We start from the raw sequence: 56755 nt of genomic DNA on the forward strand, positions 1-56755 counted from the left end.
TCGCCGGCGGCGAGCTCGGCCTCCAGCTTCTTCGCTTCGACCTTCAGGTCGATGCCCATCAGTTTCGGCGCGACGAACGGCACGAACAGCAGGGTCAGGATGTAACCGAGCACATAGGTGACGGCGTAGCCAGCCGCGATGTTGGCTTCCTGCTGCTTCAGCGCTTCCGCTGCCAGACCGAGCTGCGCCAACGCACCGGATGCGGTGCCGATGACGGAGGACTGCGTCAGGGCGCCGGCGGCGATTCCGGATGCGGTTCCCGGATCGAGCTTGAAGCTGTAGGCGAACGTCAGCACGATGAGGAGCCCGGTGCCGCCGAGCACGAGCGCCATCGCAACCTGTGCCAGTGTGCGAATGCTGAGCGACGCAAAGAATTCCGGCCCCGAGCGATAGCCGATCGTGAACACGAACAGGCTGAACAGGATGCCTCTGAGGATCGGCGGGAAGCTGAAGCCACCGAGCTGTCCGATCAGCACCGCGACGATCAGGACGCAGGCCGTGGTGCCGATCGCAAATCCGCGGATCTTGACCCGCCCCAGGACCGTGCCGACGGCGACGGCCAGCAGCAAGAAAATCTCCGGAGCCGTGGAGATGATCCACCTGAGAGTGTCCATAGTCGCTTCCCCCGACGCTTTGCCGCGATCTCAGTCCTGAAATCCGGGGATTGCTTGATCCATATCAAGCCTGTCGGTGGTAAGCCGCTGCCCATGGCAACATGCAGGAACTGCGACAGCCGATATCCCCGACATGAGTTCTCTCGACATCGCCGCCGGATCGTCGATACGCCGCGATGAAACGGTCTTGATCGTTCTCCTTCTTGCCTTCGCCGGCGGCTTTATCGACGCCTATACCTGGATCATCCACGGCGTGCTTGCCAACGCCCAGACCGCCAACCTGATCTTCCTCTGGGTTCATGCGATGGAAGGCGACTGGGTGAAGGCGCTGCACTTCGTGCCGCCGCTGCTCGCCTTTGCGGTCGGCATCGTGCTAGCGGCGTGGTTGCGCCGCGTTGCCGGCGAACGGGCGGCTGCGATCAGCACCCTGGTCGAGATCCTGCTGCTGGTCGCGATCGGTATTCTGCACAATCGGTTGCCTGATCTCGCCGGCACGCTGGGGATTTCGCTTGTTGCCGCCATGCAGGCATCCATCTTCACCAGGGTCGAAGGCGCGGTGTGCAGCACGGTGATGATCACCGGCAACATGCGCATGGCGATCGAAGCCGCCTTTGCAGCCGCGGGCGGTGGCGCGCCGGTCGGAACGCTGCGCCGAGCGGGTATCCTTGCCGCTCTCTCCGCAGTTTTCGGGTTCGGTGCCGCAGCCGGCGCGTTCGCCACCAAGATCATCCCCGATCTCGCACTTGGCATACCCGTGATCGCGCTCTTGATCGTGCTGCTGCGCTGCGAAACCGAGCGCGGCGAGGGGCGCGCATGAATGGACCGTCCGAACCCCGCACAGACTGGATGCGGTTCTTTCCGCCATCCGGCTGGCTTGCCGTCTATCGCAGCGAGTGGCTTGCCTCGGATGCGGTTGCCGGCGTCACGCTCGCCGCTTACGCGATCCCCGTCTCGCTGGCCTATGCGGCGCTGGCCGGGCTGCCGCCGCAGGTCGGCGTCTACGGCTACATGCTTGGCGGCATCGGCTACGCCTTGCTCGGATCGCCGCGGCAACTTGCGATCGGGCCGACCTCGGCGATCTCCCTGATGATCGCCGGCACCGTCGGCGCGCTCGCCGCCGGCGATGCGATGCGCTACGCGCAGATCGCGAGCCTCGCGGCCTTTGCGGTGGCCGTGCTGTGCTTCATCGCCTGGCTGTTCAAACTCAGCGTCCTCGTCCGCCTCGTCAGTGACAGCATTTTGGTCGGCTTCAAGGCCGGCGCCGGTCTCACCATCATCATGAGCCAGTTGCCCAGCCTGCTTGGCGTTTCCGGCGGTGGCCACAACTTTTTCGACCGGGCCATCAAGCTGGCCGGCCAGCTCGGCGACATCAATCTGCTCATTTTGGCGATCGGCGCGGCTGCGCTGCTGTTGCTGCTGCTCGGCGAGCGCCTGCTGCCGGGCAAGCCGGTCAGCATCACCATCGTCGCGGCATCGATCGCCGTCGCGACGCTTCTCGGGCTTCCGGCCTTAGGCGTCCCCGTCACAGGCAAAATTCCGGAGGGGTTGCCCTCATTGGCGCTGCCGACCTTTGGCCTCCTGGAGTTCGATGACCTCTTTCCGCTCGCCGCCGGTGTCGTGCTGCTGGCCTATATCGAAGGCGTCTCGGCCGCGCGCAGCTTTGCCGCCAAGCACGGCTATGCCCTAGACGTGCGGCAGGAGTTTTTGGGGCTGGGAGCCGCCAACCTCGCAGTCGCCTTCGGTCACGGCTACCCGGTCGCCGGCGGCCTGTCGCAATCGGCTGTCAATGATAGCGCCGGCGCGCGGACGCCGCTGGCACTGGTGATCTGCGCGGTGACGCTCGGGCTGTGCCTGCTGTTCTTTACGGGCCTTCTGACCAACCTGCCCAAGGCGGTGCTTGCGGCCATCGTCCTGGCGGCCGTCTACAGGCTCGTGGACCTGCGCGCGCTATTGCGGATGTGGCGGGTCAGCAAGTTCGACTTCTACGCCGCGACGATCGCGTTGGTGTCGGTGCTGCTGCTCGGCATCCTGCAGGGCGTCCTGCTCGCGTCAATCGCGTCGATTGTCCTGCTGCTCGCGCGGGCCTCGCAACCGAACATCGCCTTCCTTGGCCGGCTGCCCGGCAGCGGGCGCTATTCCGATAGCGCCAGGCACGAAGGTGTCGAGCCGCTGATCGGCGTTATGGCGTTCCGTCCAGAGGCCTCGCTCCTGTACATCAACGCCGAGACGATCCTCGAGACGGTGCTGGCGGCGCTGCGGCGATCGCCGGACATCCGGCTGGTGGCCTGCGACCTCTCGGCGTCGCCTTATATCGATCTGGCGGGCGCACGGATGTTGCACGATCTCTATGATGAGCTCGCCACCCGCCGGGTCGCATTCTGCATCGTGGGCGCGCACGCCCAATTGCGCGACCTCCTGCGGGCCGAGGGATTGGCCGAGAAGACCGACAGCGGCCAATGGCTGCGATCGCTCGACAGCGTGCTCGGTGACAGCCCCATGCGATAAGCCGGCGATAGGCCTGCCAAGCGGTCTCTGACATCCGTGTTGCAGCGCGAAGAATGCCGCTTTGAAGTTTTCCAGATCGCGCGCGTCCGTTGACTTGGATCAATGGAGCCATTGGTCCCTTACCCACGATCTCTCATCACCTTTGCTCCAAACGACCGGCAAGGATCGGGAGAGAAACATGTCCAAGGACGCCAAGCCCTCACACAAGCGCATTGATCAGTTCTTCTCCGGACCCGGGGGGCGCGCGGACGACTGGCGCGATCTCGTGGAATCCGCAAAAGTTTGGGCGAGGGGCGGGGATCGCGCGAAATACGATGCCGCGCTGGCCGATCTCTCCGTGACCGAAGAGTTTCACGGCTATCCCGGGCTGCAACTGATGGGCGCGCTGCGGGAAGCGGCTGCGACCGGCGATGCGGCAACCTCACTGGCCCTGGCAACGCGGTTGACGCAGGCGCTGACGACGCGGTCGTTCCGCCAGCATGCCGGCGATTGGAGCGCGAAGGATGACGGCAATGGCGAGGCCCCCGATCTGGTGCCGCAGGTGTTCGGGACGCACGCCGCGCGCCGCCCCTATTTCGAAACGTTGATCGTCACCGGCGTTCCGGCCGGCAGTTGGAATGCACTCGCCAATGAATGGCGCAAGCTGCGGCGTCCGGTCGACGCGTTCGTGTATGAGCCCGTCATCGTCGGCAGTCTCGAAGACGCCTTCTGCGCCACGCTGCTCAATCCGAACCTCGCCGCCGTCGTCATCAACGAAGGCTTTGGCCTGCGTTCGCGCCACGACGCGCCGGTGCTCCGCTCCATGACCGCCACCGCAGGCCTCAATGACGAGGCCGATGCCTCGGCGCTCCGGCTCGCCCATATCATCAAGAAGGTCCGTCCCGAGCTCGACATCTATCTGATGTCGAATCGCGACGTGGAGGCGATGGCCGGAAATCCGGAGGCCAATGTCGCGCGCCGCATCTTCTATTCGATCGAAGACCTCCTCGAACTTCATCTGTCGATCCTCGAAGGCGTGCAGGATCGCTACGACACGCCGTTCTTCGACAATCTCAAGAAATATGCACAGCGCCCGATCGGTACGTTCCACGCGCTGCCGATCGCGCGCGGCAAATCCGTGTTCAAGTCGGATTGGATCCGGGACATGGGCGAATTCTACGGCCTGAACCTGTTCCTGGCCGAGAGCAGCGCGACCACCGGCGGCCTGGACAGCCTCCTGGAGCCGACCGGCAACATCAAGAAGGCGCAGGACAAGGCAGCCCGCGCGCTCGGCGCCGATCGCGTATTCTTCGTGACCAATGGCACCTCGACATCGAACAAGATGGCTGTGCAGGCGCTGCTTGCGCCCGGCGACATCGCGATCGTCGACCGCAACTGCCACAAATCGCATCACTACGGCATGGTGCTCTCGGGCGCGCAGCCGCTCTATGTCGAGGCGTTCCCGATGACGGAATATTCGATGTACGGCGCGGTGCCGCTGAAGACGATCAAGCAGGCGCTGCTGAACGCCAAGGCCGACGGCCGGCTCGACCGCATCAAGCTGCTCGACCTCACCAATTGCACGTTCGACGGCCACATCTACAACACCCGCCGCGTGATGGAGGAATGCCTCGCCATCAAGCCGGACCTGATCTTCCTGTGGGACGAAGCCTGGTTCGGCTTCGCGCGCTTCTCGCCGTTCCTGCGGCGGCGCACGGGCATGGGTGCGGCCAACGAGATCGAAGCCTGGATGCACGATCCCCGGTCGGTCGCGGCCTACGAGAAGCAGCAGGCCGAGCTCGGCAAGAACCCGACCGACGAAGTCCTGCTCAAGACCCGGCTGATCCCCGATCCGCGCCAGATCCGCCTCCGGGTCTATCAGACTAATTCGACCCACAAGTCGATGTCGGCGATCCGGCAGGGATCGATGCTCGCAGTCAAGGACGTCGAATTCCATACGGTTGAGCAGCAGTTCAAGGAAGCCGTTTTCACGCACGCCTCGACCAGCCCGAACCAGCAGCTCATCGCAAGCCTCGACGTGTCGCGGCGGCAGATGGAGCTGGAGGGCTACGGTCTCGTCGCCAACGCCATGGAGATCGCGCTCGCCATCCGCCAGGCGGTCAACAACAATCCGCTGATCTCGAAATACTTCCGCGTGCTCGGTGCGGACGCCATGGTGCCCGCGGCCTATCGCCAGAGCGGCTTCACGGACTATCTGTCGCCCGGCGTGAACTGGGCCAATACACTCAAGAGCCTCGATGACGACGAGTTCTGCCTCGATCCGACCCGCATGACGCTGGTGTGCGGCACCGCCGGTTTCGACGGCACCCAGTTCAAGGGCATTTTGGCGAACGAGTACAATATCCAGGTCAACAAGACCTCGCGGAACTCGGTTCTGGTCCAGTCCAACATCAACAACACCCGCAGCGACGTCGCGCACCTTATCAGGGTGCTCGCGGAGATCGCGGGTGAGGTCGATCGCGGGCTCACGCAGGGCGGAGCCAATGCGAAGAAGACGTTCGAGGCCCGGGTCAATAGCCTGATGAAGGACGTACCCGACCTGCCGAACTTCTCGCATTTCCACCCGAGCTTCCGCGGCGACGCTGGCACCAAGACCAACGAAGGCGACATCCGCAGCGGCTTCTTCGCGGCGTATGACGCCGCCGGGTGTGAACACATCCGCCTCAACGATCCCGAGATCGACCGCCGTCTGAAGGCCGGTCCCGAGCTCGTCTCGGCGAACTTCGTGATCCCGTATCCGCCGGGCTTTCCGATCATGGTGCCGGGTCAGGTCATCACCCAGGAAACCATCGACTTCATGCGCAAGCTCGATGTGAAGGAGATCCATGGCTACGACGCCAAGGAAGGCCTGAAGCTCGTGCGCACGGAAGCCTTGGCGAAGATCGGCCGGCCCAAACCGGGTGCGGCGACCAAGCTCAAGGCTGCGTCATAAGAGGGGACGACAATGCAGGGGTTTTTCACATTCTTGCAGCAGAATCCGTATCTGCTGCTGTTCTTCGTCGTCGGGCTCGCCGTCTATATCGGGCGGGCCAGCATCAAGGGTTATGGCCTCGGCATGGTCGCCGGCGCCATCGTGGTCGGCGCGGGCCTGTCGGTGTGGGCATCGACCTACGGCGTCAAGCTCGAGCTGAACAATTTTGCCAAGAGCCTGTTCTACTACCTCTTCATGTACGGCGTCGGCCTGCGCGTCGGACCGTCCTTCATCAACAGCCTCGGCGGCGACGGTCTCAAATTCACGATACTCGCCGTGGTGTCGAGTGTGATCGGCCTTGCCCTCGTTGTGATCGGTGCAAAGCTCTTCGAGCTTCCGGTCGGAGCTGCCGGCGGGATGCTGGCGGGCTCGCAGACCATGTCGGCGGCTATCGGCTCCGCCGAGCAGGCCATCACCTCGGGCGTCGTCAAATTACCTGACGGCATGAAGCCTGAGCAAGCATCGGGCATGATCGCGCTGTCCTACGGCATCACCTATATCTGGGGCACCGTCGGCATCATCCTGATCTGCAAATATTTGCCGCGCTGGTGGGGTGTCGACGCCAAGGCGGCGGCCAAGAAGTATGAGCAGGAATTCGGCGTCAAGGATCTGGAAGGCGGCGGTCTCACCGGCTACCGCCAGTTCGGCCTGCGCGCCTACCGGCTGGAGAACCCCGCCCAGGTCGGGATGAGCATTGCGGGCTTCCGCAAGAGCAATCCCGAATACCGCATCGTCAACGTGCAGCGTGGCGGAGAGGCGCTGGGCGCCGATCCCGATCTCGTTCTACAGAAGGGCGACGTCATTGCGCTCGGCGGCTCGACCGAACATCTCACCGACAAGATTGGGCTGATCGGTCCTGAGGTCGCCGACGCCAAGGCGCTCGGTATTCCCATGGACCAGGCCGACATCCTCGTCACCAACAAGGACATGGTCGGGCGGACCTTCGAGTCGTTCCGCGAGACGGCGCTGGCCGGCCAGCTCCAGGTCACCAAGGTCGAGCGCGGCGGCGTTCAGATCCCGGCGGGCCTCAAGACCGAACTGCAGCGGATGGACATCGTGTCGGTGGTTGGCCTCAAGTCGGCCGTCAACGAGCTCGGCGAGATGTGGGGCCGCATCGCGCGGACCAACACCTCGACCGATCTCTTGACGCTCGCCGTCGGCATGATCATCGGCTTCCTGATCGGCATGATCGAGTTCCCGGCCTTCGGTGCCAAGATTGGTCTCGGCAACGCCGGCGGCCTGCTGCTGTCGGGCGTGCTCGTGTCGTCGCTGGTCTCCCGGCTGCGCTTCTTCGGCAATACGCCGAACGCCGCGCGCAACGTGCTGGAGGATCTCGGTCTCGTCGTCTTCGTGGCCATCGTCGGCATCAATGCCGGTGCGGGACTGCTCTCGCAGCTCACCGGTGCGGTTGCCCTGAAGATCTTCATCGTCGGCTTCATCGCTTGCACGATCCCGCCGTTCATCGTCTGGGCGATCGGATTCCATGTTTTCAAGATCAACCCGGCGGTGCTGATGGGCGGCGTTGCCGGTGCACGCTCGCATTCCGGCCCGTGCCGCGAGGCCGCAGTCGAGATCCAGAGCTCGGTGCCCTGGATCGGCTTCCCGGTCGGCTACGCCGTCTCGGGCATCCTGCTCACCGTGTTCGGCTACTTTGCAATGATCCTGGCCCAGTAGCGCGGCGCCATATCAAGGGGAAATGAGTAACATGAGAAAGATTGCTATCTACGCCGCCCTTGCCGCCACGCTTGCGGGTATCGCCGGTTTCTCGACGCCGTCGCGCGCCGAGACCGGCGAGGTCGCGGTCGTCTTCACCAAGGGCGGCTTCATCGTCGGCATCGGCGGCGGCGAGGGGGTCTTGCTGTTCCGAGGCAAGAAATACCCGTTCACCGTCTCCGGCATGAGCGTCGGCTTCACGGTCGGCGCGTCGACCACAAAACTGGTCGGACGCGCGCTCAACCTGAAGGGGCCGGCCTCGATCGAGGGATCTTATGCAGCCGGCGGGGCCGGCGGTGCGGTGGCCGCAGGCGCCGGCGCCGTGCAATTGCAGAACGCCAACGGCGTGATCCTGCAGCTCTCCGGTCCGAAGGTCGGCGCGGAAGTGTCGGCTGCAGTCGGCGGCGTCACGATCCGACTGAAATGAGGGCGAAGCAGGCACACACAAAAACGGGCCGCGTTCAGCGCGGCTCGTTCTTTTGGGGTCGCGCTAGTATCGCTCGGTGACGAAATTCATGCCCTTCAGGGTCGCCTGGTCGTCATAACGTCCCTTATTCGAGCGTTTTGGCAGCTTGACCTTGTCCTTTTTGATCCGCTTGTACGGGATCGCGCTCAGCAGATGCGCGATACAGTTCAGCCGCGCCCGCCGCTTGTCATCGGAGCGGATGATGTACCACGGCGCATGCTTGGTGTTGGTGGCCTTCAGCATCATGTCGCGCGCCCGCGAATAGTCGTACCAGCGGCCGTAGGATTCCAGATCCATCGGGCTTAGCTTCCATTGTCGAAGCGGATCCTCAATTCGCGCCTCGAAGCGGCGATCCTGTTCCTCCATCCCGACCTCGAGCCAGATTTTGATGAGGATGATGCCGCCGTCGACGAGATATTTTTCCATCTGCGGACAGAGTGCCAGGAAACGTTCATGTTCTGCCGGCGTGCAGAAGCCCATGACATATTCAACGCCGGCGCGGTTGTACCAGCTCCGGTCGAAAATCACGATCTCGCCGCCTGCCGGAAACTTCTCCATGTAACGCTGGAAGAAGAGTTGCGTCTTTTCCCGGTCCGACGGCGCCGGCAATGCCACCACACGGAACACGCGTGGGCTCACCTTTTCGCTGATGGCCTTGATCGTACCGCCCTTGCCGGCGGCGTCGCGGCCTTCGAAGATGACGATGACGCGGAGCTTGTTCGCCCTGACATAATCCTGGAGATGGCAAAGCTCGATCTGGAGCTTCTCCAGCGCCTTCTCGTAGTCCTTGCGCTTCATGCGCTCCGCAGCGTCTTCTTTGGCTTTAGCCATGCTCAATCGCCCCAAGAAATCGTGACACCGATGTCGCCGGGAACGCCGCCCGGGAAATCGATGATCTGATAGGCAATGCGATAGCCGCGCGGTTTCAGATGATCGGTCCAGAGCTGAAAGATCTCCTTTGGGATGCCGGTCAATGTGTTCTCCCAGCCCTTTTCCATCTGGTTGATGGCGCGGCCCTTGTCCGTGCACAACGTGTTGGGAAAGCGGTAGACCTGGACCTCGGTCAGGCCGTTTCGCACGGCACGGCCGATGATCGTGGAGGCGAGCTTGACCTTCTCCTCCTCGGTCTTGCCCGAGGGCTTACTGAGCCGCTCGATCAGGGCGAGCTTCTCCGCCTCGGCCGCGGCGGCGACCTTGGCGTATTCCGCGGCCTTCTCGGCCTCCTTGAGGGCGGCTTCCTTGCGGATCTGCGCGGCGCTGGGAATGAGATCGTCGAGGCCGGCCATGGCTGCTGCTCCTGAAATAGTGTTGGCAGTTCGGCGTTCGCGGAAACGCTATGTCCGGCAAAGGGCAATCCCTTGATTCAAATCAAGCAAACGCGCACCCTACATGGGCACCGTGCCGCAAGAGCGTCGTGCGCGACGGGCTTTGCCCAGGAGACACCATTGAGCGAGCAGCTTCATCCGATGGCCCCGCACCATCTGCCGTTCTTTCTCGCGCCTGGTAGCGGGACGGATACGCTGATGGTGGTGATGGGCCTCTTCCTCATTGGCTCCATATTGTGGCTTGGCACGCTGTATTGGAAACTGCACAGCCTTCCCGAACGGATGGCGCACAAGTCCCAGAAGCTGCAATTCGAGATCGTCGCCGTGCTCGGCCTGATCTCGCTCTTCACCCACATGCACATCTTTTGGGTGGCGGGGCTGTTGCTTGCGATGATTGACATACCGGATTTTGGAACTCCGATGCGCAGCATCGCCGACTCCGTCGAGAGGATCGCCGACGCTACGCCGGGGCAGGAGGGTGCGGCGCCGCCGCCAGCCTCACCGCCAGCGGAGAAGCCAGACGCCGCCAAGGAGAAGGAGCACAGCCATGCTTGAGCTGATCCTGTGCTCTCTTTTCACGCTCCTGCCTGACTATCTGTATCGCCGTTACGTTCAGGGCAAGCGCTTCGGCAAGGAGATCACGTTCTTCTCGGTCTGGTACGAGCTGCGCTGGGGCATCACCGGCTGCCTGATGCTCACCGTCGCCCTGATCACGATGATCTTCTATTACCATCCAGCGACGAACGCAGCGACGCTCTATTTCCGCACCGTGCCGATCATGCCCGTCGGCGTCGCCGGTCGGGTGGCCGAAGTGAATGTCGGTTATAGCCAAGACGTAAAGAAGGGTGACGTTCTGTTCAAACTCGACAGTGCGAAGCAGGAAGCCGCCGTCGAGACCGCCAAGCGGAAAGTTGCCGAGATCGATGCGTCGATGGCGTCGGCGCAAGCCGACGTGGTCAAGGCTGAGGCACAGATCGGCGAAGCCAAGGCGAACCTGCAACAGGCGAAGGACGAGCTCGACGTCAAGTCCGAGCTGCAGCGCCGCAATCCCGGTATCGTCCCGCAACGTGATATCGAGAAGCTGCAAGTGCTTGTCGATCAGCGGCAGTCCGGCGTAGACGCTGCCAACGCGGTCAAGCAATCGGCGACACTGCGAGTCTCGACACTCCTGCCGGCGGAGAAGGCAAGCGCCGAAGCAGCACTGGCCGAAGCGCAGGTGCTTCTTGACCAAACGGTCGTTCGCGCAGGCGTCGACGGCCGCGTCGAACAATTCCTTCTTCGCGTCGGTGACGTCGTCAATCAATTGTTGCGGCCGGCAGGCGTTCTCATTCCCGCGGGCGCCGGCAAGGGAGGGCTTCAAGCCGGGTTCGGCCAGATCGAGGCGAATGTGATGAAGGAAGGCATGGTGGCGGAAGCGACCTGCATGTCGCGCCCCTGGGTCATCATTCCGATGGTGGTCACGAATGTGCAGGACTACATCGCCGCTGGACAGTTCCAGGGTGGACAGCAACTGCTCGAAGCGCAGAACGCCGTAAAGCCCGGCACCGTCCTCGCTTTCTTGGAGCCGCTCTACAAGGACGGGCTCCGGGGTGTGACGCCCGGCAGTACCTGCATCGTCAACGCTTACACCAGCAACCACGAGGAAATTGCCGACCCCAAGACCGGCGCGTTCCGCGGCTTTGCGCTGCACGTGGTGGATGCGACCGGGCTGGTGCATGCGTTGCTGCTGCGTATCCAGGCGCTGCTGTTGCCGATCAAGACGCTAGTGCTGAGCGGCCACTGATCCTAACGACCGTAGTCGCTGCCGAACGAACAACGGCGGCCACGAACCGACTGGCACCGGCGGCTATTCCGACGTCGACCTCGTGTTTGACGGCAAGATGATCTCGCTCTACGGCAACGACGCCAAGGCCTATGTGCAGGCCGATGCGCCGGGCACGGTCGACCAGATGATCGCAGCGATGCAGGCGCGCTCGGGCCTCGGGATGCCCGGCACCGATCTCATTCTCTCGACCGCCTGTGACGAGCTGACGGCCTCGACGACGGAAGGCAAGCATATCGGACAGGGCGTCATCGACGGCGTCGAATGCGAACATCTCGCATTCCGTACGCCGGAGACCGATTGGCAGATCTGGATCGAGCCGGGTGCAAAGCCGGTGCCGCGCAAATACGTCATCACCAGCAAGACACTGACCGGCGCGCCGCAATACACGCTGCGGATCCGCGACTGGAAGACCGACGCCTTCACCGATGCGGACACCTTTGTGTTCAAGCCGCCGGCCGGTGCCAACAAGGTTGACCTCCAGTCCGTCGCCATGGCGGATTTCGACGAACTTCCCCCTGGAACGCCGCAAGGAGCCAAGAAATGATCACGTCGCGAAATCTTTTCATCTCCGCCGCGGCAGTCGTCGCCTTTGCCGCCGGCCTGTCCTGGAGTGAAACGAGCCGCATTGCCGATGGCACAATCTTCCCGGAAGCGCAGGCGCGAGTCGGCCGTCCCCTGACGCCCATGAGGTATGCGGGCGTCGCACGGCGGACGACGCGACGGGCGGTGGCGGTCGGCGCCGCAGCGGGCGCGGCCGGCGCATACTATGCACCGGGCTGCGTGCAGGTCGTGGATGCCTACGGCCAGGTCGTGACGCGCTGTTGAGGCGTGAGCGGTGCGAGACGCTTGGAGATCGCGCGATTGCCGCTAAAGTTGTGCCGAGGAGCAGCCGATCGAAGCTGCCGGGGTAGAGAATGAGCGGGCGCATCGTTCGTCTGGTTTACGAATGCTTCCGTTGCCGAGATATTGACGCGGGCCGCAAGCCTGCCGCCTCACACCTCATTGTTCTGGCAGTTGATGTCGGTCGACGCTGCGGGCGTCGCCCATGAGGGCGATTTTGCCGCGCGCCAGCTTCGCGCGATCGCCAACGCTCCGATCTTTTCCATCCATCGCGCACGAGCTGAACCAGCCGCTCGGCTCCATCCTCACCAATGCCGAGACGGCTGAGATCATGTTGAAGAGCGGTTCGCCTGATCTGGACGAGATCAGGGAGATCCTCGCCGATATCAGGCGCGACGACCACCGGGCCAGTGAGGTGATCCGCAGGTTGCGCAGCATCTTGAGAAAGACGCAGTTCGAAGCCGCCGAGATCGACCTGACGAGACCGTCGGCGCAGCGATCGGCTTCCTGGCCGCGGTGGCCAATGGACGACGGATCGCCCTTAGATTCGCACCCGCCGCCGAGGCCTTGCACGTCACAGGCGATCCCGTTCAGCTTCAGCAGGTCATCCTCAACCTGATCATCAACGCCATCGATGCGCTTGCAGAAACGGAAGCGAGAACGCGCGAGGTCAGCGTGACCACCGTACGCTCCGGCGCTTTTGCGGAGATCCGGATCGAGGACAGCGGCCCCGGCATTGCGAGCAGCGATCTCAAGAACGTGTTCAATCCGTTCTACACCACCAAGCCGCAAGGCATGGGCATGGGCCTGATTATCGCGCGGACCATCGTCGAGGCGCATCGTGGCCAGATCATTGCGGAGAACAAGCCGGCCGGCGGAGCGCGGTTCACGATCCGGCTGCCGATCGCGCGGTAGTTGTCTTGCGTCGCAGCAGGATCGCGCGCCGGCGACGTGGGCTGGTCCGGTTCCTTTGATCTTTGTCAAAGAACGCGACGCCCCGGGCCCGATGCTTCCAGCCGAAATGCCAATGGAGGGTGTGATGTTTGGCTGCGGCAAGACCCTGATCGCGCTTGCGCTGGTGGTGGCGATACCCGTCGCCGCTTCAGCACAGACCCCGGCTGCGCCAGCGACGCCGGCGCCGGCTGCAACTGCCGCGCCGCCCGCAGCGCCGCCGGCGGCCGAATTGCTCAAGCCCGAGCAGCTCGAGGCGCTGGTGGCGCCGATCGCACTCTATCCCGACGAGCTTCTCGCCAACGTGCTGGCGGCGTCGACCTATCCGCTGGAGGTCGTGCAGGCCGACCGCTGGCTGAAGGAGCGCAAGAGCCTCAAGGGCGACGCCCTGAAGACCGAGGTCGACAAGCAGGCCTGGGACGACAGCGTCAAGGCGCTCACCAGCACCGCCGAGGTCTTGACCATGATGAGCGACAAGCTCGACTGGACCCAGAAGCTCGGCGACGCATTTCTCGCGCAGCAGCCCGACGTGATGGACGCGATCCAGCGCCTGCGCACCAAGGCCTATGACAACAAGAAGCTCGCCACCACCAAGCAGCAGAAGGTCAGCGTTCAAAGTCAGGAAGGCAAGCAGGTCGTCGTGATCCAGCAGGCGAATCCGGCGGAGATGTATGTGCCCTATTACGATCCGGCGACGGTCTACGGCACGTGGCCCTACGCTGAATATCCGCCATATTATTGGGGCTATCCGTCCTATATCGGCGCGGGCGTGGTTGCCGCGGGCCTCGCGTTCGGCACCGCCTGGGCCATCGGCCGCTGGGGCAATTACTGGGGCGGCGGCTGCAACTGGGGCAACCGCAACGTCTACGTCAATCACCGCACCACTAACATCGGAAACGGCTGGCAGCACAATCCCGCGCATCGCGGCGGCGTGCGCTACAACAACGCCAATGTTGCGAACCGTTTTGGGAACACGAACATCAAGGCGGGTGCCGCCGACCGCATGGATTTCCGCGGCCGCGACGGAAACCAGGTGCTGCGTCCCGATCAGGGCAACCGCGCAGGTGACCGGGCTGGAGACCGCGCAGGCGATCGTGCTGGTGACCGGGCAGGAGATCGAGCCGGCGATCGCGCAGGAGACCGTGGCGGTGATCGCGCCGGCGACCGTGGCGGAGACCGCGCTGGTGCAGGTGATCGCTCCAAAGGCGGCGGCGATCGAGCCAAGGGCGGTGGCGATCGTGCAGGAGCCAAGGCCGGTGGCGCGAAGGCGGCGAACCGCGCAGCGCCAGGCGGCGGCAATCGTGCAGCGGCAGGCGGCGGCAATCGCGGTGGCGCCATGAACGTCTCATCGGGCCGGGCGGCAGCGGCAGCATCGGCACGCGGAGGCGCCAGCATGGCGAGCATGCGCGGTGGCGGCGGTGCTGCCATGGCCGGTCGTGGAGGCGGAGGCGGTGCGTCCATGGGCGGCGGCGGCCGTGGTGGCGGTGGCTTTGGTGGCGGAGGCGGTCGCGGTGGCGGCGGCGGTGGCCGGCGTTCGGACATCGCGCTGAAGCACGACATCACGCTGCTCGGCCATCTCGCCAACGGCCTCGGCTACTACCGCTTCAGCTACATCGGCAGCGACAAGGCCTATGTCGGCGTGATGGCGCAGGAGGTCGAGGCCCTGAAGCCGGAGGCGGTGAGCCGCGACAGCGACGGCTATCTGCGCGTCCACTATGAGAAGCTCGGGCTGAAATTCCGCACATATGGCGATTGGGTCGCAAGCGGTGCACGGATTCCCGCGGAGGTGACGCCATGATCGCCCTCAGGTCGCTTCAACGTGCCGCGCTGCCGGGACTGGTCGCGCTGGCGCTGCTGTCCTCGCCATCGCTGGCACAGCAGTCCTATAAATCGCCCGAAGACGCGGCGGCCGCGCTCGCCGCAGCCGTGAAGAGCGGCCCTGGCGATATATTGAAGGTGCTCGGCAGAGCCGCCGACGACATCGTCTCGTCCGGCGACGAAGTTGCTGATGCCGACATCCGTCAACGCTTCACCGCTATGTATGACCAAAAACATTCGATCAAGACAGAAGGCAACAAGAAGGCCACACTCCTGCTTGGGCCGGACGATTTCCCGTTCCCGATTCCGTTGGAGAACACCAAGGCCGGTTGGGAGTTCGACACCGCTGAAGGCCGTATCGAGGTGCTTCGCCGCCGCATCGGCCGCAACGAGCTCGATGCCATCCAGACCGCACTGGCTTATGTCGATGCCCAGAACGAATATGCCGACAAGGATCGCGGCGAGGGCGTCGGCGTCTATGCGCAGCGTTTCGTCTCAACGCCCGGCAAGAAGGACGGCCTGTTCTGGCGTGACGATTCCGATCCGAGCCCGCTCGGGGCATTGGCGGCCGAAGCGTCGCGCGAAGGCTACAGGGCCGGCGACATCGAGCCCGCGCCCTATCACGGCTACTACTTCCGCATCCTGAAGGGGCAGGGGCCGGACGCCCCCGGCGGCGCGCTCAACTATGTCGTCAAGGGCAAGATGATCGGCGGCTTTGCTCTGATCGCCTGGCCCGCAGAATACGGCAATTCCGGCGTGATGACCTTCCTGGTCAACCACAACGGCGTCGTCTACCAAAAGGATCTAGGCGCAAAGACCGACTTCGTCGCCAAGCGCCTCACGCTGTTCGATCCCGACCAGACCTGGAAGAAAGTCGATGCGGCCAAACCGTGAAGCGCGACGCGCCGTGTCGCGCGCGCTCGCGATTGTCCTGACGGCGGTCGCGCTGCTCGCTTTCACCGCGCCGATGACGCCCGGTCACACGCAGGCCGCCGGTCACGTCCGGGTCAAGATCCTCAAGGCCGGCCTCCTGGTGGGCGGCGGCGCCGGCAGCGGCGTCCTCACCTGGCGCGGCCGCAACTATCCGTTCCGCGTGTCCGGCGTGAGCTTTGGCATCACGGCCGGTGCAACTATCGGCCGCCTCGACGGCTGGGCCTCCGGCATCCGCGAAATCGGTGACTTCGCTGGCGCCTACAGCTCTGTCGGCGGCGGATTTGCACTCGTGGGCGGCGTCAACGGCGTTCACCTGCGCAACGAGAAGGGCGTGACCATCGTATTGCAGGGCCCCAAGGCCGGCATGGAAGTCGCCGCCAATCTGAGCTCCATCACAATCGCCCTGAAGTGAGGTTGCACGTTCCGCGCGATGTCGCATCGGAGCGGGTTGACCTGTCGAGAGACGACCTATATGGCGATGGCACGCCAACGGACCGCCTCCGAAGGTGTGGGATCTGCCTGTTCGTTCGTGGATGAAAAGGTCTCGCCAACTACCTGATATTTAAGCTACTTTCTAATGGGGCCACGTGGCGGAGTGGTTACGCAACGGTCTGCAAAACCGTGTACACCAGTTCAATTCTGGTCGTGGCCTCCATCACCCCTGACTTTCCAGTCCGATTTTGTCTTGACGCGGCTCCGTTGGGTCGGCTCGACCAACGTCGCTATGCGCGCACCCGTGAACGCCCGGATATCCGGCATCACGAGGTCTTAACGGTTTCAGCCTGACGATTTGCCTGAATGCACCGGGTTCGTCCGGGCTTGCTGGACCCGCGGGAGTCAGGTGCCTTTGGCATTGAGTTCCTTGGCATGGCGTTCGCATCCGTCTGGATGCAATTCCGTTTCAACAGCACGCTGGAGAGCACGTGGGCGACATCGTCCGATTCGTTTCGAAATCCGAGCTGGAGCGGGCGCGCCTCATTCGCGAGGCACGCGCGATTTACGACAGCATTTTCCCGCCCGCGGACCCGGTGAGGGAGCCGCAGGAGCGGGACGAATCGCAGGGCGTCGAAGCTTGATGTCGGTTACCGACGCCTGATCAGACCGGCCGCGGTATCGTTGGGTGGGAGAGCGGTCTGCTCAGCAGACGGCGTACCAGCCCTCGGGGAACGGCAGGAGCGGCCAGGCGCCGTCATTGTCGTTGGCGGCCTTGAGCGTCGCGTTGAACTTCCACGAGCGGGGCACGAATTCCTCCTCCGGCACGGGCTCAACGGCGGCCCGCACGGCGTCCAGCAGCAGATTGAACTCGGCTTCGCTCATCACATCCTCCCCACTTGGGACGACGCAACTTCGCAATACCGGCTTTGAGTCCAGTTGAGCGAATCGCTCGAATTTTACGCATTCGGCGATCGGGACCCGACTGGTTAGCGATTTCATAAAAATCCCCGGGCGGCAGGGTAGGCGGCCCCGCACCGCGTCCCGTGTGAAGGAGATCACATTCTTCGCGATTTATTTCTCGCAAGGTCTCCCGCGACACCGGCCCATCCGGGTACGGCGCAACACACGGGAGACGGTCATGAAGGCGCGGTTCCTACGGTTTGCAGGCGTCAAAAGCCGGGCCCGTCGGGCCTCGACGGTCGGTCTCTTCCTGACACTGTTCGCCTCGGCCTCCGCCAATGCGCAGGGAACTGCGGAACAGCGCCGGGCCTGCAGCCCCGACGTCTATCGCCTCTGTGCCGGGGAAATCCCCAACGTCCGCGCCATCACGGCCTGCCTCAGGCGCAACCGGTCGAGCCTCAGCGAGGCCTGCCGCGCCGTGTTCGACCAGGCCGGCGGCTGAGCCGGGCAGCCTGTGGGCTTGTGCGCAGCAAGCATTGTGCATTTGCTCGGGAATCCGCTCCGACCGGGCTGTGGATATGCTGCGGATAAGTTGTTGAGGACCGGTGAGCTGCGCCGGCGGGTAATCCCCGAAAACGGTGAATTCGGCTTCGATCCGTGCCTGCCAACCAATTCGGGTGGCGAATAGATTCTGGGCAGGCACCTGCCCAAAACGCGGGCCCGCTTCATCCAATTTTTTGTACGCTGGCGGACAAGCTTTTCCGGCAACCCTCCCTCAGGCTCCGGCTCGATCATTGGAACATGGCAGTCGCCATGACAATTCGAAGGAGCTGGACATGGAGAGACGGGACTTGCCCGAGGCGCGGCGGGGGTTTTCGCGCGCATCGTTCCCCGGACGTAGAGCAGCGCTTGGTGCGGCACTGGCCGTCGGAGTTCTTGCGCCGCTGAGCGCGCAGGCTGCCGCCCCTGCAGCGTGCACGGCGCTTCAGGAGAAATATCCGGACTGGAAGGGCAAGACGCTCGTCAACGCCATCAACCCGCACACGCCGGGCTACGAGACGATCGATCCCAAGGATCCCAGCAAATATATCGGCTTCGATATCGACCTCGGCGAGGCCATCGGCGAATGCCTCGGCTTCAAGCTGACTTACAAGCCGGTGACGTTCGCCGCACTCCTGACCACGCTGGCCGCGGGACAAGCCGACATCGTCATCTCCGACATCTACGCCACCAAGGAGCGCGCCAAGGCCGCCGACTTCATCACCTATTCCAAGGTGTACGACGGCGTGCTGGTGGCGAAGGGCAATCCCAAAGGCATCAACGGCATCAATATCTCGATGTGCGGCGCGGCCGCGGCCGAGAACACCGGCTACGTCGAAGTGCCGCTGATCCAGGCGCTCGCCGCCGAATGCAAGAAGGCCGGCAAGCCCGAGCCGACCATCCAGCTCTACGACAACAACGCCAACTGCATTCAGGCGATCCTCGCGGGTCGCGCCGACACCTATGTCAACGACGTCAACACGGTCGACAGCGCGGTAAAGGCCTATCCGGACAAGCTGGAGAAGGCGATCGCCGTGACGATCCCGTACTCGGTCGGCATCGCCGTGCCGAAGGACAAGCCGAAATTCCGTGACGCCGTGCTCGCTGCCCTGATCGAGGTGCAGAAGGCGGGCACACACATGGAGCTCCTGAAGAAGCACGGGCTCGATGTGAACAACTTCAAGGAGCCGGATATCCTTACGGCCGACTGATGTCCCTGTTCCTGCACTATCTCAGTCTGCCGTATCTGCTCGAGGGCATCGAACTCACCTTGGAGGTGACGGCCCTCGGGCTAGGCGGCGGATTGATCCTCGGACTGATCCTCGCCGGCATGCAGCTCAGCCGCTTTTGGGTGCTGGCCGCAATCGCGCGAGCCTACACCGTGATCTTTCGCGGTACGCCGCTGATCCTGCAAATGGTGTTCGCCTACGACGCGCTGCCGCATATCGGCATCAAGCTGCCGGCGGTGCTCGCCGCAGGTCTGGCGCTCGCCTGCAACGAGGCGCCGTTCATCGCCGAGACGCTGCGCGCCGGCGTGTTCGGCGTCGATCGCGGCCAGGTCTCGGCCGGGCAGGCGCTCGGCATGACGCCACGGGTTTTGATGTGGCGGGTGATCGCGCCGCAAGCGATCCGCACCATGATCCCGGCCTTCGGCAACGAGGCGGTCAGCGCGCTGAAGAACTCTTCGCTGGCGTCGGTGATCGCCGTTCAGGAATTGACGCTGCGCTCGACCCAGCTTGCGTCGTCGACCTTCGACTTCTTCTCGATCTTCTTTGCCTCTGGGCTGCTCTACCTCGTCCTGACGACCGCGATCAGCGGCATCCAACTCTTCATCGAATGGCTGCTCGATCTCGACCGCGCCAAGGGCCGCAAGCGCAGCTTTGCCGACTATCTGCCGTGGCGCCGGGTCGAGCTCGCGACGAGCATCGCTGACGCACCGGCCTGCCAGGCCGAGCCTGCGCAGGCGCTGGCCGCGGAGCCACTGCGCACATTAAGCCGCGAGGCGCGCGCCAAACGCGCGGCAACGATTGCGCGCAACAATGTCGCGGTGGAGGTCACCGATCTCGCCAAGAGCTACAATGGACAAAAGGTGCTCGACGGCCTCAATCTGACGGTCCGTGTCGGCGAGGTGATCGCACTGCTCGGTCCCAGCGGCTCCGGCAAGAGCACGCTGCTCCGCTGCATCAACCATCTGGAGAACTGGGAGGCCGGCGCGGTCCGCGTCGGTGGCCGAAGGCTCGGCCTGAACGAGGACGGCAAGGTGCTGTCGCCGCGCGCGATCGCCAATGAGCGTGCGACCGTCGGCGTCGGCATGGTGTTCCAGCAGTTCAACCTGTTCGCTCATCTCACGGCCAAGGAAAACGTCGCCGGACCGCTGCGCTGGGTACACGGCATGACCCGGATCGATGCCGACCGCCGCGCAAACGAGCTACTCGATCGTGTCGGCCTGTCGCATCGCGCCGATGCGCTGCCACGGCATCTCTCCGGCGGCCAGCAGCAACGCGTCGCGATCGCGCGGGCGCTCGCGCCCAACCCGAGCGTGCTGCTGCTGGACGAGCCGACCTCGGCGCTCGATCCCGAGCTCGTCAACGAGGTGCTCGAGGTGATCCGCCGCCTCGCCATCGATGACGGGCTCACCATGATCATCTCGACCCATCAGGTCCGTTTTGCCGACGAGGTCGCCGATCGCGTCGCGTTTCTGAGTGGCGGCGCCATCCTGGAAGAGGGGCCCGCGCATGAGGTTCTCACCAATCCGCGCCATCCGCTGACGGCCCGTTTCCTCAGCGTCATGGAAACCGACAAGGTCCCGGAGGCTGTCCGATGAATCCTGGGTGTGCTTCCGCAGACATTTCGACCCTGTTTTCCGAAGAGGCCAAGTGATGAGGCACCACACGCTCCAGGTTTCACCAAAAACCGTCCATTGGGGATATTTCTCGAAGAAGGTCGCGCCGGCGCTGACCCTGCGGTCGGGCGATCGCGCCACCATCGAGACGCTGACGCATCACGCCAACGACGATTACGAGCGGATGATCGCAGGCGATCCCGGCGCCGAGAGCGTGTTTCACTGGACCCGCGAAAACAAGGCGGTGGCGCGGCGCGGCTCGGGCCCGATCGAAGGTCCCTTCATCCGCGGCGCGGGGGAGGGGGTTGGCGTGCATCTTCTCACCGGACCGGTCGCCATCGAAGGCGCCGAGCCCGGTGACATCCTCGAGGTCCGCATTCTCGACGTGCGGCCGCGGCCGAGCTGTAGCGCCTGCCATGCCGGCCGATGCTTTGGTTCCAATGTCGCGGCGAACTGGGGGTTTCACTATCACGACCTGATCGAGGAACCGAAGCCGCGCGAGGTCGTCACCATTTTCGAGCTCGACACCTCGGGCGATCCTTTTGCCAAGGCTGTCTACAACTATGTCTGGACGCCGCAGACCGATCCCGACGGTATCGTTCATTCCAGCATCGACTATCCCGGCGTACGCGTCGACCACGCCACCATCAAGAAGCGCGAGAACATCCTCACCAGCGTGAAGGTCCCGGCGCGCCTGCATTTCGGCACCATGGGGCTGGCGCCATCGGAAGCCGACTTCGTCAGCTCGATCCCGCCGAGCTACACCGGCGGCAATATCGACGACTGGCGTATCGGCAAGGGCGCGCGGATGTACTACCCCGTCGCAGTGCCCGGCGCCTATTTCTCCGTCGGCGATCCCCATGCCGCACAGGGCGACAGCGAGCTCGGCGGCACCGCGATCGAGACCTCGCTGACCGGCGACTTCGAATTCATCCTGCACAAGAAGGCCGATCTCGCCGGTACCAGCCTAGAAGGTCTGTCACATCCGATGCTGGAGACGGATCAGGCCTGGTCGGTCTATGGCTTCACCTATCCGAATTATCTCGCCGAGCTCGGCGCTGACGCCCAGACCGAGATCGCCAACCATTCAAGCCTCGACCGCGCCATGCGCGACGCCTTCCGCAAGCTGCGGCGGTTCTTGATGACCGTGCACCGGCTGAGCGAAGACGAGGCGATCTCGCTGATGTCGGTTGGCGCCGATTTCGGCGTCACGCAGGTCGTCGACGCCAATTGGGGTGTCCATGGCACGATCCGCAAGAACATCTTCAGGTGCGACTAATGCGTTGATGCACATCCGGATTTGGACGTAACCGCGAGGAACGGAATGGAGCTGCGACCCGTCGCCGCCGCGAAGGGCGAGGGTGCTTGTATGGCACAGAGGTTGCTTCGATCGAGCTCAACCTGGGTCGATGCGATGAGCTTCCGTCCGTTCACAAGTGAATCCTACGCCCAAGGCGACCGGCCCGAGGCCTGGCGAGATGTGCTCGCTGCGGTCGGACTGCAACCGGCAACCAGCAATCCCTTCTACGACGGTCACGCCACCGCCTCGCATCGCCAGGCGCCGGGCGTTGCGCTGACGCGGATTGCCGCGGGTGCGCAAGGTATCGGTCCGGCATCGCAAGCGAACGGCGACCTGCCCATCGCGCTGATGCCGATCGAGGATGGTGTGGTGCTGCGTAGCGGCGCTGGCCATCGCATCGTTCCGGTCGGCCATCTCGTGCTGCTGCCGCGCGGCGGCGACTGGAACATCGTGTTTCAGCGCGACATGCGGGCGATCGTGCTGTCGGTGACGTCAGAAGCGTTGCATGGGCGCTTCAGCGGCAAGCCGAGATTCAGCGAACCGCGCGTCGTCGCATCCGGCGGACTTGCCGACGTGTTTGCACGGTTGCTCGACGCCACCGCCCGCACGCTCGATACGCTGGGTGACGGCGAATGGACTGCTGTCGCGCAAAGCCTCAGCGATCTCCTGTTGACGCTCGTCCATCAATTGGCGACCTCGTCACCCGATGCCGGCTCAAGTGCCACGCAGGCTGCGCTGCTGCACCGGATCTGCCAGACCATCGAGCGTCGGCTCGACGATCCCGCCCTCGTCCCGGCGCGTGTCGCGCAGGCCGAGGGTATTTCGGAACGCTATCTGCAAAAGCTGTTCGAGGCTGTCGGGGACAATTTCACCCATTACATTCGCGAGCGCCGGCTGCAGCGTGCATGGGCCGATCTGTCCAGTCCGGCGGAGGCGCATCGCTCCATCTCGGATATCGCTTACGCCTACGGTTTTGGCGATTCCGCGCATTTCAGCCGCGCATTCCGTCACCGCTTCGGCCTGTCGCCACGCGAATTCCGCCAGCAAGAGGCGGAGCGTTCGACCGCACAGCACGGTGTCGCCGGCCAGCGCGGCTGGCCGCAGGAGGCGCTGGCACAGTTGCGCGTGCATCATGGCCTCGGCGATATCAGGACCGGCGCTGCGCGGTTGGATGGCGAGACCAACCTGCCGGACATGGCAGCGGGGCGAAAGCATCATCATTTGCCGGTCGAAGCCGCGCGGGTGCATTGGGGCTATTTCAGCCGCTCACTGCCGCCCCAGATCGAGATCGCCTCTGGCGATACCATCACCATCGAGACGCTGACGCAGCACGCCTCCGACGATCCCGAATTGATGATCGACGGCGATGCAGGTGCAGAGAGCGTGTTCGGCTGGACGCGCGAGCAGAAAAATGTCGACCGGCGTGGTGCGGGTCCGATGGACGCCAGCGTGTACGGACGTGGCGCCGGCGAGGGCTTTGGCGTGCATATCTGCACCGGCCCCGTCGCCGTGAAGGACGCTCAGCCGGGCGACGTGCTGGAGGTGCGGATCCTCGACATCGTGCCACGGCCGAGCCGCAATGCGCGCGTTGCAGGCCGCGTGTTCGGCTCCTCGGTCGCGGCCTGGTGGGGCTATCACTATGACGAATTCCTCGCCGGGCCCAAGCCGCGCGAAGCCGTGACGATCTATGAGATCTTTGACGACGTCGCGACGCCACATGCGCGTGCCGTCTATTCCTATCGCTGGGAGCCGCAGACCGATCCATCCGGTGTGGTCCACACGACCTACGATTATCCCGGCGTGCCGGTGCGGCCGGACAGCGTGAAGCGCCGCCATGCCGTGCTCGACGGCATCCGCATCCCGCTGCGGCCGCATTTCGGCGTGATCGCGGTCGCGCCGCGCGAGGTGGACTTCGTCGACTCCGTGCCGCCATCCTATTTCGGCGGCAATCTCGACAATTGGCGGCTCGGAAAAGGGGCGGCGGTCTATCTCCCGGTGTCGGTGCCGGGCGCACTCTTGTCGGTCGGCGATCCCCACGCCGCGCAAGGCGACGGTGAGCTGAGCGGCACCGCGATCGAGTGCTCGATGACCGGCACCTTTGAAGTGATCCTGCACAAGAAGGCTGATCTTCCGGGCCAGCCCTTCGCCGATCTCAGCTACCCCCTGATCGAGACCGAGACCGATTGGGTGCTGACCGGCTTCAGCCATCCCAACTACCTCGCCGAGTTCGGCGCGCAAGGGCAGAGCGAGGTCTACGCAAAATCCTCGCTCGATCTCGCGATGAAGGACGCGTTCAGGAAGATGCGTCGCTTCCTGATGAACGTGAAGGGCCTCAGCGAGGACGAAGCGATCGCGCTGATGTCAGCGGCCGTCGATTTCGGCGTCACGCAAGTGGTCGATGGCAATTGGGGCGTGCACGCGATCATCAGCAAGCGCCTGTTTCAGGATGCGCCTTAACGGAGAGCAACCCGAGTGAAATTCCACATGATCAGCGGCGGACCAAAACCGGTCGCGCCCTTCAGCCACGCCGTCGAGACCGACGGCTTCGTCTTCGTCACCGGCCAAATGCCGGATACGCCGCACGCGCCGGGCGTGCTGCCCTCGGGCATCGTCGCGCAGACCCGCGCCGTGATGGAGAACCTGAAGGTGGTGCTTGCCGGACTCGCCCTTGGCCTCGAAGACGTGGTGATGGCGCGCGTTTACCTCACGCGCTTCAAGGAGGACTACGCGCTGATGAACGAGACCTACCGCGCGTTCTTCGCTGCAGACCGGCTTCCGGCGCGCACCTGCATCGGCGTCACCGGCCTCGCTTACGGCGCGCTGATCGAGATCGACCTGGTGTGCCGACGCCCCTGAGCAGGCGGAAAGGCCGAGCAGCCCCGCGATTTGACGAAAATTGCAACCCCGACGCGCAAGAAGTCTTGAAGATCGGTGATCTAGAGGTGACCAGTCGGGCTTGAACGCAGCCAGCGGCGGCGGCGACCAATCAACAGCGTGCACAGGGATCAGCGGAACGTGATTGAGCTCCTCTTTCCTAAAGCACCAAAATGGTGCTTTAGTGCTTTCTATGAGCTCGTCGCCCCGAAACGCTCCGTCAGCGCTCCGCTACAGGCTCGCCCCTGACCCGGCCGTGTCGGCCGCGATCGAGGCGACCTTCAGGGCCTATGACCGCATGATGGAGATCCTCGATGAGGTCGCCCGCACCCACAATGTCGGCTCCAACGTGGTGCTGCTTCACGCCCATGCCTATGACGCGATCCGGAAGGAGACCGCGCTGCCGTCACGTCTGGTGACGCTGGGCTTGCGCGACCGTACCGACTACCGCGCCGCCGGCGGCAAGCGCCTGCCGCTCGACGACAAGCTCGCCAAGATCAAAGGCCCTGCCACGATATCGATTGCGACGGTGCAGGGGCGCTTCAGCGTGCCCTTCGACTACGCCGGTTATGCCGAAGGCTGGGGGCAAAGCGTGCCCGCGCACCTGATCCGCACCGACGACGGTTTTGAGATTCACTACGGCGTCACGCCGAACAGTCTGCCAGAGGAGGAAAACGCCATGGATACCATCGCTGCCGCCCCCGAGAACTTCCTGTCCCGGGTCGGGCGCCTGATCGCCGGCATCGCCTACGATGCGATCGAGCAGGCGGAAGGCAAGAACAAGCTCAAGGTCGTCAGCCAGGCCATTCGCGAGATCGAGCGCGCAGAGAACGAGGCGCGCGAAGCGCTGGGGTCAGCGCGCGCCGAGGAATATCGCCTCAACGCGCGGCGCAGCGAGATCGAGGGCGCGATGACCGATCTGGCGGCAAAAATCCAGGGCGCGGTCGACGACAGCCGTGACGATCTCGCCCGTGCCGGCATTGCGCGGCAGATGGACCTCGAGGCCCAGTTCGAGGTGCTCTCGCGTGCGATCGACGAGAACAATGAGAAGATCGAGCAATGTGTGACGTCGCTGCGCGCGGTGATGTCGGCACTGCAGGACGCCGAGCAGCGCCGCGCCGATCTGGAACGCAGTGAGGCGGAAGCCAACGTCCGGTCCACGGGCGCTCCTCGCAAGCCGGGCGGCAGCCCAGCGGCTGCGAAAGCCTTGCGGGCGGGGCGGGCGGTGGCGAGGGCGACCGGCGTGCCTCCCGGCATTCCGTTCTCCAGCGATATCGATGAGTTGAGCGCGTTGCATCGCGACAAGGAGATTGCGGCGAGGCTCGCGCGGTTGAAGTCGCGCTCCTGAGTAACGTGTCATGAGCGCTCTGCTCGAACATGTGATGTCGCCGGAGGTCAGGCCGTTCGCGATTGCGGCGGCCATGATCGTCATCGTTGGCTCCATCGAGGTGGTCTCGATGCTCGTCGGGGCCTCGCTGAGCGAGATGCTCGGCACCAACATCGATTTCGGTCACCCCAGCGACAACGGGGTGATCAACGCCATTTCCTGGGTCAATGTCGGCGGGGTGCCGCTGCTTATCTTCATCTTGCTGCTGCTCGGCGCCTTCTCGATCACCGGCTTCCTGATCCAGGACATTGCGCGCATGGTGGCCGGTCCCTTGCCGGCGACGCTCGCCTCGGTCGGGGCGGTAGCCGTCTCGATCCCGTTGGTCCGCGCCACCAGCCGCGCCATCGCGCGGGTGATCCCCAAGGATGAAAGCTACGCCGTCGGTCTTGGCGATCTTGTCGGCCGCGTCGGCGAGGTTGTCATCGGCCCGCTGGACCAGGGGCCGCCCGGCCGCGTCAGCGTCGCCGATATCCACGGCAACCGCCATTTCGTCTGGGCGGTGGCTGCGCCGTCATCATCGCCCCTGGCGCAAGGAACCATGGTCTTGCTGGTCGATCGCGACGGGACCCGCTTCGTCGCGGTCAAGGCCGACGATGAACTCAAGCCGATCAAACCTACTCTAAGCAACAGCTAAGTCATTATCGGAGATCGTCATGTTTGACATCGCAGTCCCGGCCATGATCGGCGTCGCGCTGATCGTCGTCCTCGGCATCGTCTTCACCATCCTCTACAAGCGCGCGACCCGCGACGAAGCCTTTGTCCGCACCGGCCTCGGCGGCAAGAAGGTCGTGCTCGACGGCGGCGCCATGATCCTGCCGATCTTCCACTCTTATGCCAGCGTCAATCTGAAGACGCTGCGGCTCACGGTCGAGCGCAAGGAGCGGGAATCGCTCATCACAAAGGACAGGCTGCGCGTCGATATCGTCGCCGAGTTCTACGTCCGCGTGCGCCCCGACGATGAGAGCATTGCGCTTGCGAGCCAGACGCTGGGCGCGCTGACCAATGACGCCGAAGCCCTGCGCAACCAGGTTGAAGCAAAGTTCGTCGACGGTCTGCGTTCGGTGGCAGCAACCATGAGCATCCTGGAGCTGCAGGAGAAGCGCTCGGACTTCGTCAAGCACGTGCAGGCGACCGTTGAGTCCGACGTCAAGTCGAACGGTCTCGAACTCGAATCCGTTTCGCTGACAAAGCTCGACCAGACCGACGTCAAATTCTTCAATCCCGAGAATTTCTTCGACGCGGAAGGTCTGACCCAGTTGAAGACCGTCACCGAGACCCGCCGGCGCGACCGCAACTCCATCGTTCGCGACAATGAAGTCGCGATCGCGCAAAAGGACCTTGAAGCGCGGCAGCAGACGTTGACGATCGAACGCACCAAGAAGGAGGCCGAGCTCTCGCAGGAGCGCGACATCGCCAACAAGACCGCGAGCACGCGCGCGGAGGTCGCGACCGCCACCCAGACGGCGCGCCTGACCGAGGAGAACGCCCGCATCGATACCGATCGTGCCGTGGCCGAGAAGGAGGCCGGTGCCAAGCAGATCAAGGAAACCGCAGTCATCGAGTCCGATCTTGCCATCAACAAGCGCAAGACCGACGCGAGCCGCGAGATCCAGATCGCGACGCAGGAGAACGAGATCCAGATCGCCTCCAAGAGCAAGCAGACCTCGGAAGCCGTCGCCGAAGCCAAGACGGCCGAAGCGCTCGCCGTGTCGGCCGAGGAAAAGGTCGTCACCGCGCGTGCCGTGGAGGTCGCCGACCGCGCCCGTCTCACCCAGGTGCTGGCGGCCCGCACGGAGGCCGAACGCAAATCGACCGAGCTGATCGTCGCGGCCGAAGCCGAGAAGAAGGCGTCGCTCGACCGCGCCGAGGCCGTCAAGACGCTGGCCACAGCGGAAGCCGAGTCCAACAAGATCAAGGCGGTCGGCGTCAGGAATATCGGTGAGGCCGAGGCCGCCGTCATTACGCTCAAGAACGAGGCGCAGAACAAGCTCGGCAGCAACGTCATCGATTTCGAGATCGCCAAGAAGCGGATCGAGATGACGCCGTCGGCGCTCGCCGAGATGGTCAAGCCGATCGCGAACCTCAAGGACGTGCGCATCCTCCACACCGGCGGCGCCTTCGGCGGCAACGGCGCGGGCGGCGGCAATGTCGGCTTTGGCGAAGGCCTTGCCGGCGAACTGCTGAAGGTGCACGCGCTGCGCCCGATGATCGACGAGATCCTGCGTCAGAGCGGGTTTGCGCCGGGTGAAGATCCCGTGAAGGCGCTGGTCAGCTCAGTCACCGGAAAGCCGAATGGTGCGGCGGTTGCGGCAAATTCACCAACGCCTGCAAAAACAGACGCTGCGGAGTAGGCGTGTGAATGCCCGTTCATTGCGAGAGCGATTGAGGACTCGATAAGACGAACAGTGCGCCGCGCAAGCGGCGTCCATGTTCGGAAACAAAGGCGATTTTGCTGAACCTTTCGATCGCCGTCCGGACGAATCCTCAAGGCACCGCTATCGAATGCGCGGCAGCTCCGCGCACTCATGGTGATCTTGGTGCCGGATATTCATTTTTGAATGGGGCTCCCTCATGAAATATCTCTTCTCTGCCGTGGTCGCAGTCGGACTTGCAATGTTTGCAGCGCCGTCGATTGCCGCCGATGCCCGCAACGTGACTGTCGTCAACGAGACCGGCTACGCCATCAAGTTCCTCGGCTTTAACGCGCCGGACGACGGCCTGGACGAATGGGACAACGAACTCGAGAAGGTGTTGGCGAACCAGGCGTCGACCTATGTCGAGTTCGACGACGACGATGACGGCTGCGTCTGGAACATCCGCGTCGACTGGCAGGACTACAAGGAGTCCGTGCTCTGGAAGAACGTCAACCTCTGCAAATTCACCGCGCTCCGGCTGCGCTACGACCACGGCACCAAGACCACCTCGTTCGTCGCGGAATAATCCTCCGCGCCTTTGCGCACAGCCGGGGAGGAGGGTCTTGGCCCGTCCTCCCGGCAAGCCGGTGAAGATGACGAATTCGTCCTTTGCAAGCGCAAGAGGCTTTGTTATACGCAGCCGCGCGCGAACGAATGGTTCGCCCTTTTCCTCGGTAGCTCAGCGGTAGAGCATCCGACTGTTAATCGGATGGTCGCTGGTTCGAATCCAGCCCGGGGAGCCAGTTTTCTCAATTCTATCAATGAATTGCAGTCGACTCCTGAGTCGACGGAAGAGCTGCTTCACGTAGACGTGTTGCGGCTCCGCGTGAGGCGCCCGCAGCAGACGCGAAATCAACTCAATTCAAATCGAGCCTCAGCACGCCGGGTTCCTGCGGAGCTGATTCTGATGCTTGACGTCCCCGCCCATCGCACGAAGCGCGCCCCCTCGATCCAGCCTGCCGACATTCCTGATCTCACCGACGACGAATGCCTCGCGCGGCTGGCCCGCGCCGTGGAGAGGCACGATTCGGCCCACCTCGATGAAGTGGCGGCGCTGATCGGACGGCTGGCCGTCGCGATCGAGTAGGCGATTACCGGACCCTGCTGCGATCCCGCCAATCGCAATGTTGCGTTTTGGCGGGCCATGTCCCAAAGATGCCGCAACATCTTCCCGCGGCATCGTCCGCATTCCAGGGTCCATAAATGTCCGGTTTTACGACCGCGCGCCAGAAAATGGTCGATGGCCAGGTGCGCACCGCCGACGTCACCGATCGCAGAATTCTCGACGCGATGCTCGCCGTGCCGCGCGAGGCCTTTGTGCCCGCTAGCCGGCAGGCGCTGGCCTATCTCGATCTCGACCTCGATGTCGCCGAAACCGGCGCCGCCAAGCGATACCTGATCAAGCCGGTCGTGACCGCAAAGCTGTTGCAGGCGGCCGAGATCGGCGAGGGCGACCGTGTCCTGGTGGTCGGTTGCGCAACCGGCTATGTGGCGGCGCTCGCAGCCAAGCTCGCCGCACAGGTCATCGCGACCGAGAGCGATTCGGCGCTTGCCGCGAAAGCGACTCAGGCACTTGCCGCGCTCGGTCTCGCGAATGCGACCTGCAAGGCTGTGGCGTGCTCCGAAGGCGACGCGGCCGGGGCCCCCTATGATGCGATCGTCCTCAACGGTGCGACCGAGGTCACCCCGGAGACGCTGTTCGGCCAGCTCGCCGAAGGCGGGCGCCTGGTCGGCATCAGCGCCGAATCCCGTCCACAACGGGCCATGATCGTGACCAAGACCCACGGTGAAATCGGCCACCGGGCGCTGTTCGATGCGGCAGCTCCTGTCCTGCCCGGTCTGGCACGGGCGGCCGAATTCGTCTTCTGACGGCCGCCGAGCGTTAAAATCCCGTTCTGAATCAGAAGTGTGGCAGGGATGCTGCACGTGAAGAGTTTCCGCCGCCAACCATCGGCGGGTAGTTCCGTCGCGCTTGACGGCGGCCTATGTTGGGGCGGGGCACCGACTCCAGTCGAATATGGTACCCGGCTCGCGGGCACGAGCTGGCATAAGAATGAACGGAAATAACGGGATGCATGGGGTGAAGCTCTTCACCGGAGCTGCGGTTTCGGTCCTGCTCATGACGCTGGCGGGGCCGACGCCGGCGCTGGCGGACACCATCGAGGCCGCGCTGGTACGTGCCTATCAAAACAATCCACAGCTCAACGCGCAGCGCGCGCAGGTGCGCTCGACCGACGAAAACGTGCCACAGGCCTTGTCAGGCTACCGCCCCAAGGTCAGCGTGAGCGCTAGCGTCGGCTATCAATACACCGACACCAATTCGACCGCCGGCGGTTCGGCGTCGACGATCGTGAGAACCGAAACCCACGGCGCGAATGCGCCGCGCAGCGCCGGCATGACGATCAACCAGACCCTTTTCAACGGCAACCAGACCGCCAACAGGACGCGCGCCGCCGAGAGCCAGGTCTCCGGTGCGCGCGAGGCGTTGCGCGTGCTTGACCAGAGCGTGCTGCTGCAAGCCGCGACGACCTACATGGACTATCTGCGCGATTCGGCGACGCTCGAAGTGCAGAAGAGCAACGTGCGTGTGCTCGAACAGACGCTGAAGCAGACGCGCGATCGCTTCAACGTGGGCGAAGTGACGCGCACCGACGTTGCGCAATCGGAAGCGCAGTTGGCGGCCGGCAAGACGCAGGCGCTGACGGCCGAATCGAATCTCACCACGACACGGGCGAACTTCCGCCGCATCATCGGCAACGACCCGGTCAATCTCGCGCCGGGCTCGCCGGTCGATCGCTTCCTGCCGCCGTCGCTTCCCGCCGCGGTCGAACTCGCGCTCGTCGAAAACCCGAACGTCACCGCCGGCATGTACGGCATCGACGTCAACTATCTCCAGGTCAAGATCAACGAAGGCGCGCTGCTGCCGACGATCTCGCTGCAGGCGGCCGTCACCCAGTCCTACGAACAGTCGATGATCGCGTTCCGCTCGTTCGGCGCGTCAGCGGTGGCGCAGGCCTCGATGCCGCTCTATCAGGGCGGTGCCGAGTACGCGCTGATCCGGCAGTCGAAGGAAAACCTGGCGCAGCAGCGCCTCAACCTCGAGACGACGCGCGATCAGGCCCGTGCCACCGTCGTGCAGGCGTGGGGGCAGTTGCAGGCCGGCAAGGCGCAGGTGCAATCGGCGCAGGCGCAGGTCACGGCGTCCGAGATCGCGCTGAACGGCGTGCGCGAAGAGGCCAAGGCCGGCCAGCGCACCACGCTCGACGTGCTCAACGCGCAGCAGGCGCTGGTCAATGCCCGCGTTGCGCTGGTGACGGCGCAGCACGATCGCGTCGTGGCGTCCTACTCCGTCCTCAGCGCGGTTGGCCGCCTGTCGGTGCAGGTGCTCGGTCTGCCGACCATCACCTACGACCCGAGCGTGCACTACCAGCAGGTCCGCGACAGCTGGGCCGGCGTGCGCACGCCCGACGGGCGCTGATCCCCAAAGTCAACGCGTCAATGCCACAGCCGACTTCGCCAAATGCGCGAAGCCGGCTGTTTGCTTGCATTCGTCAAAGGCCCTGACATAGCCTTTCCAGGAGGCAACGGGGCGATTCGCGCTGCACGAGATGTTGTTTGCGTAGAACTGCGGGGCCGCGGGCAGGGGCGCGCGGCACGTGATGAGTCGCAAATGCCTCGGCCGGGTCAGGAGCGGGCTCGGACTTGGTTCGGACTTGGGGACAAGTCAGGCTGTTGCGATGAAAATGCCGGGCTGCCGGTCCGGAACCGGCCATTCCTGTCGTGCTTGGTGTAAAACAGCGCGTGCGAGGGCGTTGATGATGTGGAGTCGGAGATGACGCAGCCTGCAAAGGTCACAGAACCCTCCATGGAGGAGATTCTGGCCTCGATCCGGCGCATCATTGCCGACGACGAGGCCAAGCCGCCGGTTGAGGGTGCCAAGCCGGAAAAGCCCGCTGCCACCGCGGCTCCGGCACCGAAGCCTGCGCCGCCGATGAATGACATCCCGCCGTCGAAGATCGCACCCAAACCCGCTGCCGAAAAACCCGCGCCACCGCCGGCTGCAAAACCTGCGCCTGCACCCGCCCCGGAGCCCGCCGCCAGCAACAACCAGGACGACATTGACGCGCTGCTCGCGGGGCTCGACGAGGCGACCGCGGCGCCGGAGGTGCGTGCGCCCGAACCGGAGCCTGAACCCGAGCCGGAGCCAGATGTCCTCGAGCTGACCGACGAGATGGCGGTCGAGACACCGGCTCCGCCGCCGCCGAGCTTCCGCAAGGTCGAGCCGAAGGACGACCTCGAATTCGCCGAAGCGGCTGCGGCGCCGCCGTCGCGGCCCGCGCCGCCGCCGCCTTCCTACTCGCAGGTCGATTGGGACGCGCCGCCGTTGCCGCCGCAGCAACCGATCCTGGCGCAAACGACGGTTTCAGCGGTCGAATCCGCCTTCAACACACTCGCCCACACCGTCCTCAGCAATAATGCGCGGACGCTGGAGGATCTCGTCAAGGAGATGCTGCGGCCGATGCTCAAATCCTGGCTGGACGACAATCTGCCGGGCCTGGTCGAGCGCATCGTCAAGGCGGAAATCGAGCGGGTCTCGCGCGGCGGCCGCTGATCCTGCCCGCCCGCCGGCCCCGATAAGGCCGTGCTTTCGCGTCCAATTCACCGGATCTGCCACCGCAGATCCCGTTTCGCCCATTGAGGTTTTGGCCGCCGCCCCGGGGGACCTGGCAACTTGGCCTGTGGCCGGTTGACTTGGACCCCGTGCAAGGCTTTTTAGCGCCCCATGATCGAGAAAAACTACCAGCCCGCCGATATCGAATCCCGCATGTCCGTCGTCTGGGAGGACAGCCTTGCGTTCAAGGCCGGCCGCCCCGACCGGCGCGACGCCAGCCCCTTTACCATCGTGATTCCGCCGCCCAACGTGACGGGCTCGCTGCACATGGGCCACGCGCTCAACAACACGCTGCAGGACATCCTGTGCCGGTTCGAGCGGATGCGCGGCCGCGACGTGCTGTGGCAGCCGGGGACCGATCACGCCGGCATCGCCACCCAGATGGTGGTCGAGCGCCAGTTGATGGAACGCCAGCAGCCCGGCCGCCGCGAGATGGGCCGCGAGAAGTTCCTGGAGCGGGTCTGGGAGTGGAAGGCCGAGAGCGGCGACACCATCATCAACCAGCTCAAGCGGCTCGGCGCCTCCTGCGACTGGTCGCGCGAGCGCTTCACCATGGACGAGGGCCTGTCGAAGGCCGTCATCAAGGTGTTCGTCGAACTGCATCGGGACGGGCTGATCTACAAGGACAAGCGGCTGGTGAACTGGGACACCAAGCTGCTCACCGCGATCTCCGATCTCGAGGTGCAGCAGATCGAGGTCAAGGGCAGCCTCTGGTATCTGCGCTATCCGATCGAGGGCAGGAATTTCAACCCGGACGATCCCTCGACCTTCATCGTCGTCGCCACCACGCGTCCCGAGACCATGCTCGGCGATACCGGCGTTGCCGTGCATCCCGACGACGAGCGCTATCACAAGCTGGTCGGCAAGCACGTCATCCTGCCGCTGGTCGGCCGCAAGATCAAAATCGTTGCCGACGAATATTCCGACCCCGAGAAGGGGTCTGGTGCGGTGAAGGTGACGCCGGCGCACGACTTCAACGACTTCGAGGTCGGCAAGCGCCACGGCCTGCGTCAGATCAGCGTGCTGAACAAGGAAGGCTGTCTCGACCTCGCCGACAACGAGGACTATCTGCGCGACTTGCCGGAGGGAGCTGCGCAATTCGCCGAGGAATTCCACAGCGTCGATCGCTTCGGTGCGCGAAAACGCATCGTCGAGCGCCTCGAAAGCTTTGGCTTCATCGAGCGGATCGAGCCGCACACCCACATGGTGCCGCATGGCGATCGCTCGAACAGCGTGATCGAGCCGTATCTGACCGACCAGTGGTATGTCGATGCCAAGACGCTGGCAAAGCCTGCGATCGCGGCGGTGCGCTCGGGCGAGACCGTCTTCGTGCCGAAGAACTGGGAAAAAACCTATTACGAGTGGATGGAGAACATCCAGCCCTGGTGCATCTCGCGCCAGCTCTGGTGGGGCCACCAGATCCCGGCCTGGTACGGCCCCGATGGCAAGGTGTTCGTCGCCGAGACCGAGGAGGAGGCCGTCAGCCACGCCCTCGGCTATTACGTCGAGCAGGAGGTCATCACGCCCGAGCAGGGGCGCGAGATGGCGCTCGACCGCAACAAGCGCGAGGGCTTCATCACGCGTGACGAGGACGTGCTCGACACCTGGTTCTCGTCTGCGCTGTGGCCGTTCTCGACGCTGGGCTGGCCGGACGATACGCCTGAGGTGAAGCGCTATTATCCGACCAACGCGCTGGTCACCGGCTTCGACATCATCTTCTTCTGGGTCGCCCGGATGATGATGATGGGCCTGCATTTCATGAAGGAGATCCCGTTCTCGACCATCTACATCCACGCCCTCGTCCGCGACGAGAAGGGCGCCAAGATGTCGAAGTCGAAGGGCAACGTCATCGATCCCCTGCATCTGATCGACGAGTTCGGCGCGGACGCGTTGCGCTTCACTCTGGCCGCGATGGCGGCACAAGGGCGTGACATCAAGCTCGCCACCAGCCGTGTCGAGGGCTATCGCAATTTTGCGACCAAACTCTGGAACGCCAGCCGTTTCGCGGAGATGAACAATTGCGCCGTGCCCGAAGGGTTCGAGCCGGCAAAGGCAAAACAGACGCTGAACCGCTGGATCGCACACGAAACCGCGCACACCTCGCGCGAGGTCACCGAGGCGATCGAGGCCTACCGCTTCAACGATGCGGCCGGCGCGATGTACCGTTTCGTCTGGAACGTCTATTGCGACTGGTATGTCGAACTCGCAAAACCCGTGCTGCTCGGCGAGGACGGCCCGGCCAAGGCCGAGACCCGAGCCATGGTCGCCTGGGCGCGCGATGAGATCCTGAAGCTGCTGCACCCCTTCATGCCCTTCATCACCGAGGAGCTGTGGGAGGTGACGGCGAAGCGCGAAGGCCTGTTGGCGTTGGCGCCATGGCCGCTCAAGCCGGAACTTTCCGCCGAGCAGCTCGCGGTCCTGGCCGCGTCAATGCCAGCCGATACATTCATGACGCCGGTGATCCTGCCGGTATTCAACCATGCCGACTTCACGGACCCTGCGGCCGAAGCCGAGATCGGCTGGGTGATCGACCTCGTCACCGCGATCCGCTCGGTGCGCGCCGAGATGAACATCCCGCCGGCGACGCTGACGGCGCTGGTGCTGGCCGGTGCCTCCGCCGAGACCAAGGAGCGCGCGCCGCGCTGGATCGACGTGATCAAGCGCATGTCGCGGCTGTCGGACATCTCGTTTGCCGACCGCGCGCCCGACGGCGCCGTGCAGCTCCTGGTGCGCGGCGAGGTAGCTGCCCTGCCGCTGAAGGGCGTGATCGATCTTGCCGCCGAGCGGACCCGTCTCGACAAGGAGATCGCCAAGGCCGACGGCGATATCAAGCGCGCGGAGTCGAAGCTCGCGAACGAGAAGTTCGTCGCCAATGCGGCGGAAGAGGTCGTCGAGGAAGAGCGTGAGAAGCGCGAGGCTGCGCTGGCGCGGAAGGCCAAGTTGCTGGAAGCAGTCGAGCGGCTGAAGCAGGTGTCTTGATGTCATTGTCATTCCGGGGCGGCTCGAAGAGCCGAACCCGGAATCTCGAGATTCCAGGTCTGGTCCTTCGGACCATCCCGGAATGACGGCTACTTCGGGAACGGCTTGCTCAAGAACTTCGAGCCCTTCACGCCGTAACGCCAGGGCAGTTTGACCGCCTTGGTGATCCCGATGCGGATGCCTGCCACGACCTCGACGTCGGCGGTACGCGCATGCAACGCGATCGGGGAACGGTCGAGCGGCAGCGCGTTATGCGCGATGGTGATCCCCAAAGCCTCGGTCAGCTTGCCGGGACCGGAACACAGCGCGTGCACATCGTCGAGGTGTCGGCGCCGGCGCATCGCCGCGATCCCATGCGTCGGCTCCAGCGCGCGGATCAGCACCGCGCTCGCCGAGCCCGCTTCCTCGCAAACGAAATTCACGCACCAGTGGATGCCGTAGGAGCGGTAGACATAGGCAAAGCCGGGTGGGCCGAACATCACCTGGTTCCGCGGCGTCGGGCCGTTGTAGGAGTGCGCCGCAGGCTCGGTATGATGATAGGCCTCGACCTCGACGATGATGCCGCCGACGCCGTCCACCAGCATGGTCACGCCGATCAGGTCGGGCGCCACCTCATGGACGCTGCGGGCGAAGAAGCCGCGCTTCAGGGGCTTGCCCAGGCGGGGTGTGGGCGGGTTCGCTTTTGGAGCCATTCGAGGTGAGAATCGCCAAAGAACAGAGCAGGATATTCCCCATATCTGCCATGTTCCCTGAACCGGGGCGAGCCGGGTTGCGGCAGCCTGCGATACCGATTAGGTAGGACCTGAACAGACCGGACACCTCATGGTCGTTATCGTCGATACCATTTCAAACCCGCCGCGCCCGCGTCACCCGGAAAAGGTGAACCGGCCCGATTCTGTGTCGCCCGCGAAGCCGGACTGGATCCGCGTGCGCGCGCCGAACACCCGCGGCTATGCCGACACCCGCAACATCGTGCGTGCCAACGGCCTGCACACGGTGTGCGAGGAGGCGGGCTGCCCGAATATCGGCGAGTGCTGGGACAAGAAGCACGCGACCTTCATGATCATGGGTGACACCTGCACCCGGGCCTGTGCTTTTTGCAACGTCAAGACCGGCATGCCCAGCGCGCTGGATGCGGCCGAGCCGCAAAATGTCGCCGAGGCGGTCGCCAAGCTTGGGCTGGCGCATGTCGTGATCACCTCAGTCGACCGCGACGATCTCGCCGACGGCGGCGCCGAGCATTTTGCCGAGACCATTCGTGCGATCCGCAGCGCCTGCCCCTCGACCACGATCGAGATCCTGACGCCCGACTTCCTGCGCAAGGACGGGGCGCTCGAGGTCGTCGCACGGGCCAAGCCTGATGTCTTCAACCACAATCTGGAAACCGTGCCGGGGCGCTACCTGACGGTTCGTCCCGGCGCGCGCTACTTCCATTCGATCCGGCTGCTGCAGCGGGTGAAGGAGATCGACCCCACGATCTTCACCAAGTCGGGCATCATGGTCGGCCTCGGCGAAGAGCGCCACGAGGTGCTCCAGGTGATGGACGATCTGCGCTCGGCGGACGTCGACTTCCTGACCATCGGCCAGTATCTGCAGCCGACCCGCAAACATCATGCGGTGATGCGCTACGTGCCGCCGGATGAGTTCGCCTCCTACGAGAAGGTCGCCTACACGAAGGGCTTTCTGATGGTGTCGGCAAGCCCGCTGACTCGTTCGTCGCACCACGCCGGCGAGGATTTCGCGCGATTGAAGGCTGCGCGGGCAGCGACAGCCCGCTGAACCAAGATGCCCCGTTTTTCGAGCAAGCGCCGTGTCAGTCACAGCGCGTCCGAGATGTTCGATCTGGTCGCCGACGTCGAGCGCTATCCTGAATTCGTGCCGCTGTGCAGCGCCCTGAAGGTGCGTCAGCGCACGGCCAAGCCCGATGGCACCGAAGTACTGGTCGCCGACATGACGGTGTCGTTCAAGCTGGTCAAGGAATCCTTCACCAGCCGCGTCACCCTCGACCGCACGAATTTGAAGATCCTCGTCGAATATCTGCAGGGACCCTTCAGCAATCTGGAGAACCGCTGGACGTTCGAGTCCAAAGGCGATGCCGCCTGCGATGTCGGCTTCTTCCTCTCCTACGAATTCAAGAGCCGTATGCTGGCAATGCTGATGGGCTCGATGTTTGACGCCGCCTTCGCACGCTTCTCGGCCGCGTTCGAGAAACGAGCCGATGCGATCTACGGCCGGCCGAAGCTGGCGTAGAACCGCGCTTTTACCTTGCAATGGTGGTCTGGCGACAGCCGGTCCGTTCAGCGGCTCGGCTCAGCAAGGAGCACTTGCCAGGAGAGGATTGACGTAGTCGATTAGCTCGACGCGAGCGAGGACCGCGCTCCGCCAATGAACGACTTTGTGAAGCAGATCCTGAGCACGGTCGAGCCGATTGAAGACCCAACCTTTGGACCAAGGTTTCGTTGTTCGTTGACCCTTAAGGACGGCACCTTCCTGCCTTGCGCCGTTATCCAGTCCAAGGCTCGTCTCATCGAACTGGCGAAGAGGCGAATAAGAGAAGAAATGACAGGTAGAGGAATCATCGGCGGAGCCGATCCATTCGGGCAAATCATTGCAAGCTTTGTCGCAAGCAAAAATCAAGTCGCCGACTACAGCGTGGCAGCAGCTACCGAATCGAAATATGCAATCCCCCAGTCTCTCCTGTCGCAAATTCACGGCGAGACCACGATGGGCTGGACCGGACGGGTGTTCAAGATGAAAGATGAACGCCTGTTTTCCTATGGATCACCGTTCAATACAGTTCTTCGAACTTCCAGATGGTTATGGGTTTGCAGACGTTGTCGAAGTGATCAATCACAGTTTTCTTGGCTCGAAGGGTGCGCTCGCGCCGCTTCGGCGCGGCGCTCTGCTGCCTGCGGAGTATCGCCCGGATTCTATTTTACGCGAGCGCGTGTTCTTCACTTGTGCTGTTGAGGGAATCTAACTGCTGGCTGGCCCGCAGAGGTCAGATCAGCGAACGGCCGACCTGGTACTTAGTTTACCCCCGTGGCGGCGGACGCCGCCGTTTTACCACGTGACGCCGCGGCGAACGGGTGGCGCGGGGGCGTAGGCGGCTGGCGGCTTCGCGGCGCGGCTTGGTCGCGGCCTGCGGTCCGCGGGCGAGATCCATCAGCATGCGCAGCGCCTCGACGACGGAGCGGGCACGGACGGCACTGCGGCCGATCGCGCCAAAACGATGTTCACGATGCACGATGCGACCGTCGCGTGCGGCAACGGCAAAGTGCACGAGCCCGACCGGCTTGCCCGGCGTGGCGCCGCCCGGACCCGCAATGCCCGTGATGGCGACGGCGAGGTCGACGCCGGCCCGTTCCAGCGCGCCGACCGCCATCGCGGTTGCGGTTTCCTTGCTGACCGCGCCGAAGGTCGCGAGCGTGCCCGCCTCGACTCCGAGCATCGCGCGCTTGGCGTCATTGGAATAGGTGACGAAGCCGCGGTCGATCACGTCGGACGAGCCGGGGATGTCGGTCAGCGCGCCTGCGACCAGACCGCCAGTGCAGGATTCCGCCGTCGCAATCGTCAGCTTGCGCATCCGGCACAGGTCGAGCAGCGAGCGGGAGAGGGCGCGTGCGTCGCTGCCGCCCATGGCCTAGACGCTCCAATTCTTTTCAGTAAATGGGAGACGAATGGTGGCGCTCGCGGTTGCCGCGATGCCTTCCTCGCGGCCGGTGAAGCCGAGCCGCTCGCTGGTCGTGGCCTTAACCGCCACGCGCGAGATATCGACGCCGGAAATCTCCGCGATGCGCGCGCGCATGGTGTCGCGCAGCGGCCCGATCTTCGGACGCTCGCAGATCATCGTCACTTCGAGATTGGCGACGCGGCCGCCGCGTTGCGTGACGCGCTCGATGGCGTATTTCAAAAACTGGTCGGAGGAGGCGCCCTTCCACTTCGCATCGCTCGGCGGGAAGTGCGAACCGATGTCGCCGTCGGCCAGCGCGCCGAGGATGGCATCGACCAGTGCATGCAGGCCGACGTCGCCGTCCGAATGCGCCAAAAAGCCCTTGGTGTGTGCCACGCGCACGCCGCAGAGCATGACGTGGTCGCCATCTCCGAAGGCGTGCACGTCGTAGCCGGTGCCGGTCCTGATGTCGCCGAGCTCTGCGGCAAGGCGCGCTTCCTCGCGCACAAAGTCTTCGGGGGTGGTGAGCTTCATGTTCGCAACATCGCCTTCAAAGGTCGCCACCGTCAATCCCGCCCATTCGGCGATCGCAGCATCATCCGTGAAATCGCAACGTCCTTCCTTGGCCGCGCGACGATGCGCCTCGAGGATGACGTCATAACGAAACGATTGCGGTGTCTGCGCGATTCGCAACCGCGCGCGGTCCGGTGTTCCCTCGACGTTTCCGCCGTCGCCGGTCAGCTTGATTGTGTCGGTCACCGGAACGGCGGGGATCGCGGCACCCGTGCGGCTGGCAGCCTCGATTGCGCGCGAGATCAGGGGCCGCGAGACGAAGGGGCGCGCTGCGTCGTGAATCAGCACGATGTCCGGCTTGTGCTTTGCGAGCGCTTCGAGGCCGGCGAGCACAGAAGCCTGTCGGGTTGCGCCGCCGCTGGTCGGCGGCTCATGACGCAGGCCGGAAACAGCCGCGGTGAACATCGCGCTGTCATCCGGATTGACCACGGGCTGCACCGCAAACACGTCAGCGTGGCGGCTGAACGATTCCATGGCGCGATAGATCACGGGCACGCCACCGATCATGCGGTATTGCTTCGGACCGCCGGCGCCGGCGCGCAAGCCACGCCCGGCTGCGACGAGGACCGCTGCGGTCCGCTCTGTTTTCGCCATTACGAACTCAATTGATGGTGATCATCTGGGACAGGAATGATTTGTGCATGCCTCTAGCACGGCAGGGATGCAAGACCAGAGGGTTTCCCCGGATTGCGCGTTAACGCATTTTGTTGCACTGCACTTGCAAGATTCACAGAACTGTCTAAACTGTAGGCATGACGCTTGACTGCACAAGAATTGTGCGCAAGATAAGTCATGGCAGGCGCGATGAGGCGCCGCCTTTGAACGGAACGTTCGTGACCGGTTCGGTAACATCAGGCGCTAAGCCGTTGAAGATAGGCGATATTGACGTCGCCAATCCGGTTTTCCTGGCGCCAATGTCGGGTGTGACCGACTCGCCCTTCCGGCGTCTGGCCGCAGAACTCGGGGCCGGGCTGGTCGTGTCCGAAATGACCGCCAGCGATGAGCTCGCCAACGGCCACTGGATGTCGCGTTTGCGCTGCGAGGCGACCGGATTGGGCCCGCATGTTGTGCAATTGGCCGGCTGCGAGGCGCGCTGGATGGCCGAAGGCGCCCGGATCGCCGAAGCCGACGGCGCCGACATCATCGATATCAACATGGGCTGCCCGGCCCGCCACGTCACCGGCGGCCAGTCCGGTTCCGCGCTGATGCGCGACCTCGATCACGCCGTCAGCCTAATCGAGGCGACCATTGCCGCAGTGCAAGTGCCCGTCACCCTGAAGATGCGGCTCGGCTGGGACGACCAGACCCGCAACGCGCCCGAGCTCGCACGGCGGGCGCAGGCCGCGGGCGTGCAGCTCGTGACCGTGCATGGCCGCACCCGCTGCCAGTTCTACAAGGGCGATGCCGACTGGGACGCCATCCGTGCCGTGCGCGAGGCGACCACGCTGCCGCTCGTCGTCAATGGCGACATCACGTCTTACGACAAGGCCGTGGCGGCGCTCGAGGCCTCCGGCGCCGATGCCGTGATGATCGGACGAGGCGCTTACGGCCAGCCCTGGCTGCCCGGCCAGATCGGTCGGCGCCTGCAGGGCGGGGCGGTCGAGGCAACCCCAACGCTCGGCGAGCAGCTTCACTATGTCCGCACGCTCTACGAGGGCGTCTGCGATCTCTACGGTCTTCGCATTGGACTCCGGCACGCGCGAAAACATCTCGGCTGGGCGCTCGACGCCGCCGCAGATTTCAGCCGCGCGCCGACCGAGAAGCTGAAGGCCTGGCGCCAGAAGATCCTCACCTCGGAGGATCCGCGCGCCGTGCATACTTCACTCCAAGATGCCTTCGACGACTTCGCATGGAGCGCTGCTGCATGAGCTCAGCCGCTGAACATCGTCGGCCGGTTCCGTCCGACAGCGAGGCGATCCTCGATGCCTTGCCCAATCCCGTTCTCATGATCGGGCCTGACGGAAAGATCGTCGGCGCCAACATGGCGACCGAGGCCTTTTTCGAGATCTCGACGCAATTCCTGAAGCGGCAGTCGCTGAAGGAACTGGTGCCGTTCGGAAGCCCGTTGCTGGCGCTGATCGACCAGGTGCGTTCGTCGAACTCGCCGGTCAACGAATACAAGGTCGATCTCGGCACGCCGCGCATGGGCGGTGATCGTCAGGTCGATCTGCACGTCGCCCCGATGACCGACCGTCCCGGGCACATCGTGGTGATGCTGCAGGAGCGGTCCATCGCCGACAAGATGGACCGGCAGCTTACCCATCGCAGTGCCGCGCGCTCGGTGATCGCGCTTGCCGCCATGCTCGCGCACGAGATCAAGAACCCGCTCTCCGGCATCCGCGGCGCCGCCCAGCTCCTCGAGCAGCAGGCCTCCTCCGAGGACCGCATGCTGACGCGGTTGATCTGCGATGAGGCCGACCGCATCGTCACGCTGGTCGACCGCATGGAAGTGTTCGGCGACGACCGCCCGGTGGCGCGCGGGCCCGTCAACATCCATTCCGTGCTCGACCATGTGAAGCGGCTGGCGCAGTCCGGCTTTGCCCGCAACATCCGCTTCGTCGAGGACTACGATCCCTCGCTGCCGCCGGTGCTGGCGAACCAGGACCAGCTCATCCAGGTGTTCCTCAATCTTGTGAAGAACGCGGCCGAGGCCGTGGTCGATCTCGGCACCGATGCCGAGATCCAGCTTACGACAGCTTTCCGCCCCGGTGTGCGCCTGTCGGTCCCCGGTCAAAAATCCCGGGTATCCCTGCCGCTCGAGTTCTGCGTCAAGGACAATGGACCGGGCGTGCCGGAAGATCTTTTGCCAAACCTGTTCGATCCCTTCGTGACCACCAAGCAGACCGGTTCGGGTCTCGGCCTGGCGCTGGTCGCAAAAATCGTCGGCGATCACGGGGGCATCATCGAATGCGAGTCTCAGCCGCGAAAGACCACCTTCCGCGTGCTGATGCCGATGTACTCGACGTCAATCAAACACGCCGATCGCAGCCGTGACGATTCTGCCGGGAAGTCGTCGCCTGCTCCACAGGGGGCAAAATGAGGAATAACGATGCCCGCAGGTAGCATTCTAGTCGCGGATGACGATACCGCCATTCGCACGGTTCTCAATCAGGCGCTGTCCCGGGCCGGATATGAGGTGAGGTTGACCGGCAACGCCGCCACGCTGTGGCGATGGGTCAGTCAGGGGGAGGGCGATCTCGTCATCACCGACGTGGTGATGCCGGATGAAAACGCCTTCGACCTGTTGCCGCGCATCAAGAAGATGCGGCCCAACCTGCCCGTCATCGTCATGAGCGCGCAAAACACCTTCATGACCGCGATCCGCGCCTCCGAGCGCGGCGCCTACGAATATCTGCCAAAGCCCTTCGACCTGAAAGAGCTGATCGCCATCGTCGGCCGTGCGCTGGCCGAGCCGAAGGAGCGGACCTCGTCGCCCGACGAGGAAGCCGAGATGGAAGCGATTCCGCTGGTCGGCCGCTCGCCGGCGATGCAGGAAATCTACCGCGTGCTCGCGCGCCTGATGCAAACCGATCTCACCGTGATGATTACGGGTGAATCAGGCACCGGCAAGGAGCTGGTGGCGCGCGCACTGCACGACTACGGCAAGCGCCGCAACGGCCCGTTCGTCGCGGTCAACATGGCGGCGATCCCGCGCGACCTGATCGAGTCGGAACTGTTCGGCCACGAGCGCGGCGCGTTCACCGGCGCCAACACGCGTGCGTCGGGCCGCTTCGAGCAGGCGGAAGGCGGCACGCTGTTCCTGGATGAAATCGGCGACATGCCGATGGAGGCGCAGACGCGCCTGCTGCGCGTGCTGCAGCAGGGCGAATACACCACCGTCGGCGGCCGCACCCCGATCAAGACCGACGTGCGGATCGTGGCGGCCTCGAACAAGGACCTGCGCGTCCTGATCCAGCAGGGCCTTTTCCGCGAAGACCTGTTCTTCCGCCTCAATGTGGTGCCGCTGCGCCTGCCGCCCTTGCGCGAGCGCATCGAGGATTTGCCGGATCTGATCCGGCACTTCTTCGCGCTCGCCGAAAAGGATGGATTGCCGCCGAAAAAACTCGATGCGTTGGCGCTGGAACGTCTGAAGCAGCACCGCTGGCCCGGTAACGTGCGTGAACTGGAAAACCTCGCGCGGCGCCTGGCAGCGCTCTATCCGCAGGACGTCATCACGTCGTCCGTCATCGACGGCGAGCTCGCGCCACCCTCGGTGAGCCCCGGCGCGGCCGTGCAAGCCGGCGTCGACAATCTCGGCGGCGCGGTGGAGGCCTATCTCTCCACGCACTTCCAGGGCTTTCCGAACGGCATGCCGCCGCCCGGCCTCTATCACCGCATCCTCAAGGAGATCGAGATTCCCTTGCTCACGGCCGCGCTCGCCGCGACCCGCGGCAACCAGATCCGCGCCGCCGATCTGCTCGGTCTCAACCGCAACACGCTGCGGAAAAAGATCCGGGACCTCGATATCCAGGTCTATCGCAGCGGGGGCTAGTTCCGACCCCGGCGTGGCTCAGCTTCCCTGAAAAGGCCGCGCTGAGCCCGTCGGCGCGAGAGGTTACGGGACGAACCGTCCGGGCGCCGGCACGACCTTGCCGACGTCCGCTTGCGGCTCGAAAACGCCGACCCCGTTGACCAGCAGGTCCGCCGCCACGATGAGCAGCAACAGGGCCGAGATCATCATCGCGAGAAACAGCCTGTCCATCGGGGGCAAGCCGCGACGCCGCGAATCCGTTCCGCAAATCCCAGCGTTAAAGGCGAAGCCGAGCGCGGGGGCTTCGTCGTCGGCGAGACCGCACCACAAGACTGCGACATAGCTCTGCGCGATGACGCCGAAGGCAATCGTGCCCTGAAACACGCTCCAGCCGATCAGGGGCCAGGAGAAGAGCGGCGCATCGGTGCCGGGGCAGATGAGGCATTCATCGCAGTGGGCCTGGGAGCTTCATTGTCTTGAATGGGGGCAGATGTGGGGGATCGCTAGTCGATGGTGCCGAATTCGGTCACCGGCACGATCCAGTAGACGAGCCTCGTTCCCGCCAAAGAAACCTTGATACGGTCGAGCAAACGCGTCGCATCGAGTTGCGGCAAGACGATCCGTACGACAACCTGATCGGCATGTCCCCGGACGCGCTCGGCTTGTGTCTGCAGTCGGACGTCGTGGCCATGACCGGCTGCATCGGTCGCCGTGAATCCGCTGACGATGTCGGCTTGCTCGCCGAGATAGTCGAACAGCTCGTCGCGAAGCTCACGGGATGCGATCAAGGTGAGGCAGACGGGAGCGGTACTCATTTGATCTCCTTGGCGGTCCCGCCATAGCGCCGATAAAGGATGGGCAACAGGATCAGCGTCAGCAGGGTCGACGACAAGAGACCTCCGATCACCACGATGGCGAGCGGGCGCTGGACTTCCGATCCGGGGCCAGTGGCGAACAGCAGCGGGATCAATCCTAGGGCGGTGATACTGGCGGTCATCAGCACCGGGCGAAGCCTGCGCCTGGCGCCCTCGACCACGATACGCGCTTCGGCGAGGCCATGGGCACGCAATTGGTTGAAGTACGAGACCAGGACGACGCCGTTGAGCACGGCGATGCCGAGCAGGGCGATGAAGCCGACGGATGCCGGAACCGACAGATATTCGCCGCTTAGGACCAGCGCGAACACACCACCGATCACGGCGAAGGGGATGTTGACGAGCACCAGCAAGGCCTGACGAATCGAACCGAATGTGGTGAAGAGCAGGACGAAAATCAGACCGATTGCGACCGGCACGACCACCGACAACCGCGCCGCTGCGCGCTGCTGGTTTTCGAACTGCCCACCCCAGGTCAGGCGATAGCCCTTGGGCAGCGGCAATTCGACCGAGACTTTCTGCTGCGCGGCCTGCACGAATCCGACCATGTCGCGGCCGCGAACATTGGCGCGAACCACGCTCATGCGGCTGCCGTCTTCGCGGTCGATCTTCACGGGGCCGTCGACGCGCTGAATGCGGGCGACCTGCGAAAGCGCGACGTGCTGCCCGGAGGCGAGCGTGAGCGGCAGATTCGACAGCAGGGTCGGCGCCTCCCGGGTCGTTTCGCTACCGCGGACCAGAATGGGCGTGCGGCGGCCTTCCTCCAGCGCCGTGCCGATGATGCGACCCTCGATTTGTGTGCGCAGCGAGTTGGCAACGGCATCGACGGTCAGGCCGAGGCGACCCGCCTCCATCCGGTTGACGGCGACGGTGTAGTATTGCGCGCCTTCGTTGAGCGTCGTGTAGACGTCTTCAGCGCCGTCGATACCCGACATGATGGCCGAAAGCTTCGCCGCGATTGCGTTGAGCTGGACGATATCGGGTCCAAAGATCTTGACGGCGACGTCGCCGCGCACGCCGCTGATCATTTCCTGCACGCGCATTTCGATGGGCTGGGTGAAGCTCAGCGAGATGCCGGGAAAGTCGGCGAGCACCACACGCAGCTTCTCGAGCAGGGCATCCCTGTCCGGCGTCATCCGCTGCTCCGCCGGCTTGAGGACGAGGAACGTATCGGTCTGGTTCGGGCCCATCGGATCGAGTCCGAGTTCGTCCGAACCGGTCCGCGCGACGATGCCGGCGATGTCAGGTACCGTCAGCAACGCCTCCTGGAGCCGGGCATTGATCGCCAGGGATTCGTCGAGATTGACCGATGGCAGCGTCTCCACGCTGACGATGACGTCGCCCTCGTCCATGGTCGGCATGAAGGTCTTGCCAAGCTGAAGATAGGCATAACCTGCGGTCATCAAGCCGACCAGGGCGGCCGCGATCACCTTCCGCTCGTTCTTCAGTGCCCAGTCCAGCGCGGGCGCATAGACACGCTGCGCGGCGCGGATCAGCACGGGATCGCCATGTGGCGCTGCGTGCAGGACGAACGAGGTCGCGACAGGGATGACGGTGAGCGCGAGCAGCAGGGAAGCGGCAAGCGCAAAGATGATGGCGAGTGCGACGGGAATGAACAGTTTCCCCTCAAGCCCCTGCAGCGTCAGCAAGGGCACGAACACGATGATGATGATCAGGACGCCCGACGCCACGGGCTGCAAGACCTCGCACACCGAGCGAAATATGATGTGGATCACCGGCGTGTGTCCGGCCTCGTCGTGCTTGCCGAGGTTGCCGACGACGTTCTCGACCACGACCACAAGCGCGTCGATGAGCATGCCGATGGCGATCGCAAGCCCGCCGAGACTCATCAGATTGGCCGACATGCCCACGGCACGCATGGCGATCAGAGCGATCACGATGGCGAGCGGCAGGCTGAGCGCGATCACCAGGGCCGCGCGCCAATTGCCGAGGAACAGGAGTAGCAGCACGACGACCAGCACGGTGGCCTCGCCGAGCGCACGGATCACGGTGCCGACGGCGCGATTGACCAGGCGGCTCCGGTCGTAGAAGACGTTGATGGAGACGCTCTTGGGCAGCGACGGCTGCAATTCGTCGAGCCGCGTTCGGACATCGCGGACGAGCTGACCGGCATTGGCGCCGCGCAGGCCGAGCACGAGTCCCTCGACCGTCTCGCCGCGACCGTCCGCCGTCACGGCGCCGTAGCGGGTCAGCGTGCCAATCTTGACGCGGGCGACATCGCTGACCCGGATCGGAATGCCGTCACGCGTGTCGACCACGATGGCCCGGATGTCCTCGATGCCGCGGATGCTGCCTTCGATGCGGACCAGCGCGCTGTCCTCACCCTGGTTGACCCGTCCTGCGCCGTCATTGCGGCTGTTGGCTTCGATTGCGCGGCGAAAGAGGTCGTAAGAGATGCCGCGGGCGGCGAGGGCGTCATTGATCGGCACGATCTCGAAGGCACGGACATAGCCGCCGAGCGCATTCACGTCGGCAACGCCCGGAACGGTTCGTAATGCCGGGCGGATGACCCAATCGAGCAAGGTTCTGCGTTCGGCGAGCGACAGTTCGGGACTGTCGATCGTGAACATGAACATCTCGCCCAGTGGACTGGTAATCGGCGCGAGGCCGCCGCTGACGCCGTCCGGAAAATCGCGTGCGATGTTGGACAGTCGCTCCGAGACCTGGTTGCGTGCCCAGTAGATGTCGGTGCCATCCTCGAAATCGACGGTCACGTCGGCAAGCGCGTATTTTGTGGTTGAGCGCAGGATCTTCTTGTTGGGGAGCCCCAACAGTTCGAGCTCGATGGGCACCGTGATCCGTTGCTCGACCTCCTCCGGAGTGAGCCCAGGAGCCTTCATGATGATCTTCACCTGCACCGGCGACACGTCTGGAAACGCGTCGATCGGCAGGGTCGGCAAGACGACCGCGGCTGCGCCGACCAACAACAGCACGCTGAGAACGACGAACAGCCGTTGCGACAGCGCGAATGCGACGAGACGCTGGAGCATTATTGACCGGCTCCGGGGCGCGAGAGGATGCCCCGAAGCGCCGAAATGCCGCCGATTGCAACCTCGTCTTTGTCCGTGATGGGACCCGATACCACGATGTGGTCCTGGTCTTCGGCCAGCAGCGTGACTGCAACGAGCCGAAAGCCGCCGCCCGGAATCGCGACGAACACGGAGGTCTGCTCGCCGCGGCGGACCAGCCCGCTATAGGGAATTTCCCAAGCGCTTTCGCCGGCAGACAGGAAGCTGATCCGGACAGTAGTGGTCTGGCCCGGATGCAGTTCACCGGTGTTGGGGATTTCCGCGCGCACCAGGATGGTCTGGGTCGCGGCATCGGTCGTCTCCGAAACCAGAACGACCCGGCCGGGGGTGGCGTATCCCTCGATCTCGACCTGTGCGCCGGGCCGGATCGCCCGGATGTTGGCTGCAGGTATCGCGATCTCGGCCCACAGCGGCGAAAGTCGCGCGAGCTTCACGAGCGGCGCCGACTGCTCCAGCCGTTGGCCAGGAGATACGGCAACCTCAATCACCGATGCCGCCTGGGGCGCGTTGACGGTCAATGTCGCGCTGATCAGGGCCTCGTTCGTCAGCCGGGAAATCGCCTCGTCGGACAGCCCGCTCAGGTGAAGCATTTGCCGACGCTCGGCGACCGCAATGCTGGCCTGCCGTGCTTCGGTCTGGCTGGTTTCGAGCACGCGTTGCGGAACGGCCTTGCCCTCGAACAGGTCGGCATTCCGCTTGAGCTGCTGGTTGGCAAGAACCTCTTGGGCGAGCGCGTGCAGGTAGTCCCGTTGCAGCGATACGAAGCTCGGGCTCTCCAGGGTGACGAGCGGTTGACCGGGGTGTATCCGGTCGCCGCGCGCGACCGCCAGATTGGTGACCATCCCGGCGGCGGGCGCACTGACCACCCACAATTGCGGCGTCGGAATCACGATCTGGGCCGGATAGGGCAACGTCTGGTCGGTACGGCTGGACACCGGATGCGCCACCCGCACCCCAAGCCTCTCGACCTGTGCCGGAGTCAGCTTGATCACCTCCTGCGCCGCTGCTGCCTGTGGCTCGGTCACTTCTGCCAGTAGCAGCCCGAGAATCGGCAATGCCCGGCCCCAACTCCGGAGTGCGCGAGCCATCGGACCGAGGAAGAGCATGGGCACGGACTTCTAAGAGGGCTGGATACTCTCTCCTATGGCTTGTCCCCGAGACCGCGTTGACCTGGGTCAACCGGGGCCGATCACTGTGGATGCGTGCGCGCATCGCAGAGGACGCCGCGGAATTGTCGCAATTCGGCAACAATGTGATATGAATGCATCAGTGTCCGCCAGCGGCGGGCCTCGTTTTTCAGCATCATCATTGCCGGTATGACCAGCGCAGAGACAACGGCCGCATCTTTCGATACGTCCCCAGCCGACGACCCGAAGCGCGGCGGGTTGCGCCGCTGGCTGGCGCCGTTCGCGGTCGGGCTGGCGCTGCTGTCGGCCTTTCTGACCTTCGTCGTGCTGACCGGCCTGACCCGGATCGAGCCGACCCGGGAGGTCGTCTCTTCGTTCCTCCTGATCAACGCCGGCACCATCCTGCTGTTGGTCGGCATCATCGTCCGCGAGGTCTGGCAGATGATCCAGGCCCGCCGGCGGGGCCGGGCGGCGGCGCGCCTGCATGTGCAGGTCGTCGGCCTGTTTTCGATCATCGCAGTGCTGCCGGCGGTGCTGGTGGCCGTGGTCGCCAACGTCACCATCGAGCGCGGTCTCGACCGGCTGTTTTCCGGGCCGACCAAGGAGGTCATCCAAAACTCCCTGATCATTGCGCGCGCCTACATGCAGGACCACGCCCAACTCATCAACGGCGACATCCTGGCGATGGCCAATGAGTTGACCTATGCGCGGCCGCTCTACGATCAGGATCGGTTGTCGTTCATGAAGGTCCTGACGGCGAGTGCCGCCGCGCACAACCTGCCCATCGCGGTGCTGATGGACAAGGACGGCACCGTCATCGCCACCGCCGACACCGGCGTTCGCCTGAACTACGAACCGCCGCCGCCCGCGCTGCTCGCCGACGTCAACGACACCGAGCCGAAAATCTCGGTCTTCCCCGAGAGCTATGTCGCCTCCGTGGTCCGCCTGCGGGCCTTCAGCGACACCTTCCTCTACGTCGCGCGGCTGCTCGACCCCCGGGTCGTGGCCCAGCTCAAGCAGACCGAGCTGAGTGTCGCCGAATATGCCCAGATCGAATCCCGCCGCCTCGGCATCCAGGTCGCCTTCGCGCTGATGTTCGCGGTGATCGCGCTCACCATCCTGATGGCGTCAGTGCTGATCGGGCTGAACTTTGCCAACCGCCTGGTGGCGCCGATCCGGCGGCTGATGAATGCGGCCCACACCGTTTCGACCGGCGACCTCCATGTGAAGGTGCCGGTGCACAAGTCCGAAGGCGACCTCGCCCAGCTCGGTGAGACCTTCAACAACATGACGCAGGAATTGCGCAGCCAGCGCGACGAGCTCGTCAATGCCTCTGAGCTGATCGACAGCCGGCGCCGCTTCATCGAGGCGGTGCTGTCCTCGGCCTCCGCCGGCATCATCGGCGTCGACGCCTCCGGCAGCGTCGGCATCCTCAACCGCTCCGCCGAAAAGCTGATCGGGCACGCGGAGTCGGAGACGCTCGGCCATCCCTTGTCGGATGTGCTGCCTGAGCTCGAGGACATGATGAAGACGGCGCGGGAAGGCACCCAGCGCCTGGTGCAGGGCGAGATCACGATCACGCGCGACGGCGAGGAACGCAATCTGTCGGTTCGCGTCAGCGCGGAAAAGACCAGCCAGCCGCGCGACAACTACATCATCACGCTGGACGACATCACCCAGCTCGTCTCGGCGCAGCGTACCTCGGCCTGGGGCGACGTGGCGCGCCGCATTGCACACGAGATCAAGAATCCGTTGACGCCGATCCAGCTCTCGGCCGAGCGCATCCGCCGCAGATTCGGCAAGAGCATCACCGAGGAAAAGGACAAGTCGATCTTCGACCAGTGCACCGACACGATCGTGCGCCAGGTCGACGATATCAGACGGATGGTCGACGAGTTCGCGCGCTTTGCGCGGATGCCGAAGCCGGTGATGGAGGGTGAGGACGTCACCGACACGGTGCGCCAGGCGGTGTTCCTGATGAAGGTCGCCCATCCCGAGCTCGATATCGAGACCGAGTTCAGGGAGGATCCGCTGCGGGCGCAGTTCGACCGCCGGCTGATCTCCCAGGCGGTCACCAACATCGTCAAGAACGCCACCGAAGCGATCGAGCAGGTCCCGCCGGAAGAGCTCGGTAAAGGACGCATCGACGTCGTGGTTTCGCGCGAGGGCGAGGATGTCCTGATCGACGTCATCGACAACGGCATCGGCCTGCCCAAGACGGCACGCTCGCGGCTGCTGGAGCCCTATGTCACGACGCGCGCCAAGGGCACCGGCCTCGGGCTTGCGATCGTCGGGCGCGTGCTCGAGGACCATGGCGGGCGGATCGAACTGAAGGACGCCTCCGATTTCCGGGAGGGCCAACGCGGCGCCTGGATGCGGATGCGGTTCGCGATCTCCGGCCATGCTTCGAAGGTCGAGGTCAAGGACCAGAATTCCGACACCAGGGAACGGGAAACAAAGCCGCCGGCAGCCGAAACCAAAGAGCCGGCAGAAAAGACTAATGATGCGACAGAAATCGAAGCCTCAACAGGCAGCTGACAAGGCGGGCGTGACCCATGGCAAATGAAATTCTGATTGTCGATGATGAGGCCGATATTCGGGATCTCGTTGCGGGCATTCTCGAAGACGAGGGATTCGTCACCAGGACCGCGCGTGACAGCGATACGGCGCTTGCCGAGATCGCCAACCGCCGGCCGCATCTGGTGTTCCTCGATATCTGGCTCCAGGGTTCGAAGCTCGACGGCCTGCAACTGCTCGAGCAGGTGAAGAAGGACAATGCCGACCTCCCGGTCGTCATGATCTCCGGCCACGGCAACATCGAGACCGCGGTCGCCGCGATCAAGCGCGGCGCCTACGACTTCATCGAGAAACCGTTCAAGGCCGACCGCCTCATCCTGGTGGCGACGCGGGCGCTGGAGAACTCGCGCCTCAAGCGCGAGGTCAAGGAGCTGAAGCAGCTCGCGCCGACCGCGAGCAATCTAACGGGCCGTTCGCCCAGCATGAACCAGCTCCGCCAGACCATCGAGCGCGCCGCCAAGGCCAACAGCCGCATCCTGATCGTCGGCCCGGCCGGCGCCGGCAAGGAGCTGACCGCGCGCACGCTGCATGCGGCCTCGGGACGTGCCGACGGACCGTTCGTAGTGATCAACGCCGCCGCGATCACGCCGGAACGGATGGAGCACGAGCTGTTCGGCATCGAGCAGTCCAATGGCGAGCAGGCGCGCAAGCCCGGCGCGCTCGAAGAGGCGCATGGCGGCACGCTGTTCATCGACGAGATCGCCGACATGCCGCGCGAGACCCAGAACAAGATTCTGCGCGTGCTGGTCGAGCAGTCGTTCCAGCGCGTCGGCGGCACCGCAAAAGTGCAGGTCGACGTCCGCATCATCTCGTCGACCGCCCGCAACCTCGAGGAGGAGATCGCCGCCGGCCATTTCCGCGAGGACCTCTACCACCGCCTGTCGGTGGTGCCCATCCGCGTGCCCGCGCTGTCGGAGCGTCGCGAGGACATCCCGGAGCTAATCGACTATTTCATGGAGCAGATTTCGGCGGCGACGGGCCTTCCCAAGCGCCAGATCGGCCAGGACGCGATGGCGGTGCTGCAATCGCATGTCTGGCCCGGCAATGTGCGCCAGCTCCGCAACAACGTCGAGCGGGTGATGATTCTCGCGGCCGGCGGCCCTGAGGTGATCATCACGGCCGACATGCTGCCGCAGGATGTCGGCTCGATGGTGCCAGCGATGCCGACCAGCAACAATGGCGAGCATATCATGGGCCTGCCTCTGCGCGAGGCGCGGGAAGTGTTCGAGCGCGACTATTTAATTGCCCAGATCAGCCGTTTTTCAGGAAATATTTCTCGCACGGCAGAGTTTGTTGGCATGGAGCGTTCGGCACTACACCGGAAGTTGAAAGCACTGGGCGTGGGCTAGGGCGCGGCAGCGCGGCCACACGTTCACACTATCGGAGGAAAATCGTCCAATTCCGTAGTTTTTCGGAGGATGACGGGATGGGCTGGCGCGCGAAGCGGCTTGCCTAATATCTCCTCCTGTCCTCTAATCGTGCTGCCGACCCTCCGGAGGGGGATCTCAAGAGGGAAGGCAACCGGGAAAGGGTCCACACAAGAGGGGCACAACCGGTCCAGTACGTTCAAAGATAAAAAGAAACTCAAAGCGAGATAACAACAATGGCGGCAGACCGCGCACAAAACCTACAAGACACCTTCCTAAATCACGTTCGCAAAACCAAAACGCCACTGACGATCTTTCTGGTCAACGGAGTGAAGCTGCAGGGAATTGTGACCTGGTTCGACAATTTCTGTTTGCTGCTTCGGCGCGACGGTCATTCGCAGCTTGTCTACAAGCATGCGATCTCGACCATCATGCCCGGCGCTCCGATCCAGCTATTCGAAGGCGGCGAGGACCAGCCGGCTTGAGAGTGACCTGATTGGAACCCCGGAACTTTGACGGGGATGCCGACCGTTCGCGGTCGGCAGGGGCGGGGCAGACGGGGCGGGTGATCGTCATCGGCCCCTATTTGCGCGTGCGCGCCGGTACAGCCGACGCGCAATCGGAGTCCCATGTCGTTCGCAACTCCGAGGCGCGGCTGGAAGAGGCCGCGGGCCTTGCGCTCGCCATCGATCTCGTGGTCGCCGACAGCCTGATCGCGCCGATCAGCCAGATCAGGCCTGCGACCTATCTCGGCAAGGGCAAGGTCGAGGAGATCGCCACCCTCATCAAGACCCTCGACGTCGGGCTCGTCGTGATGGATTGCGCGCTGTCGCCGATCCAGCAGCGCAACCTCGAGAAGGAGTGGCATGCCAAGGTGCTCGATCGCACCGGGCTGATCCTCGAAATTTTTGGCCGCCGCGCCAAGACCAAGGAAGGTTCGCTCCAGGTCGAGCTTGCCCATCTCAACTATCAGCGCTCGCGCCTGGTGCGGTCCTGGACCCACCTCGAACGTCAGCGCGGCGGTTTTGGCTTCATGGGCGGTCCGGGCGAAACCCAGATCGAGGCCGACCGGCGCCTGATCCAGGAGCGCATCACAAAGCTCGAAAGCGAGCTGAAGAAGGTGCAGGCGACGCGCCGGTTGCATCGCGCCGGCCGCCAGCGCGTGCCGTATCGCGTGGTCGCGCTGGTCGGCTACACCAACGCCGGCAAGTCGACCCTGTTCAACCGCCTGACCCGCGCCGACGTTCAGGCTGCCGACATGCTGTTTGCGACTCTCGACCCGACGCTGCGCGCGCTCAACCTGCCGCATGGCGGCAAGGCGATGCTGTCTGATACGGTCGGCTTCATCTCCAATTTGCCGACGCAGCTCGTCGCCGCCTTCCGCGCCACGCTGGAAGAGGTGCTCGAGGCCGACGTCATCCTGCATGTCCGCGACATCGCGCATGAGGACGCCGAGGCGCAGCAAAGCGACGTCGACGCGGTCCTGCGCCAACTCGGCATCAACCCCGACGATTCCGGCCGCATCATCGAGGTCTGGAACAAGATCGACCGCTTTGACGCCGAGCAGCGCGACGAGTTGCAGAACATCGCCGCGCGCAGGCCCGCCGATCACCCGGCGATGTTGGTCTCCGCCGTGTCGGGCGAGGGCATCGACGCACTGCTCGCCGCGATCGAGGAACGCCTCGCCGCAAAACGCACCACGCTCGACCTATCGATCGACGCCGCCGACGGCGCCGGCATCTCCTGGCTGCACCGCAATGCCGAGGTGCTGGCAAAAGAGCTGCACGACGGTCGCTTCGACATGACCGTGCGGGTGGACGAGACCAAGCGGGATATCGTGGTGAAGCGGTTCGAAGCGGTGCCGCGCGTGGCGTAATCTTTAGCGGCGGACGCGAACGTCCGACGCCGGCTTCTCCTCCGCCTTCGCCGCATTCCACAACCCGTCCATCTCTTCCAGCGATGCCTGCTCCAGCGCGCGGCCCTGCGCCTCTAGCACACGTTCGATATAGGCAAAGCGGCGCTCAAACTTCGCATTGGTCGCGCGCAAGGCGGCCTCCGGGTCGGCGTCGACGTGGCGGGCGAGGTTGACCAGTGCGAACAGGAGGTCACCTGTTTCTTCCGCCACCTCCTGTTTGTCGTTGCGATCGAGCGCGGCCTCGATCTCGTCGGCTTCCTCGCGGATCTTTTTCAGCACCGCACGCGGGTCGTTCCAGTCGAAGCCGACGGTGGATGCCTTGCGCTGCAACTCCATCGCGCGGGTGAGAGCCGGAAGGCCGGCCTTCACACTCGCCAGAAGCGATTTGTGGTTCACCTCGCCGGGCGGGCGCCGCGCGGCGCGCTCGGCCTTCTCCTCGGCCTTGATCCGCTCCCACGCGCTCTTCACGCCGGCGGGTTTGATGTTGCCGTCCTTGTCGGCAAAGACATGCGGATGGCGGCGGATCATCTTCTTTGTGATCGCTTCGACCACGTCGCCGAAGGCAAAGGCCTTCTGCTCCTCGGCCATCTGAGCGTGATAGACGACCTGGAGCAGGAGGTCGCCGAGTTCCTCGCGAAGGTCATCGAAGTCGCCGCGCGTGATCGCATCCGCGACTTCATACGCTTCCTCGATCGTGTAGGGCGCGATCGTCGCAAAATTCTGCTCGAGGTCCCAGGGGCAGCCGGTCACTGGCGTGCGCAGTGCCGCCATGATCTCGATCAGGCGGGAAATGTCGCGGGAAGGGGTCATTGCGGGCCAATTC

General features: G+C 64.2%; 50 protein-coding genes, 2 tRNA genes and 2 pseudogenes. 42 read left to right on the plus strand and 12 right to left on the minus strand.

The features are described 5' to 3' along the window. A pseudogene (locus C2U70_RS18070) lies at positions 1-614 on the minus strand (transporter); the annotation flags it as partial. Between the two features lie 133 nt (positions 615-747). On the opposite strand from C2U70_RS18070, the gene C2U70_RS18075 reads away from it, so the two are divergent. The 5 genes from C2U70_RS18075 (at position 748) to C2U70_RS18095 (ending at position 8230) form a co-directional block, all read left to right on the plus strand. Continuing rightward, positions 748-1431, plus strand: coding sequence for a YoaK family protein (locus C2U70_RS18075; RefSeq protein WP_140979786.1), 684 nt, complete (start codon positions 748-750; stop codon positions 1429-1431). Then, complete coding sequence (locus tag C2U70_RS18080) at positions 1428-3119, plus strand: SulP family inorganic anion transporter (RefSeq protein ID WP_140979787.1); 1692 nt, start codon at positions 1428-1430, stop codon at positions 3117-3119. Before C2U70_RS18075 ends, C2U70_RS18080 begins: the two co-directional genes overlap by 4 nt. Before the next feature lie 178 nt (positions 3120-3297). Next, the gene (locus tag C2U70_RS18085) at positions 3298-6051 is read left to right on the plus strand and encodes a decarboxylase (protein WP_140979788.1); all 2754 of its coding nucleotides are present in this window, start codon (positions 3298-3300) and stop codon (positions 6049-6051) included. Between the two features lie 12 nt (positions 6052-6063). After that, positions 6064-7764 (plus strand): aspartate:alanine exchanger family transporter, encoded by a 1701-nt coding sequence (locus tag C2U70_RS18090; RefSeq protein ID WP_140979789.1) that lies wholly within the window; start codon positions 6064-6066, stop codon positions 7762-7764. 31 nt (positions 7765-7795) lie between these two features. Next, positions 7796-8230 (plus strand): hypothetical protein, encoded by a 435-nt coding sequence (locus tag C2U70_RS18095; RefSeq protein WP_140979790.1) that lies wholly within the window; start codon positions 7796-7798, stop codon positions 8228-8230. Between the two features lie 63 nt (positions 8231-8293). On the opposite strand, the gene ppk2 is transcribed toward C2U70_RS18095, so the two are convergent. Beyond that, positions 8294-9100 carry a polyphosphate kinase 2 gene (gene ppk2, locus C2U70_RS18100; RefSeq protein WP_140979791.1) on the minus strand — a complete coding sequence of 269 codons (807 nt, stop codon included), beginning with the start codon at positions 9098-9100 and terminating at the stop codon, positions 8294-8296. A 2-nt stretch (positions 9101-9102) separates the two neighbouring features. Next, positions 9103-9555: a hypothetical protein gene (locus C2U70_RS18105; RefSeq protein WP_140979792.1), complete on the minus strand. Its 453-nt coding sequence runs from the start codon at positions 9553-9555 to the stop codon at positions 9103-9105. A gap of 180 nt (positions 9556-9735) precedes the next feature. Here C2U70_RS18105 and C2U70_RS18110 point away from each other — a divergent pair, with 180 nt between their 5' ends. The 11 genes and pseudogenes from C2U70_RS18110 to C2U70_RS33055 all read left to right on the plus strand — a co-directional run bounded on the left by C2U70_RS18110 (position 9736) and on the right by C2U70_RS33055 (position 17037). Further along, positions 9736-10149: a hypothetical protein gene (locus C2U70_RS18110; RefSeq protein ID WP_140979842.1), complete on the plus strand. Its 414-nt coding sequence runs from the start codon at positions 9736-9738 to the stop codon at positions 10147-10149. After that, positions 10142-11377 (plus strand): HlyD family secretion protein, encoded by a 1236-nt coding sequence (locus C2U70_RS18115; protein WP_140979793.1) that lies wholly within the window; start codon positions 10142-10144, stop codon positions 11375-11377. Before C2U70_RS18110 ends, C2U70_RS18115 begins: the two co-directional genes overlap by 8 nt. A gap of 67 nt (positions 11378-11444) precedes the next feature. Further along, a pseudogene (locus C2U70_RS18120) lies at positions 11445-11963 on the plus strand (DUF2092 domain-containing protein); the annotation flags it as partial. After that, on the plus strand, positions 11960-12244 hold the full coding sequence (locus C2U70_RS18125) for a hypothetical protein (protein WP_140979794.1): 285 nt from the start codon (positions 11960-11962) through the stop codon (positions 12242-12244). The pseudogene C2U70_RS18120 and the gene C2U70_RS18125, both read left to right, overlap by 4 nt. 220 nt (positions 12245-12464) lie before the next feature. Next, positions 12465-12878, plus strand: coding sequence for a histidine kinase dimerization/phospho-acceptor domain-containing protein (locus C2U70_RS33490; protein WP_246666784.1), 414 nt, complete (start codon positions 12465-12467; stop codon positions 12876-12878). After that, entirely contained in the window at positions 12827-13174 is a 348-nt protein-coding gene (locus tag C2U70_RS33495; protein ID WP_246666785.1) for a sensor histidine kinase, read from the plus strand. The genes C2U70_RS33490 and C2U70_RS33495 overlap by 52 nt, the downstream gene beginning before the upstream one ends. 124 nt (positions 13175-13298) lie before the next feature. Next, positions 13299-15008, plus strand: coding sequence for a DUF3300 domain-containing protein (locus tag C2U70_RS18135; RefSeq protein ID WP_186294336.1), 1710 nt, complete (start codon positions 13299-13301; stop codon positions 15006-15008). Further along, positions 15005-15922 carry a DUF2950 domain-containing protein gene (locus tag C2U70_RS18140; protein ID WP_140979796.1) on the plus strand — a complete coding sequence of 306 codons (918 nt, stop codon included), beginning with the start codon at positions 15005-15007 and terminating at the stop codon, positions 15920-15922. Before C2U70_RS18135 ends, C2U70_RS18140 begins: the two co-directional genes overlap by 4 nt. Next, on the plus strand, positions 15906-16373 hold the full coding sequence (locus tag C2U70_RS18145; protein ID WP_140979797.1) for a hypothetical protein: 468 nt from the start codon (positions 15906-15908) through the stop codon (positions 16371-16373). Before C2U70_RS18140 ends, C2U70_RS18145 begins: the two co-directional genes overlap by 17 nt. A 169-nt stretch (positions 16374-16542) precedes the next feature. Then, a tRNA-Cys gene (locus tag C2U70_RS18150) sits at positions 16543-16616 on the plus strand. Positions 16617-16884: 268 nt separating this feature from the next. Further along, a complete protein-coding gene (locus tag C2U70_RS33055; RefSeq protein WP_186294332.1) occupies positions 16885-17037 on the plus strand; it encodes a hypothetical protein in 153 nt (50 codons plus the stop codon). Positions 17038-17098: 61 nt separating this feature from the next. Here C2U70_RS33055 and C2U70_RS18155 read toward each other — a convergent pair whose 3' ends face one another. Continuing rightward, the gene (locus C2U70_RS18155; RefSeq protein WP_140979798.1) at positions 17099-17278 is read right to left on the minus strand and encodes a hypothetical protein; all 180 of its coding nucleotides are present in this window, start codon (positions 17276-17278) and stop codon (positions 17099-17101) included. A 256-nt stretch (positions 17279-17534) separates the two neighbouring features. Here C2U70_RS18155 and C2U70_RS18160 point away from each other — a divergent pair, with 256 nt between their 5' ends. From C2U70_RS18160 to C2U70_RS18235, 16 genes are all read left to right on the plus strand, one after another. Beyond that, the gene (locus tag C2U70_RS18160; RefSeq protein WP_140979799.1) at positions 17535-17798 is read left to right on the plus strand and encodes a hypothetical protein; all 264 of its coding nucleotides are present in this window, start codon (positions 17535-17537) and stop codon (positions 17796-17798) included. 334 nt (positions 17799-18132) lie between these two features. After that, positions 18133-19047 (plus strand): ABC transporter substrate-binding protein, encoded by a 915-nt coding sequence (locus tag C2U70_RS18165; RefSeq protein WP_140979800.1) that lies wholly within the window; start codon positions 18133-18135, stop codon positions 19045-19047. Beyond that, the gene (locus tag C2U70_RS18170) at positions 19047-20660 is read left to right on the plus strand and encodes an amino acid ABC transporter permease/ATP-binding protein (protein ID WP_140979801.1); all 1614 of its coding nucleotides are present in this window, start codon (positions 19047-19049) and stop codon (positions 20658-20660) included. Before C2U70_RS18165 ends, C2U70_RS18170 begins: the two co-directional genes overlap by 1 nt. Positions 20661-20715: 55 nt before the next feature. After that, positions 20716-21957, plus strand: a complete 1242-nt coding sequence (locus C2U70_RS18175; RefSeq protein ID WP_140979802.1) for an acetamidase/formamidase family protein — start codon at positions 20716-20718, stop codon at positions 21955-21957. A gap of 135 nt (positions 21958-22092) precedes the next feature. Then, positions 22093-24435 carry an acetamidase/formamidase family protein gene (locus C2U70_RS18180; RefSeq protein WP_186294337.1) on the plus strand — a complete coding sequence of 781 codons (2343 nt, stop codon included), beginning with the start codon at positions 22093-22095 and terminating at the stop codon, positions 24433-24435. A 15-nt stretch (positions 24436-24450) separates the two neighbouring features. Then, entirely contained in the window at positions 24451-24834 is a 384-nt protein-coding gene (locus C2U70_RS18185; protein WP_140979804.1) for a RidA family protein, read from the plus strand. Positions 24835-25036: 202 nt separating this feature from the next. Beyond that, positions 25037-26200, plus strand: coding sequence for a PspA/IM30 family protein (locus C2U70_RS18190; RefSeq protein WP_140979805.1), 1164 nt, complete (start codon positions 25037-25039; stop codon positions 26198-26200). Between the two features lie 10 nt (positions 26201-26210). Next, complete coding sequence (locus C2U70_RS18195; RefSeq protein ID WP_140979806.1) at positions 26211-26873, plus strand: OB-fold-containig protein; 663 nt, start codon at positions 26211-26213, stop codon at positions 26871-26873. Positions 26874-26892: 19 nt separating this feature from the next. Continuing rightward, positions 26893-28590 carry a flotillin family protein gene (locus tag C2U70_RS18200; RefSeq protein WP_140979807.1) on the plus strand — a complete coding sequence of 566 codons (1698 nt, stop codon included), beginning with the start codon at positions 26893-26895 and terminating at the stop codon, positions 28588-28590. Between the two features lie 220 nt (positions 28591-28810). Then, positions 28811-29179 (plus strand): hypothetical protein, encoded by a 369-nt coding sequence (locus C2U70_RS18205; protein WP_140979808.1) that lies wholly within the window; start codon positions 28811-28813, stop codon positions 29177-29179. A 142-nt stretch (positions 29180-29321) separates the two neighbouring features. After that, a tRNA-Asn gene (locus tag C2U70_RS18210) sits at positions 29322-29396 on the plus strand. A 164-nt stretch (positions 29397-29560) separates the two neighbouring features. Then, positions 29561-29740, plus strand: coding sequence for a hypothetical protein (locus C2U70_RS18215; RefSeq protein WP_140979809.1), 180 nt, complete (start codon positions 29561-29563; stop codon positions 29738-29740). Positions 29741-29856: 116 nt separating this feature from the next. Then, on the plus strand, positions 29857-30522 hold the full coding sequence (locus C2U70_RS18220; RefSeq protein ID WP_140979810.1) for a protein-L-isoaspartate O-methyltransferase family protein: 666 nt from the start codon (positions 29857-29859) through the stop codon (positions 30520-30522). Positions 30523-30724: 202 nt separating this feature from the next. After that, the gene (locus tag C2U70_RS18225; RefSeq protein ID WP_140979811.1) at positions 30725-32131 is read left to right on the plus strand and encodes a TolC family outer membrane protein; all 1407 of its coding nucleotides are present in this window, start codon (positions 30725-30727) and stop codon (positions 32129-32131) included. Positions 32132-32485: 354 nt separating this feature from the next. Next, positions 32486-33265, plus strand: coding sequence for a PopZ family protein (locus C2U70_RS18230; protein ID WP_186294333.1), 780 nt, complete (start codon positions 32486-32488; stop codon positions 33263-33265). Positions 33266-33436: 171 nt separating this feature from the next. Continuing rightward, complete coding sequence (locus C2U70_RS18235; RefSeq protein ID WP_140979813.1) at positions 33437-36304, plus strand: valine--tRNA ligase; 2868 nt, start codon at positions 33437-33439, stop codon at positions 36302-36304. A gap of 89 nt (positions 36305-36393) precedes the next feature. Here C2U70_RS18235 and C2U70_RS18240 read toward each other — a convergent pair whose 3' ends face one another. Then, complete coding sequence (locus C2U70_RS18240; protein ID WP_140979814.1) at positions 36394-36996, minus strand: DNA-3-methyladenine glycosylase; 603 nt, start codon at positions 36994-36996, stop codon at positions 36394-36396. A gap of 130 nt (positions 36997-37126) precedes the next feature. Here C2U70_RS18240 and lipA point away from each other — a divergent pair, with 130 nt between their 5' ends. From lipA to C2U70_RS18255, 3 genes are all read left to right on the plus strand, one after another. Beyond that, entirely contained in the window at positions 37127-38083 is a 957-nt protein-coding gene (gene lipA, locus C2U70_RS18245; RefSeq protein WP_140979815.1) for a lipoyl synthase, read from the plus strand. Positions 38084-38089: 6 nt separating this feature from the next. Beyond that, entirely contained in the window at positions 38090-38554 is a 465-nt protein-coding gene (locus C2U70_RS18250) for a type II toxin-antitoxin system RatA family toxin (RefSeq protein WP_140979816.1), read from the plus strand. A 135-nt stretch (positions 38555-38689) separates the two neighbouring features. After that, complete coding sequence (locus C2U70_RS18255) at positions 38690-39274, plus strand: hypothetical protein (protein WP_140979817.1); 585 nt, start codon at positions 38690-38692, stop codon at positions 39272-39274. A 64-nt stretch (positions 39275-39338) separates the two neighbouring features. On the opposite strand, the gene C2U70_RS18260 is transcribed toward C2U70_RS18255, so the two are convergent. Then, complete coding sequence (locus tag C2U70_RS18260; RefSeq protein ID WP_140979818.1) at positions 39339-39944, minus strand: CinA family protein; 606 nt, start codon at positions 39942-39944, stop codon at positions 39339-39341. A gap of 3 nt (positions 39945-39947) precedes the next feature. Continuing rightward, positions 39948-41144, minus strand: a complete 1197-nt coding sequence (locus tag C2U70_RS18265; protein WP_140979819.1) for a bifunctional 2-C-methyl-D-erythritol 4-phosphate cytidylyltransferase/2-C-methyl-D-erythritol 2,4-cyclodiphosphate synthase — start codon at positions 41142-41144, stop codon at positions 39948-39950. 272 nt (positions 41145-41416) lie between these two features. On the opposite strand from C2U70_RS18265, the gene dusB reads away from it, so the two are divergent. From dusB to ntrC, 3 genes are read left to right on the plus strand one after another with little or no spacing between them, the layout of a single operon-like run. After that, positions 41417-42418 (plus strand): tRNA dihydrouridine synthase DusB, encoded by a 1002-nt coding sequence (dusB, locus tag C2U70_RS18270; RefSeq protein WP_246666788.1) that lies wholly within the window; start codon positions 41417-41419, stop codon positions 42416-42418. Then, positions 42415-43590, plus strand: a complete 1176-nt coding sequence (locus C2U70_RS18275) for a two-component system sensor histidine kinase NtrB (RefSeq protein ID WP_140979821.1) — start codon at positions 42415-42417, stop codon at positions 43588-43590. The genes dusB and C2U70_RS18275 overlap by 4 nt, the downstream gene beginning before the upstream one ends. 9 nt (positions 43591-43599) lie before the next feature. Then, positions 43600-45042 carry a nitrogen regulation protein NR(I) gene (ntrC, locus tag C2U70_RS18280; RefSeq protein WP_140979822.1) on the plus strand — a complete coding sequence of 481 codons (1443 nt, stop codon included), beginning with the start codon at positions 43600-43602 and terminating at the stop codon, positions 45040-45042. A 63-nt stretch (positions 45043-45105) separates the two neighbouring features. On the opposite strand, the gene C2U70_RS18285 is transcribed toward ntrC, so the two are convergent. The 4 genes from C2U70_RS18285 to C2U70_RS18300 form a co-directional block, all read right to left on the minus strand. Beyond that, complete coding sequence (locus C2U70_RS18285; RefSeq protein ID WP_140979823.1) at positions 45106-45405, minus strand: hypothetical protein; 300 nt, start codon at positions 45403-45405, stop codon at positions 45106-45108. A gap of 119 nt (positions 45406-45524) precedes the next feature. Further along, complete coding sequence (locus C2U70_RS18290) at positions 45525-45836, minus strand: DUF3240 family protein (protein WP_140979824.1); 312 nt, start codon at positions 45834-45836, stop codon at positions 45525-45527. Then, positions 45833-48907, minus strand: a complete 3075-nt coding sequence (locus tag C2U70_RS18295; protein WP_140979825.1) for an efflux RND transporter permease subunit — start codon at positions 48905-48907, stop codon at positions 45833-45835. Before C2U70_RS18295 ends, C2U70_RS18290 begins: the two co-directional genes overlap by 4 nt. Further along, positions 48907-50034 carry an efflux RND transporter periplasmic adaptor subunit gene (locus C2U70_RS18300; RefSeq protein ID WP_140979844.1) on the minus strand — a complete coding sequence of 376 codons (1128 nt, stop codon included), beginning with the start codon at positions 50032-50034 and terminating at the stop codon, positions 48907-48909. The genes C2U70_RS18295 and C2U70_RS18300 overlap by 1 nt, the downstream gene beginning before the upstream one ends. Before the next feature lie 228 nt (positions 50035-50262). Between C2U70_RS18300 and C2U70_RS18305 the strand changes: the two genes are divergently transcribed. From C2U70_RS18305 to hflX, 4 genes are all read left to right on the plus strand, one after another. Further along, positions 50263-52611, plus strand: coding sequence for a sensor histidine kinase (locus C2U70_RS18305; RefSeq protein ID WP_140979826.1), 2349 nt, complete (start codon positions 50263-50265; stop codon positions 52609-52611). 17 nt (positions 52612-52628) lie between these two features. Next, entirely contained in the window at positions 52629-53999 is a 1371-nt protein-coding gene (locus C2U70_RS18310; protein ID WP_140979827.1) for a sigma-54-dependent transcriptional regulator, read from the plus strand. 254 nt (positions 54000-54253) lie between these two features. Then, positions 54254-54502: an RNA chaperone Hfq gene (gene hfq / locus C2U70_RS18315; RefSeq protein WP_007591126.1), complete on the plus strand. Its 249-nt coding sequence runs from the start codon at positions 54254-54256 to the stop codon at positions 54500-54502. 11 nt (positions 54503-54513) lie between these two features. Further along, positions 54514-55893 (plus strand): GTPase HflX, encoded by a 1380-nt coding sequence (gene hflX / locus C2U70_RS18320; RefSeq protein WP_186294334.1) that lies wholly within the window; start codon positions 54514-54516, stop codon positions 55891-55893. Positions 55894-55896: 3 nt separating this feature from the next. Here hflX and mazG read toward each other — a convergent pair whose 3' ends face one another. After that, positions 55897-56742 carry a nucleoside triphosphate pyrophosphohydrolase gene (gene mazG, locus C2U70_RS18325; protein ID WP_140979829.1) on the minus strand — a complete coding sequence of 282 codons (846 nt, stop codon included), beginning with the start codon at positions 56740-56742 and terminating at the stop codon, positions 55897-55899. Between the last annotated feature and the right edge of the window lie 13 nt (positions 56743-56755).

It is taken from the genome of Bradyrhizobium guangdongense (genome assembly GCF_006483445.1).
Classification (GTDB): Bacteria; Pseudomonadota; Alphaproteobacteria; order Rhizobiales; family Xanthobacteraceae; genus Bradyrhizobium; species Bradyrhizobium guangdongense_A.

What these genes read in the sequence shown, in the direction of transcription:
- C2U70_RS18105 (WP_140979792.1), bottom strand. Translation starts at nt 9,555, where the DNA reads ATGGCCGGCCTCGACGATCTCATTCCCAGCGCCGCGCAGATCCGCAAG.
- C2U70_RS33490 (WP_246666784.1), top strand. Translation starts at nt 12,465, where the DNA reads ATGAGGGCGATTTTGCCGCGCGCCAGCTTCGCGCGATCGCCAACGCTC.
- C2U70_RS18085 (WP_140979788.1), top strand. Translation starts at nt 3,298, where the DNA reads ATGTCCAAGGACGCCAAGCCCTCACACAAGCGCATTGATCAGTTCTTC.
- C2U70_RS18180 (WP_186294337.1), top strand. Translation starts at nt 22,093, where the DNA reads ATGAGCTTCCGTCCGTTCACAAGTGAATCCTACGCCCAAGGCGACCGG.
- C2U70_RS18140 (WP_140979796.1), top strand. Translation starts at nt 15,005, where the DNA reads ATGATCGCCCTCAGGTCGCTTCAACGTGCCGCGCTGCCGGGACTGGTC.
- lipA (WP_140979815.1), top strand. Translation starts at nt 37,127, where the DNA reads ATGGTCGTTATCGTCGATACCATTTCAAACCCGCCGCGCCCGCGTCAC.
- C2U70_RS18265 (WP_140979819.1), bottom strand. Translation starts at nt 41,144, where the DNA reads ATGGCGAAAACAGAGCGGACCGCAGCGGTCCTCGTCGCAGCCGGGCGT.
- C2U70_RS18095 (WP_140979790.1), top strand. Translation starts at nt 7,796, where the DNA reads ATGAGAAAGATTGCTATCTACGCCGCCCTTGCCGCCACGCTTGCGGGT.
- C2U70_RS18135 (WP_186294336.1), top strand. Translation starts at nt 13,299, where the DNA reads ATGTTTGGCTGCGGCAAGACCCTGATCGCGCTTGCGCTGGTGGTGGCG.
- C2U70_RS18225 (WP_140979811.1), top strand. Translation starts at nt 30,725, where the DNA reads ATGCATGGGGTGAAGCTCTTCACCGGAGCTGCGGTTTCGGTCCTGCTC.
- C2U70_RS18255 (WP_140979817.1), top strand. Translation starts at nt 38,690, where the DNA reads ATGAACGACTTTGTGAAGCAGATCCTGAGCACGGTCGAGCCGATTGAA.
- ntrC (WP_140979822.1), top strand. Translation starts at nt 43,600, where the DNA reads ATGCCCGCAGGTAGCATTCTAGTCGCGGATGACGATACCGCCATTCGC.
- C2U70_RS18115 (WP_140979793.1), top strand. Translation starts at nt 10,142, where the DNA reads ATGCTTGAGCTGATCCTGTGCTCTCTTTTCACGCTCCTGCCTGACTAT.
- C2U70_RS18110 (WP_140979842.1), top strand. Translation starts at nt 9,736, where the DNA reads ATGGCCCCGCACCATCTGCCGTTCTTTCTCGCGCCTGGTAGCGGGACG.
- C2U70_RS18155 (WP_140979798.1), bottom strand. Translation starts at nt 17,278, where the DNA reads ATGAGCGAAGCCGAGTTCAATCTGCTGCTGGACGCCGTGCGGGCCGCC.
- C2U70_RS18305 (WP_140979826.1), top strand. Translation starts at nt 50,263, where the DNA reads ATGACCAGCGCAGAGACAACGGCCGCATCTTTCGATACGTCCCCAGCC.
- C2U70_RS18290 (WP_140979824.1), bottom strand. Translation starts at nt 45,836, where the DNA reads ATGAGTACCGCTCCCGTCTGCCTCACCTTGATCGCATCCCGTGAGCTT.
- mazG (WP_140979829.1), bottom strand. Translation starts at nt 56,742, where the DNA reads ATGACCCCTTCCCGCGACATTTCCCGCCTGATCGAGATCATGGCGGCA.
- hfq (WP_007591126.1), top strand. Translation starts at nt 54,254, where the DNA reads ATGGCGGCAGACCGCGCACAAAACCTACAAGACACCTTCCTAAATCAC.
- C2U70_RS18160 (WP_140979799.1), top strand. Translation starts at nt 17,535, where the DNA reads ATGAAGGCGCGGTTCCTACGGTTTGCAGGCGTCAAAAGCCGGGCCCGT.
- C2U70_RS18275 (WP_140979821.1), top strand. Translation starts at nt 42,415, where the DNA reads ATGAGCTCAGCCGCTGAACATCGTCGGCCGGTTCCGTCCGACAGCGAG.
- C2U70_RS18295 (WP_140979825.1), bottom strand. Translation starts at nt 48,907, where the DNA reads ATGCTCCAGCGTCTCGTCGCATTCGCGCTGTCGCAACGGCTGTTCGTC.
- C2U70_RS18220 (WP_140979810.1), top strand. Translation starts at nt 29,857, where the DNA reads ATGTCCGGTTTTACGACCGCGCGCCAGAAAATGGTCGATGGCCAGGTG.
- C2U70_RS18300 (WP_140979844.1), bottom strand. Translation starts at nt 50,034, where the DNA reads ATGGCTCGCGCACTCCGGAGTTGGGGCCGGGCATTGCCGATTCTCGGG.
- C2U70_RS18075 (WP_140979786.1), top strand. Translation starts at nt 748, where the DNA reads ATGAGTTCTCTCGACATCGCCGCCGGATCGTCGATACGCCGCGATGAA.
- C2U70_RS18165 (WP_140979800.1), top strand. Translation starts at nt 18,133, where the DNA reads ATGGAGAGACGGGACTTGCCCGAGGCGCGGCGGGGGTTTTCGCGCGCA.
- C2U70_RS18195 (WP_140979806.1), top strand. Translation starts at nt 26,211, where the DNA reads ATGAGCGCTCTGCTCGAACATGTGATGTCGCCGGAGGTCAGGCCGTTC.
- C2U70_RS18310 (WP_140979827.1), top strand. Translation starts at nt 52,629, where the DNA reads ATGGCAAATGAAATTCTGATTGTCGATGATGAGGCCGATATTCGGGAT.
- C2U70_RS18250 (WP_140979816.1), top strand. Translation starts at nt 38,090, where the DNA reads ATGCCCCGTTTTTCGAGCAAGCGCCGTGTCAGTCACAGCGCGTCCGAG.
- C2U70_RS18240 (WP_140979814.1), bottom strand. Translation starts at nt 36,996, where the DNA reads ATGGCTCCAAAAGCGAACCCGCCCACACCCCGCCTGGGCAAGCCCCTG.
- C2U70_RS18200 (WP_140979807.1), top strand. Translation starts at nt 26,893, where the DNA reads ATGTTTGACATCGCAGTCCCGGCCATGATCGGCGTCGCGCTGATCGTC.
- C2U70_RS18205 (WP_140979808.1), top strand. Translation starts at nt 28,811, where the DNA reads ATGAAATATCTCTTCTCTGCCGTGGTCGCAGTCGGACTTGCAATGTTT.
- C2U70_RS18230 (WP_186294333.1), top strand. Translation starts at nt 32,486, where the DNA reads ATGACGCAGCCTGCAAAGGTCACAGAACCCTCCATGGAGGAGATTCTG.
- C2U70_RS18125 (WP_140979794.1), top strand. Translation starts at nt 11,960, where the DNA reads ATGATCACGTCGCGAAATCTTTTCATCTCCGCCGCGGCAGTCGTCGCC.
- ppk2 (WP_140979791.1), bottom strand. Translation starts at nt 9,100, where the DNA reads ATGGCTAAAGCCAAAGAAGACGCTGCGGAGCGCATGAAGCGCAAGGAC.
- C2U70_RS18090 (WP_140979789.1), top strand. Translation starts at nt 6,064, where the DNA reads ATGCAGGGGTTTTTCACATTCTTGCAGCAGAATCCGTATCTGCTGCTG.
- C2U70_RS18215 (WP_140979809.1), top strand. Translation starts at nt 29,561, where the DNA reads ATGCTTGACGTCCCCGCCCATCGCACGAAGCGCGCCCCCTCGATCCAG.
- C2U70_RS18260 (WP_140979818.1), bottom strand. Translation starts at nt 39,944, where the DNA reads ATGGGCGGCAGCGACGCACGCGCCCTCTCCCGCTCGCTGCTCGACCTG.
- C2U70_RS18175 (WP_140979802.1), top strand. Translation starts at nt 20,716, where the DNA reads ATGAGGCACCACACGCTCCAGGTTTCACCAAAAACCGTCCATTGGGGA.
- C2U70_RS18235 (WP_140979813.1), top strand. Translation starts at nt 33,437, where the DNA reads ATGATCGAGAAAAACTACCAGCCCGCCGATATCGAATCCCGCATGTCC.
- C2U70_RS18080 (WP_140979787.1), top strand. Translation starts at nt 1,428, where the DNA reads ATGAATGGACCGTCCGAACCCCGCACAGACTGGATGCGGTTCTTTCCG.
- C2U70_RS18170 (WP_140979801.1), top strand. Translation starts at nt 19,047, where the DNA reads ATGTCCCTGTTCCTGCACTATCTCAGTCTGCCGTATCTGCTCGAGGGC.
- C2U70_RS18145 (WP_140979797.1), top strand. Translation starts at nt 15,906, where the DNA reads ATGCGGCCAAACCGTGAAGCGCGACGCGCCGTGTCGCGCGCGCTCGCG.